The organism is Micromonospora sp. CNZ303 (assembly GCF_004345505.1).
The window spans coordinates 114,059-170,871 of record NZ_SLVT01000015.1; the positions used below are offsets into that span (position 1 = coordinate 114,059).

The window sequence follows — 56,813 nt, forward strand, 5'->3', positions numbered from 1 at the left end:
GAAGTTCATCGGGGGGCCTCCAGGATCACTCGGGGTTGACCACGGCCAGCACGGCGCCCGTGTCGACCTGCCCGCCGGCCGCGACCGGAAGCTCGGCGACCACGCCGTCGGCCGGGGCGAGCACGGGATGTTCCAGCTTCATCGCTTCCAGGGTCAGCAGCAGGTCGCCGGCCGCCACCCGCTGGCCGACCTCGACGTGCACGCGGGTCACCGCCCCGGGCAGCGGCGCGACCAGCGACCCGGCCGCCAGCTCCGCCGTGGGCTCGGGAAAACGCGGCAGCTCGGTCAGGCTCGCCGCCCCGTCCGGGCCGTCCACGAAGACGTCCGGAGACACCCGGTGTACGCGGTACGCCCGCCGCACCCCGTCGACGTCGAGCACCACCCGGTCCGGGGCGGCCTGGACCAGGCTCACCACGGGCGTCGGCCCGTCTGCCGGGGCCGCTCCGTCGGTGCGGGCGGTGGAGCCGGCGCCCGGCGAGGTCGACCACTCGGCGAGGCCGCCCGAGCGGTCCAGCCGGTAGCGGACCTCGATCTCGCCGTCCGGTCCCGCGTAGCGGGTGACCTGCGGGAAGGCGGGCACGTTGCGCCAGCCCGACGGGAGGCCGGCGAGCACCGGCGCGGCGGCCCGCCGGGCGGCGGCGGTGGCCAGCGCGGCGGCCAGGGCCACCAGGGGGAGCTGGCCGGCCGGCAGCAGCGGGGCGAAGACCTCCCCGTGCCGGTCCAGGAAACCGGTGTCGATCTCCACGGCACCGAACTCGCGGCTGCGCAGCACCCGGACCAGCAGGTCGCGGTTGGTGGCCACGCCGTGTAGCTCGGCCCCGGCCAGCGCGCCGGCCAGGGCGCGGGCCGCCTCGGCGCGGGTGGGCGCCCAGGCGATCACCTTGGCGAGCATCGAGTCGTAGTGGACGCCCACCACCGAGCCGTCCACGACGCCGGAGTCGAGCCGCAGGCCTGCCCGGGAGAGGTTCTCGAACTCGCGCTCCACCCCGGGAATCGCGAACCGGTGCAGAACCCCCGCCGCCGGCCGGTACCCGTGCACCGGATCCTCGGCGCACAACCGCACCTCGATCGCGTAGCCCCGCACCGCCACCCGGTCGTGGAGGTGCTCCGGCAGGGGCTCGCCCTCGGCCACCAGCAGTTGCAGCCGAACCAGGTCCAGCCCCCCGACGGCGACCAGCTCGGTGACCGGGTGCTCGACCTGGAGGCGGGTGTTCATCTCCAGGAAGTAGATCTCCCCGTCGGGCGCGAGCAGGAACTCGACCGTGCCGGCGCCCACGTAGTCGACCGCCCGGCCGGCGGCCACCGCCGCCTCGTGCAGCCGCTCGCGCACCTCGTGCGGAAGGACGCCGGGCGCCTCCTCCACCAGCTTCTGGTGCCGACGCTGGATCGAGCACTCGCGTACGCCCAGGGCGGCCACCGTACCGCGCGTGTCGCCGAAGATCTGCACCTCGACGTGCCGGCCGCGCTCGACGTACCGCTCGACGAAGACCGTGCCGTCGCCGAACGCCGCAGCCGCCTCGCGGCGCGCGGAGGCGACGGCCTCGGCCAGCCCGGCGGCGTCGCGGACGATCCGCATGCCGCGCCCGCCGCCCCCGGCGGACGCCTTCACCAGCACCGGGAAGTCGGTGATCTCGTCGGCGTCGGTCCAGGTGGGCAGCATCGGCACGCCCGCCTCGGCGAGCAGGGCCTTCGCCGCCACCTTGTCGCCCATCGCGGCGATCGCCTTCGCGGGCGGGCCGACCCAGGTCAGCCCGGCGTCGGTCACCGCTGCGGCGAACTCGGCGTTCTCGGCGAGGAAGCCGTAGCCGGGGTGGACGGCGTCCGCCCCCGTCCTGCGGGCCGCGTCCAGGATGAGATCGATGCGCAGGTACGTCTCGGCGGGCGTGTTCCCGGGCAGCCGGACGGCGTGGTCGGCCTCGGCGACGAACGGCGCGTCGGCGTCGGCGTCGGAGTGCACGGCCACCGTCTCGACGCCCAGCGTCCGACAGGTGGCGAAGACCCGGCGGGCGATCTCGCCCCGGTTCGCGACCAGAAGTCTCGTGATCATGGCCGTCCTCACATCCTGAGCCTGCTTTTCGTTCGCGACTGCGGGACTCCGCTTCGCTGCGTTCCTCGCGCTCACATGCGGAAGACGCCGAAGCCGTCGGCGCCCCTGACTGGTCCGTTGTGGATCGCCGACAGGCAGAGCCCGAGGACGGTACGGGTGTCCCGGGGGTCGATCACCCCGTCGTCGTAGAGTCGGCCGGAGAGGAAGAGCGCGCCGGACTGCGACTCGATCTGCTGCTCGACCATCATCCGCATCGCGGCGTCGGAGTCCTCGTCGTAGTCCCGGCCCCGGGCGGCGGCGGCCTGCCGGGCCACGATGGACAGCACGCCCGCGAGCTGCGCCGGCCCCATCACCGCCGACTTGGCGTTAGGCCAGGTGAACAGGAACCTCGGCTCGTACGCCCGCCCGCACATGCCGTAGTTGCCGGCGCCGTAGGAGGCGCCCAGGTTGACCGTCAGGTGCGGCACCGTCGAGTTCGACACCGCATTGATCATGAGTGCGCCGTGCTTGATGATGCCGCGCTGCTCGTACTCGGTGCCGACCATGTAGCCGGTGGTGTTCTGGAGGAAGACCAGCGGGGTGTCGGCGGCGTTGGCAAGCTGGATGAACTGGGCCGCCTTCTGCGCCTCCTCGCTGAACAGCACGCCCCGCGCGTTGGCCAGCACCCCGACGGGATAGCCGTGCAGCTCGCCCCAGCCGGTCACCAGGGCGGTGCCGTAGGCCGGCTTGAACTCGTCGAACTCGCTGCCGTCGAGCACCCGGGCCAGCACCTCGCGCGGGTCGAACGGCACCTTCAGGTCGGCGCTGGCGATGCCGAGCAGTTCCTCCGGGTCGTACCTCGGCGGGGCTGGGAACGGGTTGCGCGGCGGCGGGCCCTGCTTGCGCCGGTTCAGCCGGCGTACGCACTGCCGGGCCAGCCGGATGCCGTCGGGCTCGTCCTGGGCGAGGAAGTCGGCAAGCCCGGACGTGCTCGCGTGCATGGCCGCCCCGCCGAGGGACTCGTCGTCGGTGACCTCGCCGGTGGCCATCTTCACCAGCGGCGGCCCGGCCAGGTAGACCTGCGAGCGGTCCCGGATCATGATCACCTGGTCGGACATCCCCGGCACGTACGCGCCCCCGGCGGTGGCGTTGCCGAAGACCACGCTGACCGTGGGGATCTTCGCGGCCGAGAGCCGGGTCAGGTCGCGGAACACCCGCCCGCCCGGGATGAAGATCTCCGCCTGGGTGGGCAGGTCCGCGCCCGCCGACTCGACCAGGTTCACCATCGGCAGCCGGTTGGCCAGGGCGATCTCGCCCGCCCGGCGGGTCTTCGCCAGCGACCACGGGTTCACCGCGCCGCCGCGTACCGTCGGATCGTTCGCGACGATCAGGCACTCGACGCCCTCGACGACGCCGATGCCGGTCACCACGCTGGCGCCGACGGGGAAGTCGGTGCCGTACGCCGCCACCGGCGACAGCTCCAGGAACGGGCTGTCCGGGTCCAGCAGCAGCTCGATCCGCTCCCGGGGGAGCAGCTTGCCCCGCTTGTGGTGCCGGGCCACGTACTTCTCGCCGCCGCCGGCGCGGGCCTGGTCGAGGGCCGTCTCCAGCTCGGCGAGGCGCTCCAGCAGCGCCTCCCGGTTGGCGCGGTACCCCGGCGAGGACGCGTCGACCGCGCTGCGCAGTGTCGTCATAGGCCCATGCCCTTCGCGATGATCTCGTTCATGATCTCGGTGGTGCCGCCGCCGATGCCGAGGATCCGGGCGTCGCGGTAGTGCCTCTCGACCTCGGCGTCGCGCAGGTAGCCGTAGCCGCCGTGCAGTTGCAGCGCCTGGTCGACCACCTCGGCGCAGGCGGCCACCGCGACGTTCTTCGCCATCGCCACCTCGGTCACCACCGGCTCGCCCGCCGCCACCCGCGCCGCCACCTGGTGCACGTACGCGCGGGCCGCCTCGGCACGGGTGTGCATCTCGGCCAGCCGGTGCCGGATCAGTTGCCGGCTCGCCAGGGGGCGGCCGAACGTGGACCGGTCCCGGCACCAGCGCACCGCCAGCTCCACGGAACGCTGCGCGATGGCGTACGCCTGGGTGGCCAGCGAGAGCCGCTCCGCGGCGAAGTTCTGCATGATCGCCAGGAAGGCGGTGTCCTCCGCGCCGACCCGGTTCGTCACCGGCACCCGGACGTCGACGAAGGACAGCTCGGCGGTGTCGGAGCAGTGCCAGCCGAGCTTCTCCAGCCGACGCCCGACCGTGAAGCCCGGCGTACCCTTGTCGATCACCAGCAGGGTCAGGGCGCCGGTGCCCGGCGGCAGGGTGCAGACGGCGGTGGTCACGAAGTCGGCCCGGACGCCGCTGGTGATGTAGGTCTTCGACCCGTTGACCACGTAGTGGTCGCCGTCGCGCTGGGCGTGGCTGCGGATGCTCGCCACGTCCGAGCCGCCGTCCGGTTCGGTGATCGCCAACGCGCCGATCATGGTGCCGGCCAGCGTGGGCCGGACGTACCGGTCGATCAGCTCCGCGTCGCCGGAGGCGACGATGTGCGGCAGGGCGATGCCGTGGGTGAACAGCGCCGCGATCAGCCCGGACGAGCCGCCGGAGCGGATGATCTCCTCGGTGACGATGACCGTGTCGAGCAGGTCCCCGCCGCTGCCGCCGACGGCCTCCGGGAAGCCGATGCCGAGCAGGCCGAGCTTGGCGGCGGTGGCGTGCAGTTCCCGGGGGATCTCGCCGGCCCGCTCCCAGTCGTCCAGGTGCGGCAGCACCTCCCGGGTGACGAAGGCCCGGGTCAGCTCCCGCAGTTGCCGGCGCTCCGGCGTGTCCACGATGGTCATCGGCCCTCCCGGGGCGTCGCGTCGTCGGCCGGGGAGTCCGGGCCGGGCGTGAGCTCCGCCGGCAGGTCGACGAGCCGGGAGCGGAGCAGCTCGCCGAGCGCCTTGGCCTGCGGATCGAACCGGATGGAGGCCGCCACCCCCTGCCCGAGCAGGCCCCGGACGACGAAGTTGACGGCCCGCAGGTTCGGCAGCTCGTACCGCTCGACGGTCAGCGGGGCGGTCTCCGGCAGCAGCTCGCGCAGCCGCGCGATGGTCAGCCAGCCGCGCAGCCACGACCAGGTGGCGTCGGTGCGGGCCCAGACGCCGAGGTTGGCGTCGCCGCCCTTGTCGCCGGAGCGCGCCCCGACCAGCTCGCCGAGCGGCGCGCGCCGGGTGAGGTGTGAGGAAGGGCCCCCTGCCATCGCCTGCTGATGTGCAGGGGGCCCTTCCTCACACATCGTCGGTGGGGGTGCGATCGACACCCGCTCGCCGGAGGGGAGCACCGCGACGTGCGGCACCGCGTCCTGCGGCACGGCGTCGGCGGTGAACACCCCGTAGGGCGTCGCGTCGCCCGGCAGCGTGGTCAGCGTGCAGCCGGGGTAGGAGGCCAGCGCCAGCTCCACCGCGGCGGCCGAGAACGCCCGCCCGGCCCGCGCCTTGTCGCCGTCCCGCAGGTGTACGTGCAGCAGCGCGCTCGCCGCCTCGGTGTCGACCGCGTCGGCGTGGTCGGTGCGGGCGAGGGTGAACTCCAGCCCCTCCGTGCCGACCGCCGCCTCGATCTGGCTCCGCACCAGGGCCGCCTTGGCGGGGATGTCGAGCCCGCACAGGACGAAGGTCATCGAGTTGCGGAAGCCGCCGAGGTTGTTGACGCCCACCTTGAGGGTGCCCGGCGGGGGCGTGCCCCGGACGCCGCTCACCCGTACCCGGTCCGGCCCGTCGGCGGCCAGCTCCACCGTGTCCAACCGGGTCACCACGTCCGGTCCGAGGTAGGCCGGGCCGCCCACCTCGTAGAGCAGCTGGGCGGTGACCGTCTCCACGGTGACCGCGCCGCCCGTGCCCGGGTGCTTCGTGATCACACAGGAGCCGTCGGGGTGCAGCTCGGCGACCGGGAAGCCGGGGCGCCGCCCGCCGTCGGGCAGCTCCGTGAAGAAGCTGAAGTTGCCCCCGGTCACCTGCGCCCCACACTCGACCAGGTGGCCGGCGACGGTCGCCCCGGCCAGCGCGTCCAGGTCGTCGCGTCCCCAGCCGAACCGGGCGATCGCCGGCCCGACCACCAGGGACGCGTCGGTCACCCGGCCGGTGACCACCACGTCCGCCCCGCCGTCCAGGCAGGCCGCGATGCCGTACGCCCCCAGGTAGGCGTTCGCCGTCAGCGCGTCCGGGCGGGCGAGGGCGTCGCCCTCGACGTACCCGACCCGGACGGTCAGGCCGAGCCGGTCGGCGAGGGACCCGATGGCGGCGGCCAGGCCGGCCGGGTTGAGCCCGCCGGCGTTGGTCACGATCCGTACGCCCCGGTCCAGCGCGGTGCCGAGGCAGCCCTCCAGCTGGCGGAGGAAGGTCTTCGCGTAGCCGAGGGAGGGGTCGCGCAGCCGGTCCCGGCCGAGGATCAGCATGGTCAGCTCGGCGAGGTAGTCGCCGGTCAGCACGTCCACGTCGCCGCCGTCGAGCATCTCCCGCCACGCCGTGAACCGGTCGCCGTAGAAGCCGGAGGCGTTGCCCACCCGCAGCACGTCGCTCATGCCGGCACCCCGCTGGGGGCCGTCGGCGGGCGGCCGGGGCCCGGTGGGCCGGCGAAGGCCTGCGCGACGTCCAGCCAGGCGTCGGCGACCGGGCCGGTCGCCGCCAGCGCCAGGTCCGCGCGGTGCCTCCGCTGGGTGACCAGCAGGCAGAAGTCGAGCGCGGGGCCGGTGACCCGGTCGGCGGCGTCGGCCGGGCCGTACGTCCAGGTGTCGCCGTCCGGCGCCGCCAGCTCGACCCGCACCGGCACCGTCGGCACCGGCCGGCCGTGGGCGGCGAAGCTGTGGCCGAGGGTACGGAAGCCGAGGTGCGCCACGTGCCGCAGGCGGGCCGTGCCGGGGCGGGTGACGCCGAGCGCGTCGGCCACGTCCGTGCCGTGCGCCCAGGTCTCCATGATCCGGGCGGTGGCCATCGAGGCCGCTGACATCCGGGTGCCGAACCAGGGCAGCTTCCCGCCCGCCGGCACGCGTGCCAGCGCGTCGGCGAGCGCCGCCCGACCGGCCCGCCAGAGGGGAAGCAACTCGCCCGGCGGGGCGAGGAACTCCGCCACTCCGACGTCGACGAGCCGGGCCGGGTCGGGGGCGGCGAGCACGACGGCGAGGAACGCCTCGGCGTCGGTGGCGGCGAGCAGTGCGACGTGGTCGGTCCAGGCGAGGTGGGCGATCTGGTGCCCGACGTTCCAGCCCGGGGACGGCGTGGCACGCCCCCAGTCGGTCGGCGGGCCGGTCACCAGGTCGTCGAGCTGCTGGGACTCGTCGGCCAGGTCCGCGAGCAGGTCCTTGAGGTCGACCATGGTGCCTCCGGGGGCTGGGCGGGCGGCCAGGACGGGCCGGTCAGGGGGTGAGCAGGGTGGCGAGCTGGCGCTTCCAGGTGTGCAGCAGGGCGGCGCGGCGGGACGAGTCGTCGTTGAGCAGGTTGGCCACGCCGAGCCCGCGGAGCAGGTCGAGGGTCGCCTGCACCGCCTCGCGTACGCCCGGACGGCGTTCGTCCACGTCGAGCAGCGCGACGGTGAGCCGGTGCATCTCGCGGCCGACCCGGGCCTCCAGCGGCACCAGGGCCTCGCGCAGCTCCCGGTCGGTGCGCGCGGCGACCCACAGTTCGAGGGCGGCGACGAAGAGCGGGCCGGTGAAGGCCGCGCCGAGCAGGTCGATCACCCGGTCGAGCCGCTGCGGGCCGGGCGGCAGCGCCTCGGCCTCGGTGCGCAGTTCCTCCGCCCGCCGCTCCGCGAGGTGGGCGACGGCGGCCGTGACCAGCGCGGCCTTGGTGGGGTAGTGGTGCAGCTGGGCGCCGCGCGAGACGCCGGCCCGGGCCGCGACGACGGTGGTGGTGGTGCCGGACCAGCCGTGCTCGACCAGGCACTCGACGGTCGCCTCCAGCAGCCGCGCCTGGGTGGCGCGGCTGCGTTCCTGCTGAGGGACGCGGGTCGATGCGGGCACGGGGACAGCCTGCCGCGCGAAAAACAAACAGTCAAGACTGACTTTTTCTGGGATGGGCGACTCGATTGCGTGCCCCGCCGGTGCCGGTGCCGGTACCCACAGGGTCGTCATCCCCGCCACCAGCCACCAGCCACCAGCGACCAGCGACCAGCGGTCAGCGGTCAGCGGTCAGCGGGCCGGGTTGGCGGGCCGGGCGGCGGATGACCTACGGGTCCCTGTCGAGCTGATGTCGTGGGCGACTCACGCCCGACCGCGCCTCCCGAGGCGACCGCGGAGACGCGACGCAGGATGCCGCTGATGTCGTAGACGATTCAGTTCGACAGGGCGGTGGCGGCCCCTTCCGCCAGCCGCCCTCCGCGTTTCGTCCCGTCGCCCTGCGCGTCCCTCATTTCGTCGGCCTGCCGTCCTGCGCCTTCCTTGTCCCGTCGTGCTCAGCGGCCGTCGCGCGGGGCGAAGACCGCGAGGGCCGCGGCGTCGCTGTGTCGGGAGCGCAGGTACTCGTCCGCCCAGTCGGCGGCGTCGGGAAAGCCCGACTCGGCCGCCACCCGGGCACAGGCGGCGTCCACGTCGAAGGGGGTACGCCGCAGGTCCACGCCGGGCCCGAGCAGCGCCCAGAAGGCGCCGGGGCCGCCGTAGGGCATCCCGATGCTGCCCGGGTTGACGATCAGCCGGCGGTCGGCCAGCCGGGTGAACGGCATGTGGGTGTGCCCGCAGACCACCGTTCCCACCTCGGCGGGGACGTCGGCGAGCACCTCCGCCCAGCGTTCCATCCGGGAGTCGACGAGCACGACCTCCTCGTCGTCGCGGGGGGTGGCGTGGCAGAACAGCACCGGACCGAGGCCGGCGACCTCCAGGGTGACCGTCAGCGGCAGCGCCGCCAACCGGGCTACCTGGTCGTCGCGGAGCTGCTTTGCCGCCCAGTTGGAGACGTCGACCGGGGACGGGCGGCCGGCCCGCGCCTCCACCAGCTCGCGGTCCGCGTTGCCCCGGACCCAGCAGACCCGGTCACCCAGGCCGGCGAGAACGTCCAGCACCTCGACCGGCTGCGGGCCGGCCGCGATGTCGCCGGTGAGCACGATCAGGTCGGCGGCGGCGACGTCCGGCTCGGCCAGCACGGCCTCCAGCGCCGGCAGCGCACCGTGGATGTCGGAGAGAACGGCGACCCGGTTCAGCATCGCTCCAGACTGCGGGAGGGGTCGGGCGCAGGTCCAGGAATTCTGCGCCCGGCAGACGGAGAGACGGAACCGGCCCGGACCGACGAGGCGGTCCGGGCCGGGTGCGTTCCGGCAGCCGTGGACGGGCCACGGCCGGGAGGTCAGACGCGGGCGCGGCGGGCCAGGCGCTCCGGGTCGAGGATGATGATGCTCTTGCCGTCCAGGCGCAGCCACCCACGCGAGGCGAAGTCGGCCAGCGCCTTGTTGACGGTCTCCCGGGAGGCGCCGACGAGCTGGGCGATCTCCTCCTGGGTGAGGTCGTGGGTCACCCGCAGCACGCCGCCGTCGCGGGTGCCGAAGCGGCCGGCCATCTGGAGCAGGTTCTTGGCGACGCGGCCCGGCACGTCCGTGAAGATCAGGTCGGCCAGCGAGTCGTTCGTCCGCCGCAGCCGGCGGGCGAGCACGCGGAGCAGCTGCTCGGCGATCTCCGGCCGGTTGTTCAGCCACGGGCGCAGGGCCTGCTTGCGCAGCCGCACCAGCCGGGTGTCGGTCACCGCCGTGGCGGTCGCCGTGCGGGGGCCGGGGTCGAAGAGCGACAGCTCGCCCACCATGTCCGACGGGCCCATCACCGCGATCAGGTTCTGCCGGCCGTCGGCAGCCCGCCGACCGACCTTGATCTTGCCGGACAGCAGGATGTAGAGACTGTCGCCGGGCTCGCCCTCGTTGAAGACGATCTCGCCCTTACGGACCTCGAGCGTCTCCATCTCCTTGGCGAGCGCCTCGGCAGCCTCCGGGTCGACGCCCTGGAAGATCCCGCTGCGGGCCAGTACCTCGTCCATCGCCGCACCTCCGCCTGCGCGTGCCGCCCGTCGGCCGGGTCCGCCGTCCGCTGATCCCTCGCGCGTCGCCAGTCTAGGCGCACGTGAGCAGCAATCAGAGGTGCACCCCTGGAAACTTGATCGTTGGGCGTAACCTGCCCGGCCTGATCAAGCAGTAAAATCGCGCGCCCGTCCGGCCGCCCATCCCGCCCCTGACACCCGGGTCGTAGGGTCACCACGTGCTGAGTGAACCCGTGCTGACCGCTCGCCAGGAGGACGGTCGGGACGTCCCGCTGCTGTTCTGGCGCGCCGACCGCCCACTGCGCGCGGTCAGTTCCGCGCCGCTGGGCGGCGGGATCGGCGTCCGGCACTGGGTCGTCAACGCGACCGTGCCCATGTCGTACGACCGGGACGACCCCGCCGACCACCTGGCCGAACTGGCCGACCGGCTCGACCTCGGCGGGCCCGGGGTGGGCCTGCTGACCGGGGTGGACGTCGCCGAGGTGGTCGCCCGGACGGACACCGGCGTGCGGGCCTGGGCGACGGTCGGCCTGGGCACCCCGGTCCGGGCGGCGGAGCCCGCCCCGGCGGCGCTGGCCCAGCGGGTCGGCACCGTCAACATCGTGGTGTACGTCCCGGCCCGGCTCGGCGACGCCGCCCTCGTCAACGCGGTGGCCACCGCCACCGAGGCGAAGGCGCAGGCGATCGCGGAACTGGGTGTGCCGGGCACCGGCACCCCGACGGACGCGGTCACCGTGCTCTGCCCGGTCGACGGCCCCGAGTCGGCGTACGGCGGACCGCGCTCCACCTGGGGCGCCCCGCTGGCCCGGGCCGTGCACGCCGCCGTGACGGCCGGCGGGGCGGGCACCGTGGTCCCGTGGTCGGACCGACTGGCGGGCTGAGACTCCGTCCGATCGGCCCTCGTTTCGGCGTTGCCCACCCGATAAGGTCGCGCTCGATGTACGCTGCCGCCTCCTCTCCGCGTCGCCGGGCCGCACTCGCCCTCGGCGGACTGCTCACCGTCCTGCTCACCGCCGGCTGCGGGGGTCCCGGGTCCGGGTCCGACGCGGTCTGGCAGCCCGGCGCGGGCGGCGGCGACACCGGCGCCCCGGTCCGCTCCGGCAAGCCCACGAGCACCACACCGCCCGCCGAGCAGGCGATCTCGCTCTCGGCGACCGGCGACATCATCATGGGCAACGCGCCGAACCGGCTGCCCCCCAACGGCGGGAAGGGCTTCTTCGACTCGGTCGAGAAGGCGCTCGCCGCCGACCTGGTGATGGGCAACCTGGAGGAGCCGCTCACCGTCGACACCGGCACCGGCAAGTGCGGCCCGAACTCGACCCGCTGCTTCCAGTTCCGGGCCCCGCCGGAGTACGCCGCGCACCTGCGCGACGCGGGCTTCGACCTGCTCAACCAGGCCAACAACCACGGCTACGACTTCGGGCCGAAGGGCTACGAGAACACCCAGAAGGCGCTGGAGAAGTACGACCTCGCGCACACCGGGGCGCCCGACCAGATCACCGTGGTCGACGTCAAGGGGGTCAAGGTGGCGGTCGCCGGCTTCTCGTCGTACGTCTGGTCGAACAGCCTCACCGACATCGCCGCCGCGAAGAAGGTGATCACCAAGGCGGCCGGCATGGCCGACATCGTGGTGGTGCAGGTGCACATGGGCGGCGAGGGCTCCGAGAAGACGCGGGTGCGGCCCGGCACCGAGATGTTCCTCGGCGAGAACCGGGGCGACCCGGTCAAGTTCTCGAAGGCGATGATCGACGCCGGGGCGGACCTGATCGTCGGGCACGGCCCGCACGTGCTGCGCGGCATGGAGTTCTACAAGGGCCGGCTGATCGCGTACAGCCTGGGCAACTTCGCCGGCGGGGGCAACTCGCTGAGCAACGCCGGCCGGCTCGGCTGGGGCGGGGTGCTCAAGGTCTCGCTGAAGCCGGACGGGAGCTGGGCCGGTGGCTCGTTCGTCTCGACGTACATGAACTCCATCGGCAAGCCGACCATGGACAAGGACGACCGCGGGCTGGGCCTGATGAAGCAGCTCACCAAGAGCGATTTCCCGGAGACCGGGGCCGACTTCGACGACTCGGGCGCGATCAGCGCGCCGCAGGGCGGCTGACCGGGGCGGCACGGCGCGTGGACCCGGCCGACCGTCGGCCGGGCGACGTAGGCTGGCCGGCGTGACCACGAGTTCCTCCGGCTTCACCGAGACCGACCTCGGGCGCACCCGTCGCGCCCGCCGGATCGGCCGGGCGCTGACCGACACCCACCCCGACGCGCACTGTGAACTGGACCACTCCAACGCCCTGGAGCTGGCCGTCGCGACGATCCTCTCCGCGCAGTGCACGGACAAGAAGGTCAACGAGGTCACCCCGAAGCTCTTCGCCCGCTACCCGAGCGCGGCCGACTACGCGGGGGCGGACCGGGCGGAGCTGGAGGAGCTGATCCGGCCCACCGGCTTCTACCGCAACAAGACCGACTCGCTGATCAAGCTCGGCCAGGCCCTCGTGGAGCGGTACGACGGCCGGGTCCCCGGCAAGCTCGCCGACCTGGTGACGCTGCCCGGCATCGGCCGCAAGACCGCCAACGTCATCCTCGGCAACGCCTTCGACGTCCCCGGGATCACCGTCGACACCCACTTCCAGCGGCTGGTCCAGCGCTGGCGGCTGACCGCCGAGACCGACCCCGTCAAGATCGAGCACGCGATCGGGGCGCTCTTCCCCAAGCGCGACTGGACCATGCTGTCGCACCGGATCATCTTCCACGGCCGGCGGGTCTGCCACGCCCGCAAGCCGGCCTGCGGGGCGTGCACGCTGACGAAGCTGTGCCCGTCGTACGGCACCGGCCCGACCGAGCCGGCGGCGGCCGCGAAGCTGCTCAAGGGCCCCCGGGCCCGGGACCTGGCGCTGGCGGCCGGGGTCGACCCGGAACTGGTGCCGGTCCAGGCCGTCGTGGCGGAGGCACCGTGAGCGCGAGGAGTGAGCCGGTGTTGCGAGCCCCGCAGTCGCGACCGGTGAACCGCCGGCTCGTGGCCCTGCTCGTACCCGTGCTGCTGGCCGTCGCGGGGTGCACCGCCGGCACCGAGGAGAAGGACCCGGGCCCCACCGACCGGCAGAAGGCCGCCGCCGGCCGGCCGTCGCCCTTCCAGGACTGCTCCGCCCTCGGTACGCCGCCCGCGTCCGCCGCACCCGCCGCCCCGTCCGGGGGCGGGGGCCAGGCGCTGCCCGAGCTGACCCTGAACTGCTTCACGGGCGGAGCCCCGGTCGCCCTGCGCGACCTGCGTGGCCCGGCGGTGATCAACGTCTGGGCCTCCTGGTGCCCGCCCTGCCGCAAGGAGCTGCCCGCCTTCCAGCGGCTCAGCCAGCGGGCCGACGGCCAGCTCCAGGTGGTCGGGGTCAACAACCAGGACGGCCGCGAGGCGGCCCAGGCCATCGGCGAGGACTTCGGCGTCCGCTTCCCGGTGCTGGTCGACCAGGGTGAGCGCCTGAAGCGGGAACTGAACCGCAAGGCCATCCCCCTGACCGTCTTCGTCGACGGGCAGGGCCGCATCCGGCACGTCGACTCCAGTGGCGCCCTCGACGACGCCCGGCTGGCGGACCTGGTCAGCCGGCACCTCGGCGTGACGGTGCCGGCATGAGCCGCCCGCCACGCGCGACGGGGCGCGGAGGTGCGGGCACGGGCCACCGGCGGGGCGCGGGGGTGTGGGCGTGAGCCGGCGTCCGCCGGGCTGGTTCGACCCGCTGCTGACCCGGCTCGGCAGCGCGCGCAGCGAGGACTTCACCCGGCTGGTCACTCCGGAGAGCGGGGGGCGGGAGAGCGCGGTGCTGGTGCTGCTCGGCGAGGAGCCCGGCGCCGGCCCGGACGTGCTGGTCCTCCAGCGGGCGGCCACCCTGCGCAACCACGCCGGCCAGCCCGCCTTCCCCGGTGGCGCGGCCGACCCGGAGGACGCCGACGCCCGGGCGACCGCGCTGCGCGAGGCGAACGAGGAGGTCGGCCTCGATCCGACCAGCGTCACCGTCCTGGCCGAGCTGCCGAAGCTCTGGATCCCGGTCAGCGACTTCGTGGTCACCCCGGTGCTCGCCTGGTGGCACGCGCCGCACCCGGTGCACCCCCGGGAGCCGGCCGAGGTGGCGCACGTGGCCCGGCTGCCGGTCGCCGAGCTGGTCGACCCGGCGAACCGGATGCGGGTCCGCCACCCGAGCGGCTGGATCGGCCCGGCCTTCTCGGCGCGCGGGATGCTGGTCTGGGGCTTCACCGGCGGGGTGCTGGCCGCCCTGCTGGACATGGGCGGCTGGTCCCGGCCGTGGCCCCGCGACCGGGTCGTGGACCTGCCGCCGACCGGGGCCACCCCGGCGCCCTCGGCCGGCACCGACGCGGTCGACGAGACCCCGGTGCGCTGACCGGACGGTCACCTTCCGCAAGCGATGGTCATCTCGCGAGCCCGGTGCCCGTACGCTTGACGCGTGTCCGCCGTGGATCTCGTACTGCTGCTGCTCATGCTCGTGTTCGCGATCAGCGGATACCGCCAGGGCTTCGTCATCGGGGTGCTGTCGTTCTCCGGCTTCTTCCTGGGCGCGCTGGTGGGCCTCCAGCTGGGGCCGCTGCTGGCCCAGCAGTTCGTCGACAGCGGCACCCGGGTGCTGATCTCCCTGGTGGCGATCTTCGGGTTGGCGGTGGTCGGCCAGGCGCTCGCCGGCTGGGTCGGTTCGCACCTGCGCAAGACGATCACCAGTGACGTCGCCAAGCGGGTCGACGACGTCGGCGGGGCGTTCGTCTCGCTCTTCGCCGTGCTGCTGGTCGCCTGGCTCGTCGCGGTGCCGCTCGGCTCGTCGTCGCTGCCCTGGCTGGCCTCGTCGGTGCGCAACAGCGCGCTGCTCACGGTGGTCGACCGGGTCCTGCCCGACCAGGCGCAGCAGCTCTCCACGGCGCTGCGGGACACCGTCGACACCAACGGCTTCCCCGACGTCTTCGGCGACCTGGCACCCACCCGCGCCCGTCAGGTGTCCCCGCCGGACCCGGCGCTCGCGGGCTCCCAGGTAGTGGTCAACAGCCAGCGTTCGGTGGTCAAGGTGCTGGGCTCCGCCCCGAGCTGCTCGCGCCGGATCGAGGGCTCCGGCTTCGTCTACGCCGACGACCGGGTGATGACCAACGCGCACGTCGTCGCCGGGACCCGCTCCACCGTCGTCGAGCTGAACGGCGACCGGTACGACAGCAAGGTGGTCGTCTACGACCCCGACCGGGACCTGGCCGTGCTGCACGTGCCCGGGCTGCCCGGCCCGTCGATGCGGTTCGCCGCCGGCAACGCGGGCACCGGCGCGGACGCGATCGTGCTGGGCTTTCCGCTCGACGGGCCGTACAACGCCCAGTCGGCGCGGATCCGGGACGTCGACCGGATCACCGGGCCGGACATCTACTCCGGCGGCAACGTGACCCGGGAGGTCTACACCATCCGGGCGCTCGTGCAGAGCGGCAACTCGGGCGGCCCGCTGGTCTCCTCGAACGGGCTGGTGCTCGGGGTGATCTTCGCGGCGGCGGCCGACGACCCGAACACCGGCTTCGCGGTGACCGCGGCCGAGGCCCGTCCCGTCGCCCTCGCCGGCGCCGAGCGCACCCGCGCCGTCGGCACCGGCGAGTGCACCTGACCGGTCAGCTCCCCGTACCGGCCGCCGGCCCGTGACCCGTGGGCGGCGCCGGGCGCCCGGGCGGGTCGGCCCGCCAGACGGTGAGGGCGGCGGCGGTCGCGGCCACCACGGCCGCGCCGAGCAGCCAGCCGGCCAGCACGTCGCTGGTCCAGTGCACGCCGAGGGCCACCCGGCTGAACCCGGTCACCAGGGCGAGCAGCAGGGCGGCCGTCCACACCACCCGGCGCCCGGCCGGCCGGGCGTGCGGGAGGAAGACCACCAGCAGCACCCCGGCCGCGAGGGCGGCGTTGAGCGCGTGCCCGGACGGGAAGGCCAGGCCGGGCGCCTCGGCCACCGGGTCCGGCAGGTCCGGCCGGGGTCGGCCGACGAGCAGCTTGAGCAGCGGGCTGAGCAGGCCGCCGACAGTCATGGTGACGGCCACCCAGACCGCCAGCTGCCGGGCGCCCCGGCGGACCAGCCAGAGGACCAGGACGAGGGCGCCGATGCGCAGCGGCATCGGGGCGAACACGTCGGTCCAGAGGGTCATCAGGCGTACCCACGCCGGGTGGTCGGCGGCGTAGCCGACCAGCGTGTCGGTGACCGCCGTGTCCAGCCGGCGCAGCGGGGACCAGTCTCCCAGGACCAGGACGGCCAGCAGCGTGAACGGCGCCGCCACCAGGAACGCGGCAGCCGCGGCGAGGGTCAGCCGCAGGCCCCGGGCGTGGTCCGGGTGCAGGCGACGGTCCCGCCACGAGGAGCGCGGCGGGGCGGCGAGCGTACGCGGGCCGGACGGGCTCATGACAGTGGTCCTACCCGGGACGCGGCCCGGTCAGACCCGTTCGGGGGCGTCCACCCCGGGTCGGTTGCCCGGTCGGGGCGCCGGCGGTTCCTCCCGCGAGAGCGACGACGACCGGGCCGGCCGCTCAGGGCGCCGGCGGGCGACGCCACGTCCCGGTGGTGCGCCGGGGCGAGGCCAGCGGGGTCCACTGGCGGAACCGGCGCACCATCAGCGCCGCCCCGGTCAGCAGGGCGACGAAGAACGCGGCCCCGGTCCACAGCTGCTCCGGCGTAGTCTCCTCCTGCGTGCCCGCCGGCTGCGCCGCCCACCGGGACTGCTGGCGCGGCACCGTGAAGCCGCGCGGGTCACCGCCGACCCCCGCCACGTCGGGTTGCGTCGCCCCCGGGGCCGGGCCGAATCCGACCACGCCCGGCGAGGACTCGTCGTCCAGCGGGTTGCGACCCACGGGGCTCACCTCGGCGTCCAGCGCGGCGACCGGGTTCACCATGCCGTACCCGAAACGGTCGTCCCGGCCGGTGGGGCCGATGTCGCGGGCGGTGGTGAGCAGCCGGTTGACGACGTCGCCGGCGGACATCTCGGGGTAGCGGGCCCGCACCAGGGCGGCGGTGGCGGCGACCAGCGGCGCCGCGAAGCTGGTGCCCTGCACCCGCCAGTAGCCGCCCGGCCGGGCCCCGACCAGGCCGGTCGCGGGGGCGGTGAGCACCGTGGCCCGCCCGGTGATCGAACCCGACCAGAGGTTGTCGCTGTCGCGCTCCGACCCGGCGACCGCGATGACGCCCGGCTCGCGGGCCGGGTACCAGACCTTCGCGTTGGACGAGTTACCCAGGTTGCCGGTGCAGGCGACCACGACGACGTCCCGGACGAAGGCGTAGTCGAGCGCCGCCGCCAGGGCGGGGCTGTCGCCGCTGCCGCCGAGGGACAGGTTGATCACGCGGGCGCCGTTGTCGACGGCCCAGCGCACGCCCTTCGCGACGATCAGGGCGTCGTCGTAGCGGTTCTCGGCGTCGAGGACGCGCACCGGGAGGATCCGGGCGTCCGGCGCCAGGCCGACGGCCCCCCGCGCGTCGTCGTTGCGGCCGGCGATCAGCCCGGCCACGGTGGTGCCGTGGCCGACCGGATCGGGGTCGCCGGCGGCGCCCCGGGGCGCGACCAGGTCGAGGCCGGGCAGCACCTGGCCGGCCAGGTCGGGATGGGCGGCGTCCACGCCGGAGTCGATCACCGCGACGGTGACCCCCCGCCCGGTCGAGCTGCGCCACGCGGTCTTCGCCTGCAACACGTCGAGCTGCCACTGCTCGTCGCGGACCTGGTCGGGGCGGTTCTTGCTGTCGGGCGCCGCGAGCGCCACCGGGACGACCGCGGCCGGCGGGTCGAGGACCGGCCGGGCGGCGGGCTGCGGAGGAGCGGCGTCGGCCGCCGTGACCGGACCCGTGACCGACACGACGGCGGCCGCCAGACCGAGCAACATACGTCCGGCGATCCGCCGAGCCGCTGGCGGACAGCTGTGCCGCACGGTCGTCACATCCTCAGGCATTCATCGCGACGCAAACATGACGATCGGAGATTACCGGTTCCTCGCCGCCTTGCGGGGCGTTCCCGGGACACCGGTCACGGCGGCGGCAGATGGGCCAACTGGACGAGGCGTACGCCCTCGCGCCGGGTGACCAGCCGGCCGCGCCCCGGGGGCAGCGGACCGGGCCGGACCGGGCCGACCAGCGCCCCCTCCTCCGGGCTGCCCGCCATCACCAGCCCCGAGGTGGAGAGCTCCCGCAGGCGCTGCACGAGCGGCTCGTACTGGGCCCGTCCGGCGCCACCCGAGCGGCGGGCGAGCACCAGGTGCAGCCCGACGTCCCGGGCGTGCGGCAGGTGCTCCTCCAGGGCACGCAGCGGGTTGGAGGGCCCGCCGGCGACCAGGTCGTAGTCGTCGACCAGCACGAACAGCTCCGGCCCGGACCACCACGACCGCTGCCGCAGCTGCGCGGGCGTGACGTCGGGACCGGGCACCCGCCCCGCCATGTAGCCGGCGGCGGACTCGACCAGGTCGGTGGTGTGCGCCGCGGCGGAGCCGTAGCCGATCAGGTGCGGCGACGCCGACTCGGTCAGGTCCACCAGGCTGCGGCGGTAGTCGACCAGGATGACCCGGGCCTGCTCCGGGGTGAACCGGGTCATGATCGAGGTGGCCAGCGCGCGCAGGAACGACGACTTGCCGCACTCGGCGTCGCCGAAGACCACGAAGTGCGGCTCGGTGCCGAAGTCCAGCACCACCGGGCGCAGGTCCGCCTCGGCGATCCCCACCGGGATGCGCAGGCCGGTGGCCGCGCCCAGGTCCAGCTCGGCGTACGGGAGCACCGGCGGGAGCAGCCGCACCGGGGGCGCGACCGGACCGGCCCAGCCCCCGGCGGACCGCTTGACCAGATCCGTGGTGTCCCCGCCCGGGGCGGCGAGCTGCGGCAGCGCGGTGAGGAAGTGCAGGCTCTCCGCCGTGACGCCCCGGCCGGGGGTCTTCTCCGGCACGTTCGCCGCCGCCCGGCGGGCCACCAGCGAGTCGGCCGGGTCGCCGAGGCGCAGCTCCAGTCGGGAACCGAAGAGGTCCCGGATCGCCGGCCGGAAGTCCAGCCAACGCACCGCCGTCGCCACCACGTGCACCCCGTACGACAGCCCCCGGGTGGCCAGGTCGGTGATCAGGGGCTCCAGGTCGTCGTACTCGCCGCGCAGGGTGGCCCAGCCGTCCACCACCAGGAACACGTCGCCGAACGGGTCGGCCCCGGGCTGGCCGGTGCCCGCGAGCGCGGCCCGGCGCTGCCGCCAGGCGGCCATCGACTCCACGCCCAGCTCGGCGAAGCGCTGTTCCCGGTCGACCAGCAGGGTCGCGATCTCGCCGACCGTACGCCGGACGGCCGTCGGGTCGGCGCGGCCGGTGACCCCGCCGACGTGCGGCAGGTCGCGCAGCGCGGCCAGCCCGCCGCCGCCGAAGTCGAGGCAGTAGACCTGCACCTCGGCCGGGGTGTGGGTGAGCGCCAGGGCGCAGATCAGCGTGCGCAGCGCGGTCGACTTGCCGCTCTGCGGGCCGCCGACCACCGCGACGTGGCCGGCGGCGCCGTCCAGCGCCAGCCAGAGCGCGTCGCGGCGCTGCTCGAAGGGCCTGTCGACGACCGCGACCGGCACCTGGAGCGCGCCGTGCAGCTCCGGGTTGCCGAAGGTGAGACCGCGCGTCGGGTCCACGCCGACCGGCCCGAGCAGTTCGTCCAGCGCGGGCGCCCGGCCGAGCGGGGGCAGCCAGACCTGGTGGGCGGGCGGCCCCTGCCCGGCGAGTCGGTCGACCATCAGCTCCAGCAGACTCTCCGTGCCGCCCTCGTCGGCCGTCGCGGGCAGGGCGGGCGGCCCGACCGGCTCCGGTCTGGGCACGAGGTGGGTGGAGAAGGCGAGCAGACGCGGGGCCCCGGTGCCGCCCGCGCCGGGCGCCGCACCGCGCCGGCGCAGGGCCCCCGAGACGTACGCGGCCTTGAACCGCACCAGCGGCTCGGTGCCGAAGCGCAGGTAGCCGTGGCCGGGGGAGCGGGGTAGCTCGTGCGCGTCCGGCACCCCGAGCACCGTGCGGGACTCCAGCGCCGAGAAGGTCCGCAGCCCGATCCGGTACGACAGGTGGGTGTCCAGCCCGCGTAGCCGCCCCTCCTCCAGCCGCTGGCTCGCCAGCAGCAGGTGCACGCCGAGCGACCGGCCCAGCCTGCCGATCTGCACGAACAGATCGATGAAGTCGGGCTTGGCCGAGAGCAGCTCGGAGAACTCGTCGCAGATCAGCAGCAGCGACGGCAGCGGGGCGAGCGGGGTGCCGGCGGCGCGGGCCCGCTCGTAGTCGCGCAGGCTCGCGAAGTTGCCGGCCCGGCGCAGCAGCTCCTGGCGGCGGACCAGCTCGCCATTGATGGCGTCGACCATCCGGTCGACCAGCGGCAGCGCGTCGGCCAGGTTGGTGATGACCGCGGCGGTGTGCGGCAGCCGGTCGAACGAGGCGAAGGTCGCGCCGCCCTTGAAGTCGATCAGTACGAAGTTGAGCTGCTCCGAGCTGTGCGTGGCGGCCAGCCCGAGTACCAGCGTGCGCAGCAGCTCGGACTTGCCGGAGCCGGTCGCCCCGATCAGCAGGCCGTGCGGCCCCATCCCGTCCTGCGCCGACTCCTTCAGGTCCAGCTCGATGGCGCCGCCGTCGGTGCCCACCCCGATCGGTACCCGCAGCCGTTCCCGGGCGGACCGGGGCGCCCACCCCTGCTCGGCGGTGAAGCTCTCCGGGTCGCCGAGACCGAGCAGCTCGGGCAGGCCCAGCTCCGCGCCGGGCGGGGCGTCGGGGCCGCGTGCCGCCGTGGCCAGCCGCAGCGGGGCCAGCCGCCGGGCGACGGCCTCCGCGTCGACGAGGTCCAGCCGGTCCGCCGTACCGACCTCGGCGTGCCCGTCGGCGGAGTGGGAGTGCAGCCGGCCCCCGCGCAGCTCCAGCAGCAGCGCGAACCGGTCCAGCAGGCGCGGCGGCGGGGTGTCCAGGTCGATGATCGTGACCGCGTCGATGCCGCCGTCGCCGGTCAGGTCGGTGGCGCCGGTCAGGTCGCCCCCGTCGAGCACCACCACCACGTGCGGGCCGTCGGTGGCCGGGCCGGCGGGGCTGAACCGCGACCGGCTGGCCAGCACCTCGTCCAGCAGCCCCTCCAGCTCGGCCCCCGCGCTGGTGACCAGCCGGACCGGGCCGAGCGCGTCGGTGCGGGTGGGGTGATGGGCGTGCGGCAGCCACTTGACCCACTCCCAGGCGGCCCGCCGTTCCGGCCCGGCGCTGACGGCGACGAGCAGCTCGTCCGGAGCGTGGAAGACCGCGAGCTGGGCGAGCATCGCCCGGGCCAGGGCCTGGGCGGCGGATCCGTCGCCGTCGTCGGCCGGGCCGGCGGCCCGTACGAAGACGCGGGCGAAGCTGCGCAGCGAGAGCGCCACCGGCAGGTCGGGCACCACGGAGTACGCGTCCAGTAACCGGCGCAGCGAGCCGGCGGTCATCGGTTCCAGCTCCTCCAACGGGCGGGTGACCGGGGGAACCAGCGGGGTGGCGAGGGTCTGCGGGCCGACGGCGACCCGGACCACCGCGAAGTCGGGGTCGGTGGGGCGGCGTTCCCAGACCCGGTGGCTGTCGACGGTCGACCAGAGCCGGCCGGGATCCGGGTGCCGGTAGTAGAGCCCGGCGCGCTGCTGCCCGGCGGTCTGCCGGACCCGGCGCCGCAGCACGGTCAGGTGCCGCAGGTAGTCCCGCCGGGCGGCCATCATCTCCGACTTCTTCGGGGTACCGGAGGCGCTGCCCCACGAGGTCACCAGCATGGCCAGCGAGGAGAGCCCGAACATCCCGCCGACCACGTACGAGTAGGCGCCCCCGCCGCGGCCGAACATCATCGCCATCGCCACGGTGCCGCCGAGCATGGGCAGCACCATGAGCAGCTGCTGCCAGCGCCCGCCGGCTACGGCGGGGATCTCCGGCGGCGCGTCCACCGGCAGCTCGCCCACCGGGATCTCCGGCGCCGGTCGGCGGGGCGGCCGCTTGATGACGACAGTGGACACTCGACCTCCTGACAGCGCTCGGTAACCCGAGCCTGGCTCATGGTAGGTAAAGTCCTGTCGTCCGCGCAGCCACCAACCCCGCCGAACATGGAGATCAGTCGATGACGATCGGGCTGGCCCGGGTCACCATCAGCGCCCCCCAGCGGCGGGTCGACGTCGCACTGCCCGAGCAGGTGCCCCTGGCCGAGCTGCTGCCCGAGGTGCTGCGGCACGCCGGCGAGGGGCTCGCCGACGACGGCGAGCGGCACGGCGGCTGGGTGCTGCGGCGCACCGACGGCGCGGTGCTGACCACCGCCCAGGCCCTGCTGCCGCAGGGGGTCCGCGACGGCGAGGTGCTGCACCTGGTGCCGGCCCGCGCGCAGTGGCCCGAGCTGGAGTACGACGACGTGGTCGAGGCGATCGCCGACGGCGCCCGGCGGCGCGGCGGGGCGTGGTCACCCGCCGCCACCCGGGCCGCCGCCCTCGCCGGGGCCGCCGTGCCGCTGGCCGTCGGGCTGCTCGCCGTGACGGCCGGCGGGCCGGCGCACGGGTCGGCCTGGCCGGCCGCCGCCGTGGTGGCGCTCCTGCTCACCCTCGCCGGGGTGGTGGCGTCCCGTGCCCACGCGGACGGGCCGGCCGGCGCGACCCTGGGCGGCTACGCCCTGCCGTACGCGGCGGCGGCGGGCGCCTTGGCGGTCAGCTCCGGCGATCCGGTCGGGCCGGTCCCGGGGCTGCGCTGGGTCGGCGCGCCCGAGCTGCTCGCCGGATCGGTGGCGCTGCTGCTGGTGGCGGTGCTCGGGCTGGTCGGCGTCGCCACCCGGCTGCGGGTCTTCGTGGCGGGCGCCACCGCCGGGTTCGTGGGCGCGCTGGCGGCCCTCGGCGGACTGCTGCTCAGCCCGGCCGGCACGGCGGCGGTCCTGCTCTGCGTGCTGGTCTTCGCCGTGGGGGCGGTGCCGCTGCTGGCCATCCGGCTCGGCAAGGTGCCGCTGCCCCCGATCACCCTGCCCACCGGCGAGCCGGGCGACGCCGACCGGGTCCGCGACCTGCCGGACCGGGACCGGGTCTACGCGGCGGTGGCCCGCACCGAGGAGATGCTCACCGGGATGCTGCTCGGGCACGCCGTGCTGGCGGTTGCCGCCGCGGTGGTGCTGGGCCTCTCCGGCGGGACGGCCGGCCGGCTGCTGGTGGCGGTGGCGGCGGCCGTGCTGCTGCTCCGCTCCCGGCTGTTCGTGTCCCTGCGCCACCGGGTGCCGACCGTCGTCGCCGGCCTCGCCGGGTACGCCGTGCTGGGCGCCGTGCTCGTCGGGCGCTCCGGCCCGACCGGCCGCCTCGCGCTGGTTGTCGGCGGGCTGGCGCTGGCCCTCGTGGCGGTGGTCGCCGGCACCACGTACGCCCGCCGCCCGGTCTCCCCGTACGTCGGCCGGATCGCGGACCTGACCGACACCGCCCTGGTGGTGTCGGTGGTGCCCGTCGCCTGCGCGGTGCTCGACCTGTACGAACGGGCCCGGGGGCTGCTCGGCTGAGCGGCCCCCGGGCCCGTCGGTGGTCTGTGCCGGGTCAGTGCGTGGACTCGCCGCGCGCCTCGGCCTCCTTGGCGCGCCGGTACGATGCCACGATCTCCGCCTCGGCCTCGATCCGCCCCACCCACGTGGCGCCCTCGACCGACTTGCCGGGCTCCAGGTCCTTGTAGACCTCGAAGAAGTGCTGGATCTCCAGCCGGTCGAACTCGCCGAGGTGGTGGATGTCGCGCAGGTGCTCCTGGCGCGGGTCCTCGTAGGGCACGCAGAGGACCTTGTCGTCGCCGCCCTTCTCGTCCGTCATCCGGAACATGCCGATGGTGCGGCACCGGATCAGGCAGCCCGGGAAGGTGGGCTCGGGGACCAGCACGAGCGCGTCCAGCGGGTCGCCGTCCTCGCCCAGTGTCCCCTCGATGAAGCCGTAGTCGGCCGGGTACTGCGTGGAGGTGAAGAGGGTACGGTCCAGCCGGATCCGGCCGGTCGCGTGGTCGACCTCGTACTTGTTGCGGTGACCCTTGGGGATCTCAACCGTCACGTCGAAATCCATCTGCACGCTCCCTCGTTTGCCCACGCTGGCCAACGGAAACCAGCGGCACGCCGCTCCCGCACGGGTGAATGCCCACCCGCGGGCTCCGGCCGCCGCATAGTGTTCGGACCGAAGTAGTGTCACCCAAGCAGATTTTCACGGGGCGAGGAGGGGGCCGTGGGGAGGGAAGATTCACACTACCGTCCGGAAGCCGACGCTGGACGGGGTACCGCAGGATCTGCTTCCGGCGGGGCGACCGGGCGGTTCCCGGTGCCCGACGCCCACCTTCCCCACCCGCCCGCGTCCCCGGGCGAGCCTGCCCTGACGCCGGTCCCGCCCCCGGGCAACGACGCCCCGACCGGTGCCGCCGCCGCGACCGGTCCGGGCGGCCCGACGGGTCCGACCGGCCCGGCTCCCTCGTCGGGCACGACCGACCTCTGGGCCGCCGCCGCGAACCGACCCGCCGGCGGTCCATCCGGCCCTGGCGGCCCGGACGATCCCGCCGCGTCGCCCGCGTCGCCCGCGTCGGCCTCCCGCCGCCGCCGGGCCCTGCCCGTCGTGCTGGCCGCGGTGCTCGTGCTGGTGCTGGCCGCCGTCGGGATCGCCGTGGTCCGTCCGGGACCGGTGGCGGACTGGCTGGGCACCGAGCCCGCCGACCGGGGGGCCGCCGAGACGGCGGCGGAACCGGCGCCCGTGGCGGTGCTGGCCGGCGCGGACGCGAACGCCCCGATGCCCACCCCCGAGGGCGTACGCGCCGCGCTCGCCCCGCTCGTCGGCGTGCCCGCCCTCGGCGACCGGGTCCACGTCTCGGTGGCCGACGTGACCACCGGCCAGCCGCTCTTCGGCCGGGGCGAGGACGACGGCACGGTGCCCGCCTCGGTGACCAAGCTGGTCACCGGGGTCACGGTGCTCGCCGCGCGCGGTCCGGCGTACCGCATCCCGACCCGGGCGGTGGCCGGCGCGACCCCGGGCGAGGTGGTGATCGTCGGCGGCGGGGACCCCACGCTGGCGGTCGACAAGAACGGCTTCTACCCGGGCGCGGCCCGGCTGGACGACCTCGCCGGCCAGGTGCGTGACGCCCTCGGCGGCACGAAGCCGACGAAGGTGACGGTCGACTCGTCGCTCTACTCGGGTCCGCTCTTCGAGCCGGGCTGGGACGACGACATCCCCACCGGCGGCTACGGCGGGGCGATCACGGCGCTGATGACCGACGGGGCCCGCAGCGACGTGAGCCGCGCGAAGAAGGACGAGGCGGCCGGCAACCACTGGGCCGAGCGGGTGTCCCAGCCCGACCTCGCGGCCGGCAGGGCCTTCGCCAGGCTGCTCGGCGTGCCGGCCGGCGCGGTCGCCCGCGGCGCCGCCCCCGCCGGCTCCACCCCCGCTGCCGACGCGGGCAGCACCCCCGCAGCCGCCCCGGGACCCGGCGCGGAGCTGGGCAGGGTGGAGTCGCTGCCGATGGTCCGGCTGGTCGACATCATGATCAGCGACAGCGACAACATCGTCGCCGAGGCGCTGGCCCGGCAGGTCGCGTTGGCCCGCAACCAGCCCGCCTCGTTCGCCGGCGCCGGGGCGGCGATGGACGCCGTGGCCGGGGAGCTCGGCCTGCCGGCCGACGAGCTCACCCTCGCCGACGGCAGTGGCCTGTCGCGCAGCAACCGCATCAGCCCCTCGCTGCTCACCGACCTGATCGCGCTCGCCGGCGACGGCAGCCGCCCCGAGCTGGCCGCGATCTTCGGCGGCCTGCCCGTCGCCGACTGGTCCGGCACCCTCGCCGACCGGTACGAGACGGCGGCGACGAAGGCCGGTGCCGGGGTGGTCCGGGCCAAGACGGGGACGTTGACCAAGGTGCACGCCGTCGCCGGCCTGGTCAGCACGGCCGACGGTCGGCTGCTCACCTTCGCCGTCCTCACCGACGCGGTGCCGCCCGACGGGCTGACGGCCGCCCGGGGGGCGCTGGACCGGATCGGCGCCGCCCTGGCCGGCTGCGGCTGCCGCTGACCGCCGCCGTTCGGGACGAGCGACGCGCGCCCGGCCTGGGAAGGACCGGCGGCGTGCGCCGGCCTGGACGGGACCGGCGTCACGCGGTGCCGGGCCCGGGCGGGGACCGCGTCGGGCGGGACGGGCGTCGATCGCCGGGCGCGAGCCCGGGCCGGGGTGTCGCGGCGCGGGTACGGTGGGGTGCATGGCGCAGTTCGTGGACTGGGATCTGGCCGCCGCGACCGCGGGGGCGCTGAGCAAGTCGGGCCCCCGGGTTTCGTACACCGAGGCCACCGACGTGGTCAGTGACCTGCGGCGGTTGACCGACGAGGCGGCGGGGCACGTCGCGGACTACACGGGCCTCCGCTCGCAGGTGTCGCACCCGCCCGTGCGGGTGGTGGACCGGCGGGACTGGGCGGCGACCAACATCGCCGGGCTGCGCGAGGTGATCACCCCCCTGGTCGGCCGGCTCACCAAGGACAAGCAGCCGGGCGCGCTGACCGAGGCGATCGGCTCCCGGGTCACCGGCGTGCAGGCCGGCACCGTGCTGGCCTACCTCTCGGGCCGGGTCCTCGGCCAGTACGAGGTCTTCTCCGCCGACCCGGGGCAGTTGCTGCTGGTCGCGCCGAACATCGTCGAGGTGGAGCGCAAGCTCGGGGCCGACCCGCGCGACTTCCGGCTCTGGGTCTGCCTGCACGAGGTGACCCACCGCACCCAGTTCACCGCCGTGCCGTGGATGCGGGCGTACTTCCTCAGCGAGGTGCAGGCCTTCGTGGACGCGTCGTCCAGCGGCGGCGAGCACCTGCTGGAGCGGCTGCGCCGGGGCGTCGCCACGCTCTCGGACGCGGTGAAGGACCCGGAGAGCCGCACCAGCGTGCTGGACATCGTCCAGACCCCGGGGCAGCGGGCCGTGCTGGACCGGCTCACCGCGCTGATGACGCTGCTGGAGGGGCACGCCGAGTTCGTCATGGACGGCGTCGGCCCGCAGGTCGTCCCGAGCGTGGATCGGATCCGGGCGGCGTTCAACCGGCGCCGGGAGGCCGGCAACCCGCTGGAGAAGGCCATCCGCCGGCTGCTCGGCATCGAGGTCAAGATGCGCCAGTACGCCGAGGGGCGCAAGTTCGTGCACGGCGTCGTGGACCGGGCCGGCATGGCGGGCTTCAACAAGATCTTCGACTCGCCGCTCACCCTGCCCCGGCTGGAGGAGCTGGGAGACCCGGACGCCTGGGTGGCGCGGGTGCACGGGCCGGTCGGCCCGGCCCCGACCGCCGGCTGACCGTACGCCTGTGGCCGCGCTCGCCCCGCCGGTGGCCGCGATCCGGGTCGCGGTCCGCCGGGCGCTGGCCGACCTGCCTCCCGGAGGGCCGGTGCTGGTCGCCTGCTCGGGCGGCGCGGACTCGCTCGCGCTGGCCGCCGCCACCGCGTTCGTGGCGCCCCGGCTGGGTCGTGCCGCTGGCCTGGTGACGGTCGACCACGGCCTCCAGGAGGGCTCGGCGCGGCGGGCCGCGGCGGTGGTGACCTGGGCCCGCGAGGTCGGCCTGGCCCCGGCCGAGTCGGTGCTGGTGGAGGTGGCCGGGCGCCCGGGCGGGCCCGAGGCGGCTGCCCGGGAGGCGCGCTACCTGGCGCTCGCCGAGGTGGCCGGCCGGCTCGGGGCGACGGCCCTGCTCACCGGGCACACCCGCGACGACCAGGCGGAGACCGTGCTGCTCGCGCTCGCCCGGGGCGCCGGCCCGCGCGGGCTGGCCGGGATGCCCGCCCGACGCGACCTCGACGGGGTGCCGCTGCTGCGCCCGCTGCTCGAGGTCGGCCGGGAGCAGACCCGCACGGCGTGCGCGGTGCTCGGGCTGAACCCCTGGGAGGACCCGCACAACGCCGACCCGTCGTACGCCCGGGCCAGGGTCCGGGCCGACCTGCTGCCCGCCCTGGTCCGCGCGCTCGGGCCGGGGGTGCTGGACAACCTGGCCCGGACCGCCCGACTGGTGGCGGCGGACAACGCCGTCCTCGACAAGCTGGCCGACGCCGCGCTGGCCGACGTCCGCCATCCCGACGGCGGGCTCGCGGTGCGGGCGCTGGCCGAGCTCGCGCCGGCGGTACGCGGCCGGGTGCTGCACGCCTGGGCGCGGGAGTTGGGCGCCCCGCCCGCCGCCCTGTCGCACCGGCACGTGACCGCGCTGGACACGCTGGTGACCGGCTGGCGGGGGCAGGGGGCGGCGCACCTGCCGGGCGGGCTGCGGGTGCTGCGCCGCGACGGCCGGCTCGCCGCCATCGGTCCCCGCTGATCCGCTCCGCCGGACGGTGACCCCGTCGACCCGGTGCCGGTCCGTCGGCCCGGGGCCCGGTTCCGGGGCCGCGGGATCCGCCGGGAGGCGGTAGACATGGCGCATGGCGTACCCCCGACAGCCGCTCTTCGCGCCGCACGGCGCGGTGGCGACGAGCCAGCCGCTGGCCGCGGCGGCCGGCCTGGCCGTGCTGCGACGCGGCGGCAACGCCGTCGACGCGGCCCTCGCCACCGCGATCACCCTGACCGTGGTGCAGCCCCCGTCCAACGACATCGGCGGCGACCTGTTCGCGATCGTCTGGGACGGCGAGCGGCTGCACGGCCTCAACGCCTCCGGCCGGTCCCCGGCGGCCCTGACCCGCGAGCGGGTGCTCGCCGCGACCGGGGGGCGCGGCGCGGCCCCGGTCGACGCCCTGGGCGGCGCGCAGCGGGCCGGGCCGGCGATGCCCGCCAGGGGCTGGCTGCCGGTGACCGTCCCCGGCGCGCCGGCCGGCTGGCGCGACCTGCACGACCGGTTCGGCTCGCTGCCCTTCGCGGATCTCTTCGCCGACGCGATCGGCTACGCCGAGCACGGGCATCCGGTGTCCCCAGGCGTGTCGGGGATCTGGTCGCGCGCGCTCGCCGCGCCCGGCCCGACCGGCGCGGAGTTCGCCGAGTTCGACCGCGTGTTCGCGCCCGGCGGCCGGGCGCCCCGGGCCGGGGAGCGCTGGCGCAACCCGGACGCGGCGCGGACCCTGCGGCTGATCGCCGACACCGGGGCGGAGGACTTCTACCGGGGCGGGATCGCGGCGGCGCTGGCCGCGCACGCGGCCCGCACCGGCGGCCTGATCACCGGCGACGACCTGGCCCGGCACGCCTCGACGTGGGTGACTCCCGTGTCCGCCCGCTACCGGGGCCACGAGGTCTGGGAGCTGCCGCCCAACGGGCAGGGGCTGGCGGCGCTGCTGGCGCTGCACATCCTCGACGGGGTCGACCTCGCCGGGCTGCCGCTCGCCGAGCGGCTGCACCGGCAGATCGAGGCGATGAAGCTCGGCTTCGCCGACGCGCACGCCCACGTCGCGGACCCGGAGCGGGTGCCGGTGCCGACGGAGGCGCTGCTCTCGCCGGCGTACGCGGCGGCCCGCCGCGCGCTGATCACCGAGCGGGCCGGGGAGCCGACGGCCGGCGATCCGGAGCGCGGCGGCACGGTCTATCTCTGCACCGCCGACGCCGGCGGCATGATGGTCAGCCTGATCCAGTCGACCTACCTGGCGTTCGGCTCCCGCGTGGTGCTGCCCGGGCACGGCTTCGCGTTGCAGAACCGGGGGCTGGGGTTCCGCCTCGACCCCGCCCACCCCAACGCGGTGGGGCCGGCGAAGCGGCCCTACCACACGATCATTCCCGGCTTCCTGACCCGGGACGGGCGGCCGGTGGGCCCGTTCGGGGTGATGGGCGGGCACATGCAGCCGCAGGGGCACGTGCAGCTGGTCTCGGCGACCCTGGACGGCGGGCTCGACCCGCAGGCGGCGCTGGACGCGCCGCGCTGGTACTGGCACGCCGGCCGGTCGGTGCTGGTCGAGTCGGAGCTGGTCGCCACCGCCGAGGGCCGCGCCGCGGTCGACGAGCTGCGGGCCCGGGGGCACGAGATCGCCGTCGCGGAGGAGCCGGGGGTCTTCGGGCACGGGCAGGCGATCTGGCGACTGCCCGACGGCGGCTACGCGGTCGGCTCGGAGCCCAGGGTGGGCGGGGGGATGCTCGGCTGGTGACCGGAGCCCCGGGCGTGCCGTCGGTCCCGCTCCCGGTGCCACGGTCCGACGTCGCGGGGCTCAGGCCTCCACGCGTTCGCGGAACGTGGTCCGGTAGGTGTGCGGGGTGGCGCCGACCCGGCGGGCGAAGTGGTGCCGTAGCGCCGCCGAGTCGCCGAAGCCGGCCCGGTCGGCGACGGCCTCGACGCTGAGCCCGGTCTCCTCCAGCAGCCGCCGGGCCAGCAGCACCCGCTGGTTGGTCAGCCAGTCGTGCGGCGTGGTGCCGGTCTCGGCGCGGAACCGCCGGGCGAACGTGCGCGGCGACATCTCCGCCCGCGCGGCCAGCTCGTCGACGGTGACCGGGCGGTCCAGGTGCCCCATCAGCCATTCCAGCACCGGCTCCAGCGTCGGCGCCTCGGGGGTCTCGGGGATGGGCGCCTCGATGTACTGCGCCTGCCCGCCGTCGCGGTGCGGGGGCACCACCATCCGGCGGGCCAGCCGGGTGGCCGTCGCCGAGCCGTGCTCCTGGCGGATCAGGTGCAGGCAGGCGTCGATGCCGGCGGCCGTGCCGGCGCTGGTGAGCAGCCGGCCGTCCTGCACGTAGAGCGAGTTGCAGCGGACCCTGGCGGTCGGGTGGCGGCGTTGCAGCTCGTCGACGTACCGCCAGTGGGTGGTGCACTCCCGGCCGTCGAGCAGGCCGGCCTCGCCCAGCACGAACGCGCCGGAGCAGACACTGAAGACGTACGCCCCCCGGTCGGCGGCGCGGCGCAGCGCGGCGAGCACCGTGCCGGGCACGACGGTGCCGTGGTGGGCCGGGACGGCGACCAGGTCGGCCTCCTCCATCGGGCCGAGGTCGGCGTGCGGGGTCAGGTGGAAGCCCGACGAGGTGCGGACCGGGGCCCCGTCGGGGCTGCACACGTGGAAGCGGTGGTCGGGGAACCCGTCGGCGGTGCGGTCGGTCCCGAAGACCTCGGCGAGGACCCCGAGCTCGAACGTGGCGACCTGGTCCAGGGCGAGGACGGCGACCGATCTGAGCATGTGACGAGGGTAACCGCGCGGTTGGCAGGAAATCGAGGGGGAGTGGCATTCCTGCCACTGTCCGGGTGGCGATGGCCGGCGGAGACTGGTTCCAGTCCGGTGCGCACCGGCGGCGAAAACGACAGCAACCATGCGAAAGCGAGCGCCGCCATGGAGATCCTGCTCTTCCTCTTCTTCTTCGTCCTCCTCGCCCTGGCCTCGGCCGCCGGCCTCACCGCCGACAGCCGGGACTCGGCCGACTGGAAGCCCTCCGACGACGGTCGCCGCTGGCGGTCGCGTACCTGCTGAGGTGGTTCGAGGCCTTCGTCAGGATTCATCCGGGGTGGGACCGCGCCCAGAAGGGGCGGCCCCGCCGACGGAGGCCATCCGGCGTACGGCAGGCTAGGAACCATGGCTGACGGCTCCTGGTACGACGCCGACATCGACCACGTGATCATCTCCGAGGCGCAGATCCGCGAGAAGACCGCGGAACTCGCCAAGCAGGTCTCGGCGGACTACGCCGACGTCGATGACGGGCTCCTGCTGGTCTGCGTCCTGAAGGGCGCGGTGATGTTCATGGCCGACTTCGCCCGGGCGCTGGGTCGCAGCGGGCCGCCCGCCGAGCTGGACTTCATGGCCATCTCCTCCTACGGCCAGGGCACCACCTCCTCCGGCGTGGTCCGCATCCTCAAGGACCTGGACCGGGACATCGCCGGCCGGCACGTGGTCGTGGTCGAGGACATCGTCGACTCCGGCCTGACCCTGTCCTGGCTGCTGCGCTACCTGGAGTCCCGCTCGGCCGCGAGCGTCGAGGTGGTCGCGCTGTTCCGCAAGCCGGACGCGGTCAAGGTGCCGGTGCCGGTGAAGTACGTCGGCTTCGACATCCCGACCGAGTTCGTCGTCGGCTACGGCCTCGACTTCGGCGAGCGCTACCGCGAGCTGCCCTACGTCGGGGTGCTCAAGCCCGAGGTGTACGCCCGGAACTGAGTCCTCGCCGGGCCCGGTCACATCGGCACCGGTCGAGCGGACGTTCAGCGGGCTCTCAGCGATTCGGACTACGGTAGAGGCCGGTGGCGTGGAGGCACCCTCCACGCCCGACCCCTCGAACCGCGGGACCGGGCGGACGGGAGGCCGGGCGCGGAGCTCCCGTCACGCCGGCTGGACCCGGTTCGCCCTACGCGTAATTGTTGGGCTCGCAAGCGCGCTCCACGCGCGCACGATGATCGGATCGTGCGCGATCGCGGGGTTCGCAAGCTCGCTCGGTGCGCGCACAGCTGTTCCCTTTGTGCGCGACTGCGGGGCTCGCAAGCTCACTCCTCGCGTGCACGGTGTACCGTCGAATGACCGCGGCGCGGCAGTTCCGTGCCTCGGGGTCGAGCCGGCCCGCACGGCGGCTACGGCCGCCGCCACAGGGCGGCGACACCATCAGACGGTCAGGACGTCGATCAGGAGGATGCGGGCGCCTCGGCGCTCGACAACAGTATGGAACGTACGCGTTTCTTCCGCCGACCGGTGGTCTGGATCATCCTGGTCATCCTCGGCGCCGTTGTGCTCAGTCAACTGTTCACCGCTGGTCCCAGCTACCACCGGGTGGACACTTCCATTGCGCTCGACCAGCTCAACAAGGGCGGCATCGACAAGGTCGTCTTCCAGGACAAGGAGCAGACGCTCCGGCTCGACCTGAAGGACAAGGCCAAGTTCGGTGACACCGACACCGACCGGATCGAGGCGCAGTTCCCCTACGAGGTCGGCGACGAGGTCTGGAACGAGGTCCTCGAGGCCAAGGCGAACAACCGGGTCACCGGCCCGGCCAACGTCGAGGTGTCGTCCGACAGCATCTGGGTGAGCCTGCTGGTCAACCTGCTCCCGATCGCCCTGCTGGTGCTCCTGCTGCTCTTCTTCATGTCGCAGATGCAGGGCGGCGGCTCCCGGGTGCTCAACTTCGGCAAGTCCAAGGCGAAGATGATCACCAAGGACACGCCGAAGACCACGTTCGCGGACGTGGCCGGCGCCGAGGAGGCCGTCGAGGAGCTGCACGAGATCAAGGACTTCCTGCAGAACCCGGCGAAGTACCAGGCCCTGGGCGCCAAGATCCCGAAGGGCGTCCTGCTCTTCGGCCCGCCCGGCACCGGTAAGACGCTGCTGGCCCGCGCCGTCGCCGGCGAGGCCGGGGTGCCCTTCTACTCGATCTCCGGTTCGGACTTCGTGGAGATGTTCGTCGGTGTCGGCGCCAGCCGGGTCCGCGACCTCTTCGAGCAGGCCAAGGCGAACGCCCCGGCCATCGTCTTCGTCGACGAGATCGACGCCGTCGGCCGCCACCGCGGCGCCGGCATGGGTGGCGGTCACGACGAGCGCGAGCAGACCCTCAACCAGCTGCTCGTCGAGATGGACGGCTTCGACACCAAGGGCGGGGTCATCCTGATCGCCGCCACCAACCGGCCGGACATCCTCGACCCGGCGCTGCTGCGCCCGGGCCGCTTCGACCGGCAGATCCCGGTGGACGCCCCCGACATGGAGGGTCGCAAGGCGATCCTGCGGGTGCACGCCAAGGGCAAGCCGTTCACCCCCGACGTCGACCTCGACGCGGTGGCCCGGCGCACCCCGGGCTTCAGCGGTGCCGACCTGGCCAACGTGATCAACGAGTCCGCGCTGCTCACCGCCCGCAAGGACCAGCGGGCGATCTCCAACGACTCCCTGGAGGAGTCGATCGACCGGGTGATCGCCGGTCCGCAGCGCCGGACCCGGGTGATGAGCGACCAGGAGAAGAAGATCACCGCGTACCACGAGGGTGGGCACGCGCTGGTCGCCTGGGCGTTGCCGCACGCCGCGCCGGTGCACAAGGTGACGATCCTGTCCCGCGGTCGGTCGCTGGGCCACACCCTGGTCCTGCCCACCGAGGACAAGTACACCCAGACCCGCGCCGAGATGGTCGACACCCTGGCGTACGCGCTGGGTGGCCGGGCCGCCGAGGAACTGGTCTTCCACGAGCCGACCACCGGCGCCGGCAACGACATCGAGAAGGCCACCCAGCTGGCCCGCGCGATGATCACGCAGTACGGCATGAGCTCCAAGCTCGGCGCCATCAAGTACGGCACCAGCGGCGACGAGCCGTTCCTCGGCCGCAACATGGGCCACGAGCGGGACTACTCCGACGTCGTCGCCGCCGAGATCGACGGCGAGATGCGGGCGCTGATCGAGCTGGCCCACGACGAGGCCTGGGAGATCCTGGTGGAATACCGGGACGTCCTGGACAACATCGTGCTGGAGCTGATGGAGAAGGAGACCCTCTCCACCGCCGACATGGCCCGGATCTGCGCCCGGGTGGCCAAGCGGCCACCGATGGCGCCGTACAACGGCTTCGGCAAGCGCCAGCCCTCCACCGAGCCGCCCGTGCTCACGCCGGCCGAGAAGGACGCGCTCAAGGTGCAGGCCCAGGCCGACGGCGCCCAGGCGACGGTGGGCGGCGGCACCTCCAACAACTCCAACAACTCGGACGGTACGCACTGAGCACGGACCCGACGGCCAGTTCCCGGGAGCACCGGGAACTGGCCGTCTCCGCGACCGAGCCGGACGGCGACGACACCCTCGACTACGTCGCCGCGCGCCTGATCAGCGGCAAGCTCACCGGTCGGCCCGTCGAGGAGACCGTGGACCTCGGACGGATCGAGAAGGCGGTCCGCGAGATCCTGATCGCCGTCGGGGAGGACCCGGACCGCGACGGGCTCCAGCAGACCCCGGCCCGGGTGGCCCGGGCGTACGCCGAACTCTTCGCCGGCCTCCGGGTCGACCCGGCCCAGGTGCTCAGCACCACCTTCGAGGCCAACCACGAGGAGCTGGTGCTCGTCCGGGACATCGACGTGATGAGCCTGTGCGAGCACCACCTGCTGCCGTTCCGGGGCAGCGCCCATATCGGCTACATCCCGGGGCCGGACGGCCGGATCACCGGCCTGTCGAAGCTGGCCCGGCTGGTCGAGGTCTTCGCCCGCCGGCCGCAGGTCCAGGAGCGGCTCACCTCACAGATCGCCGACCTGCTCATGGAGCGGCTCGCGCCGCGTGGCGTGGTGGTGGTGCTCGAATGCGAGCACATGTGCATGGCGATGCGCGGCATCCAGAAGTCGGGCGCCAAGACCATCACCTCGGCCGTACGGGGCACCCTCCAGCGCGACGCCAAGTCGCGCGCCGAGGCGATGGCGCTGATCATCCCCCGCTGACCGCGACAGACCGGCCGGCCGAACCCACACCCGGGTCGGCCGGCCGTCGCGCGTCAGCCCGCCGACGTGGGTCTGGCAGGCGGGAACCTGGGGGTGTGGGCCCGGGAGGTGGGGTGCCGCTCAGCCGGCCAGCATCGCGAGCAACAGGCCCGCGCTGACCAGCACCGCCGGAACGAGGCACACCAGGGCGCCGAGCCGGGCCGTGTGCTCCACCCGGCCACCCGCCGGCGGCGGAAAGAGCCGCCCGACGCCGATCCAGCCCGCCACGAACGCCACCGCCGGCATCGGCAGCCCGCAGACCAGCGCGGCCACGCTCGCCGCCCCGGTGCCGGTCGCCACGAACAACACCAGCTGGACCGCCGGCACCAGCAGCGCCAGCGGCCCGTACACCAGCAGGTTGCGCAGGCGCGGCGGCCAGGCGGCCAGGCGGGGCAGCCCTCGCGCGGCGAGCGTTGCGTCCGCGGCGTCCGCCCGGCCACGGGCGGTGCGCAGCGCGGCCAGCACCGCCGCCGGCCCGCCCGCCATCACCCGGGTCGCCTCGGTCAGCTCCGGCGGCGTCGGGACCAGCGAGATTGGCGGTACGCCCCGCTCGTGCAGCCGGGCCTCCTGCGACGCCAGCAGGGTGCGTACGGCGGTCAGCTCCTCGCGGGCGGCCTGCACCGACCGGGCCTGCTCCCCGGCGGCGGTGGCGGCGTCGCGGCGTACCCCGTCGAGCTGGCGGGCGGCGGCGAGGTACTCGGTCCACGCGGCCCGCACCGGGTCGACGCCCCCGGCGCTCCCCGCCGGCCCGGCCGTGTCGGTGTGCTCGGGCGTCGGGTCGACGCCGGAACGCTGCCGCCCCGGCGCGGCGTGCCCCGTCGTGGTCGGTGCCCCGCCACGGGTCATCCGGGCTCCCCCTCCTCGCCGAACGGGACCAGCACGGTGCCCTGCTCGCCGGGACCGTCCCAGAGCACCGCCCGGCCGGGGCGGGGCCGCCACTGCACCTGCCGCCCGAAGACCGACGTCAGCTGCGCACCCGGCAGGTCCACCACGGCCACGGCGGCGAGCTTGTCCACCTCGCCCTCGGGTTCGAGCAGCGCCGCGAACGACGGCACCGTCCGCCAGCGGCCCAGCAGGTGCCGGCCGGCGGGCGGCCCCTCCCGCAGCAGCGCGCCCAGCCGTTCCGGGGGCAGTTGCTCCGGGGTCGGCACGTCCAGCCCGAAGACCACCAGGTAGGCCGGCACGGCGTCGTCCGCGGCGGCGAGCAGGCCGGCCAGGTCCACGGTGTCCACCGGGTGCCGACCGGCCAGCTCGGCCGCCAACGCCTCGGCCACCGGCCGGCACTCCTCGTCCGGCGCGGCGAGCACGAAGCGGGCGGCCCCCGGCGCGTGGTGCACCGCCACGCTGCGCGCCGCGGTGACCAGCAGCCGGACCGCCTCCGGGCCGGGACCGAGCACGGCCAGGTTCCGCCCCGGGGCCGGCCCGAGCGACACGGCGACGGTGCTCCGGGGCACGTCCACCGCGCGGCCCAGCAGGGCGGCGGGACCGGGCGCCTGCCCCGCGAGCGCGGCCCGGTGCCGGGGATCGTTGCGCAGGAGCGGGCGGGCGTAGCCGGCGAAGACCACCGGCGGGGTGGCCCCCTCCGGGCGGGCCGACCAGAGCCGGTGCCGCAGCGCCTCCACCGTGTCGGGGTGGTCCTGCGGATCCGGGAACCGGACCATCCGCTCGTGCCCCCGGATCGCGCCCCGGGGCCCGCCGAGCCCGCCGGCGGTGTTCACCACCGCGCTGCCCACCGGCAGCCCGGCGGCCGAGTCGTTCGTCGGCTCCAGCACGGCGCCCCCACCGGGCAGCGCCACCCGCACCGGGAACTGCCCCAGCACCGAGTCCCGGTCCGTACGCGAGCCCAACCCCAGGTCGCCCTCGCCGGCCAGCACCAGGTGCACCCCGTACGCGCGCCCGGTGCGGGCCAGCGCGTCCAGCCGGGCGGCGGCGTCGGCGGCCAGCCGGTCCCGCTCGGCGAAGAGCAACGGGAGATTGTCGAGCACGCACACGATGCGGGGCATCGCCCGGTGCTGCCGCAGCTCGGCGAAGCGCTGCCCGCCTGCCCGGGCGCCCGCCTCCTCGCGCCGGCGCACCTCCGCCACCAGCTCGTCCAGCAGGCTCAGCACGTACTCCCGGTCGGCGGCCATCGCGGCGGCCCGCACCTGCGGGATCCACGACCGGTCCCGCTCGGTCTGGAGGAACTCCACGAAGGACTCGGCGTCGGCGAGATCCGCCAGGTAGAGAGTTAGCTCGTCGGGGCCGTACCTGGCGGTCAGGCCGAGCAGCGCGGTGGTGAGGAACGTGGAGCGACCCGTGCCCGAGCGGCCGCTGACCAGCCAGTGCGGCGTCAGCTCCGTGAAGCCGAGCGACACGGGACGGCCACCGGCGTCCCCGACGGTCGTGGTCAGCCCGCCCACCCCGCTCGCCGTCCACAGCTCCTCGTCGGCCGCCGGCAGCAGGTCGGTCAGCGCCAGCCGGGAACCCGCCTCCACCTGCGCGGCCAGCCGGTGGCAGACCGCGTCGACCAGTTCGGCCGGCGGATCCGCCTCAATGAAGACCGGCGAGTTCAGCCCGCCCGGCGGCTCGGCGCCCGGGCCGGCGAACGACCCGCCCGGCGGGTCACCCAGCAGCGCGTACGCGGTCCGGACCGCCAACGTCGTCGCCCGCGGCAGCGGCTCCCGGTCGCCCGCCGGAGGCCAGCCCGCCACCACGAGGTGCAGCCCCGCGGACCGGCCCGGCTCGGCCAGGGCCTCGAGCCGGGCCAGGTCGGAGGGGCCGGTCGACTCGGGCAGCGCGGCGACCACCAGCAGCAGCGTCCGGTCGTGCCGGCGTCGCCCGCTCGCCCCCGGCGCCACCCACTGCTCGGCCTCGGTGAGCACGGCCCGCAGCCCGGCCACGTCCACCGCCGGGGGCGGCAGCAGGCCCGCGTCCGCGAGCGGCGCGAACGGCGCGAGGGTCGAGCCGGTGGCGTCCACCGCGCGGACCAGCAGCGCCCCGGCCGGGGTCGCCGCCAACAGCCGCAGCAGTACGCCCCGCAGCAGCCCCGCCACCCGGGGATCCCGGGCGTCCACGTCCACCGAGAGGTGACCCGTGCCGAGCAAAGGCACCAGCGCGGGGAACCGGGCGTCGTCCAGCGGTGCCGCCGTACCGACCCGGACGAAGGGAGGCGGCCCCTCACCGGCCGGTGTGGTCGGTGCGACCGTCTCCAGGGGAGCGCCCGCCCAGCCGGGGGCCAGCACCGCCGCTGCCGAACGGAGGCGGTCGGCCAGTTCGTACTGACGGCGCTGGTCGGCGGGAACGGGCCGGGTGTCGTCGAGGACGCTCGCGGCGGCGGTGGCAGTGGCGGCGGCCCGCCTGTGCAGTGCGGCGGCGCGGTTGGTGCGTGCCTTCGGACCGGCCACCGCGTCCACCCCCTCCGCCCGAGGTCGACAACCCCTCCCCGCGCAGAGACCGTAACCCAGTCGGGCCGACTCGTCCGGGATGCGCGGCGGCACTGCGCCGGGGATGTCGTGGATCTCACCGATGGGGAGTGGTCCGTCACGATCCGCTGGATCTGGGGCATTGGGTCTACCGCGTCCAGCCGCTAGCCTCAGAGGGTGGAATCAGTGCAGCCCCCCGCCGGTTCCCAGGTCTCCCGCGTACCGGCGCAACGGCCCCCCTCCGACCACCTGGCGCCGCCCTCGCCGGCCCCGGTGCCGGAGCGGCCACGGCGGCGGCTGCGCACCGTGGTCACGGTGGTCGCGAGCGTCGTCGCGGCACTCTGCCTCGGCGGAGTGGCCGCCGGATTCGTGCTCTACAACCGGGCCGCCGCCCCGGACCGCAGCGCGCCCGACGTGGTGGTGGACAACTACCTACGCGCCTTCCTCGTGGACCGCAACGACACCCGCGCCAATTTATTCACTTGTGAGGGAAGCGGCGATCGGGCTGCGGTCCTCGGACTGCGTAGCGAGATCGAGCAGCGTGAGGCCAACTTCGACGTCGTGGTCAGAGTCAGTTGGGGGCCGCTCACCCGGACCGACACGAACGAGGGCGAATCAGTTGCCACAACGCTCACCATCTCCGGCTCAGCCAACGGCCAGCCCCGCAGCAGCAGGCGTGAGGACTGGGTATTCGATGTGGTGGAAAGAGACGAAGGCTGGCGGGTCTGTAGCGGCCGTAGGGCCGGCTGAGCGTCACTCGATCCAGAGCAGATGCACAGGGACCTCCAGTGTGGTCGGCGACTGGCCCCGCCAGGCCCAGCGGTACCACTCCACCTCCGGGGCAACCCGGACGCAGATGTCGCCTTCCGCGCCGGAGTAGGTCTCGGTGACAACACGCAGGTCCCGGTGTTCGACGGAATCCACCACGTGCACCACCCGGCGACCCGTGACGGCGCCCGACTCGAAGACCGGGGTCGGGGCGCGGTGCGGCGGGGCGTCCAGCGAGACCAGGCGGACGCCCGTCTCGTGGTCCATCGACGCGTCCGGCCGCCGGGCCCCCACCGTCTCCACCCAGACCCGCTCGACCGGGACCAGCGGCGCGAAGACCTCTACCTGGTCGGACTCCGCCCGGTACCACTCGTGCTCGGGGATGACCGGTACGTAGGTCCGGCTGCCCTGCACCACCCGGTCGTCGGCGCGGAGGTCACCGCGCCAGCCGAGTCCGGGCAGGCCGACCAGCACGCGCTGCCCGCGGAGCTCGACGCGTCCGGTCGCCGGCACGATCTCGATCGGTCGGGGCGGCCGGGGCGCCCAGTCCGGATGGTCGGCGAACGGGTCGGGAAGCGGGTCGCTCATGACGGCGAGCGTCTCATCCCGCGCCCTTGAGCGGCGCGCCGCGTGATCGCATGAACGGCACCGGGTCGATGGCGCCCCGGCTGCTCCTGTCTCCGTCCTCGTGCACCTCGAAGTGGAGGTGGGGGCCGGAGGAGTTGCCGCTGCTGCCCACCTCGCCGATGACCGTTCCGGCCTCGACGAGCTGGCCGACCTTGACGCGGGGTTTGCTGACCATGTGGCAGTAGCGGGTGATGAACCCGCCGGCGTGCAGGACGTCGACGAACCAGCCGCAGCCGCCCTTGTTCGGCCAGCCGTCGACGTCGCAGGTGTGCCGGCCGCCGGAGTCCGGGTCGCAGCGGGACACCAGGACGCGTCCGGTGGCGGCGACACGGATGTCGGTGCCCTTCGGCGCGGCGATGTCGACCCCGTTGTGCCGGGGCCGGCTCGCGGTGCGGAAGCCCGAGCCGACGCCGCCGGGGATGGGAGCCGTCCAACCCGAGGCGGCGATCTGTCCTCCGGCGGCGCGGTCGCAGGCCTTCCTACCGTCGATCAGCGCGATCCGGGCAGCTCCGCCTGCCAGCGCGTTGACGATCTGGCCGGCCACGTCCTCGTGCTTGGCATACGCGTCCGGGAAGGCGCTGATCTGCACGGCCTGCGCGGCCCGGGTCAGCGGCATCGTCTCCCAGCCGGGCACCTTGACCAGCTTCTCGTAGAACTTCCGGGCGGCGTACTCGGGCGTCATCCGCTGCGCCACGGTGCCCCAGCCCGCTCTCTGCTGAAACAGCCCGACGGAGTCGTGATCGGCACCGACACCCTCGTTGGGGAGATCCTCGGACTCGCCGACGGTCCGGTTCGCCAGGTTGCGCAGCCGGGACTCCTGCATGGCGGTTGCCACGGCGATCACCCATCCGCGCGGCGGCACCTTCATCTCCTGCCCGACCTTGATGATCCGAGCGGCGTTACGAAGCTGGACCTGACCGTAGCCGGACATCCGAGGGACCTTGCCGCGAACGTCGACCCGGTGGTTCTCCTTGCAGTCCATGCTCACCGGGGCCATGTCCGTGGACTCGCCGCCCAGTTCCGTGAGGAAGAAGGCCCCCGCGCCGCCGGTGCAGCAGAGCAGGGCGAGCGTCGCCGTCAACGCGGCGGCCAGTGCGCCGAGTCGGAGCTGTCGACCGCGCGGTCGCGTCCCGTCGCTCATGTCTGCTCCCAGTCCACGGCATCAACCAGCCACCGCCCGTCGGGCGCCACCAGTTCGAGGCGGAGCCGACCCGTGTCGAGCGGAACCAGCACCTCGACGAAGTTCTCGGCCCGGGGCTGGAGAGTGACGTCGCCGTCGACCTGACCGGTCGGCACCCCGGACGGGTCGGCGCCGGCCAGCTTGTCGGTCAGCGCCGGGGTGGAGAGGGGACGTAGGCCCTCCTGCCACTGCTCCGCGGTGGTGCCCGTTTTGCCGAGCCAGGCGGCGACGAAGCGTTCGGCGGTCTGCTCCGGCGTGAGTTCGCCGGGACGGGTGACGGGGGAGGGGGGAGCGCCCGTGGAGAATGCCCCGTCGTCGCCGGCGGTCGGGTCGACCGTGGTGATCGGTTGGTTGGGGCGGTTGCTGAGCCCGGAGGTGGGGTCACCGGGCCCGGAGACCAGCCGTGCCGCTCCGATGATCCCGAACACGAGGACGGCGATGCCGATCGCGATGCCGATCCGGGACCGGAGGACCCGGGTTACCAGGAATTCAATTGCCCGCCGCACCGTGCTCACCGCGCCTCTGAGCGGATCCGGGGAGTGGGCCGGTCAGGCTCGCGTTCCGTGGACCCGGGGCGGTAGATGACGAACGAGGGGTTCTCGTCCGGCACGTCCGGCTCCGTCCAGGTGGCCGGCTGCCGCCGCCGGGGCCGAGGGGCGACCGGGCGGGAGGCGTCCCTTTCCCCGGAGGGCGCCCCCTTCTCGGCGGCCGACTCACGGCCGTCGGGCCGTTGCCGCTCCTCCCCACCGGGGTTGGCGGCATGCCCAGCGCGGGGGGCGGCCTGCGCCGGATCCTCCCGCCGGGCCTCAGGCCGGAGGGTGGGCTGCTCCGCCACGACAGCCCGACGCCGGCCCATCGCCGGATCAGCCGTGCCGCCGGGTTCAGCGACGTCGAGCCGGGCGGCGGTGCGCATGTCCCGGAAGAACCGCCGGTGCCACGAGCCGGCCGAGCTGACCGCCTCGCTGCTGTCCTTGCCGCCGAGCTGGGTGATCCGTCGATAGGGACGCAGCAGTAGCCAGCCGACCACGCCACAGAGCCACACCAGCACCACCTGGAGCCAGCCGGGCAGGGTCGGCGTGCTCATGATGAGGTCGACCGCGAAGAGGTAGATGGCGGCACCGGTGCCGAAGATGGCGATGTTGAAGACGGCGGCGACCACCGCGTTCGCCAACCGCCGCAACCCGGCGCTGGCCGGGCGCATCAGGCCCACCGTGCCCAGGATCGGCGCGGCGATCACCGCCCAACGGAAGATCAGGAATCCCAGCAGCACCAGCAGCGAGGCGGTCAGGTCGAACATCGCGAAGAGCACAGCGGCCAGCACCGCGATGAATCCGGCGCCCACCCGGTCCATGTCCCGGACGCCCTGGAGATACTCGTACGCCTCCGGGTCCTCGGTCTCGATCTGCTGCGCGACCCGCGCCCACTGCTGCTGCTTGGCCTTGATGGTGGCCTCTCGCGTGGCCGGATTCGACCGGAGCTTCGCGGCCTCCTCCCAGGAGAGCGACTTCGCGTCGTAGAGGGCTGGACCGTACTTCTTCGCGGTCTCGCTGTCCGCCGAGCCCAGCACGCCCCGCAACCAGTTGCGGTAGAGCATCGCCTCCGTCGCCGTGTCACTGGCCCGCACGGCGGGAGGACGGTTGTCCTTGCACGCCTCCGGATTTGGGTCGTCGCACTGACTTGGAGGAGTGTCCTTGGTGGCCGGGCCGACCGCGTCGTGGACCACGCCCAGGGTGGTGACGAGGGTGCCGTCGGCGATGTTGGCCGACTTGACCGGCCAGGCGGCCAGGGCGGTCACCGCCACCATCACCAGCAGGGCCCAACCCGCCGTGGTCATCGCGTTGCTCATGTCGGACTGGCGGGAACGCCAGAGCAGGTACAGGCCGACCACGCACAGCGTGACGATGCCGAAGACACTGAACACCTTCTGGTAGACGGCCTTGGTCGCCTGGTCCACCAGCGGATCGGCCCAGCCCCACATCGATCGCGGATCCCAGGCGCGTTCCCGCAGCGCGTTCGAGGCGCCCACGATCGCCGTGGCGATCATGAATTCGCCATTGGCGACCGTGTTGGTGAACTTGTAGTCGGGATGCAGCACCGCGGTCGCGCAACCGCTGTCGATGTCATACGTGGAGTAGCTGTATCCGGCGTAGCCGTAGTCGCTGTAGAAGCCCTTGGGGCCCGGCTTCGTGGCCGAGTCCGGGCGGGACGCGAACCAGCCGGCGAGCCCGGAATCGGGCGTACCGGGAGTCGGGGCGTTCCGGCATTTGACCTCTGAGTCGGCGACTTCCTTCAGTTTGGCGACGCAGGCGCGGAAGTCGGCCTGCCACTCCGGCGTGGTGCAGAGTTCGGCCTTCGTCTGGGCGGTCAGCGGTGCGGGGGCGGCCGCCATGGCACCGACGGCCGGCCAGCCGATCGTGGCCCCGGCGAGTACGCCGAGCGCGAGCAGGAACGCCGCCAACCGTGCCCTGGCCCGCGCCATGTCACGCCTCCATGTTCGGCAGGATGGCCGGCAGCACCCCGGCCGCCGCGGCGATCGCGGCGGGGGTGGTGTCGAGGTGGTCCAGCAGCCCGTCGACGTACGAGACGTCGACCCGGACCTTCTGCACCCGGCCGTCGACGTCCCGCATGACGAATTCCCGGAAGCCGAGCCGGCTCGAACTGGTGGCGTCGGCGGTGGAGAGGGAGGCCAGGGTGGCCTCGTAGCCGTCGTTGACCGGCACCCGCAGCAGGCGGAGCGCTTCGGAGGCGATTTCCGCGTCCTCGGCGATCCGGCCGACGAAGACGGTCGAGACCAGGTTCTGCACGTCGAGGCCGAGGATGTCCCGCGGGTTCTGCGAGGCGACCAACGCGGCGAGGTTCCACTTGCGGGAGTCGCGCGCGAGCCGGACCAGGAACGACCGTCCGGAGCGCCACCCTTCCATGAAGTGCGCCTCGTCCAGGCCGACCAGCTTCCGCGACGACATCGAGCCGCCGTAGCAGCGGCGTACGGCGAGCCGGTGTGCGGTGTGCAGCATCGGCAGGGCCAGCGCCTCCTCGGCGGACCAGTACTCCCGCTCGATCTTCAGGTCGGGCAGTCGCAGCCCGGCCATGGTGATCACGGTGAGGGCGGCGTCCGCGCCGAGCAGTCCCTCCGGCGGGCGGCCGAAGAAGAGCATGGCCAGCGGCATCTCGGCGGTGTCGAGCAGCAGGTTGGCCAGTTCCTTGCCGGCGTCGTCGTCGAGCTGGCTGAGGCAGGCGACCACGTCGTCCAGGGTGGAGGTCTCCTCCGCGGGCACCTGGCGTACGGCGTGCCGGAAGAGGGTGGCGGTGGACGCCTCCCGGGCGACCTGCGGGGGCACCAGCATCATGCAGATGTCCTGCACCAGCATCCGCCGCTCGGCGCGGGCGTTGGAGACCGCGATCTCGAACTCCCGGTCGCCGGAGGCCCCGGTGCCGAACTCGCTGCGCAGCGGCGTCGGGATGAGCGAGTACGGGGCCAGGGTGCCGTGCTCGGAGCCGGTCAGGTTCAGCACCCGCGCGTACGGCCGGAGCTCCGGCATGGCGCAGAGCCGGGCGAGCGGGCCGGACGGGTCGAGCAGCGTCACCTGGACCCCGCGTCGGGCCGCGAGGTAGCCGAGCGCGCCGAGCAGGGTGGACTTGCCACCGCCCGGTTCGGCGACGAAGACGGCCAGCCCGGAGCGTTCGCGTACTTCCATCGGGAAGTGCAGGTCGAGGAAGACGGGCCGGCGGCAGGTGCCGGCGGTGCGCCCGATGAGGTCGCCGCGCCGGTCGCCGACGGTGGAGGCGGCCTGGGGGAGCGCGGCGGCGAGCAGGTTGACCGGCATCCGCCGGACGTAGCCGGTGTTGGCGATCGGTTCGCCGGGGATGAACTCGCGGGCCAGCCAGTCCTGGTTCTTCGGGTGTTGCAGCGAGATCCGCAGCTCGCGGGAGTAGAGCTGGATCAGCCGGCGGGCCCGCTCCAGGCACTCCTCGCGGTTGCGGCCGCCGACGGCGATCCGGTGCCAGCCGTGCGCGCGGGCGGAGTCGACCGGCAGCCCGGTGGTCATCTCGTCGCCGATGACCAGGGCGCGCTTGGCCAGCCGCTCCAGCTCGGGCGGGGCGTCGATGCCGTGTTCCGCGTAGTCGAGCTGCTGGGAGCGGATCATCCGCAGCCGGTGCTCCAGGTTACGGAAGGAGTCGCCGGATCCGAGGATGTCGACGCGGGTGGAGAGCTCCATCGGCCACGGCAGCCGCTCGTGGAAGTGCAGCCAGGGCTCGTGCCGCTCGGGGATCTCCAGGGGCTCCATCCGGCCGACCGCCAGCACGGCGACGTGCCGTTCCTCGCCGGTCATCCGGTTGACCAGCTTGACGGTCGAGCCGTACGGGGTGCGGTAGCGCTCGACCTGCTCGGTGAGGGCGAGCAGGTCGCCGCGTTCCCACTGCCCGTCGGTGAGCGGGGAGAGCTGACCGGGCGGCGCCATGCAGAGCGCCACCGAGCGGTAGAGCAGCCATTCCAGTTCCTGTGCCGTGACCCGCCGGCCGCGCATGCCGAACGCGCCCAGCACCTCGTCGAACTGCTCGACGGTGCGGCCGAGCTTGCGGCGCTCGCCCTCGGCGACGCCTCGGCCGAAGGTGCGCAGCAGTCGCTCGGTGAGCGAGTCGCCGAGGGCACGCCGGGCGAAGGTGACGCCGAGGTAGGTCTGCCCCTCGGCGTGGTTGACCGAGAGCAGGTGCCGCTGCGCGGCCACGAGGTGGTCGCCCCAGCTGGCGGTGCCGGGCACGTCGGGCAGCGGCGCGGCGGTGTGCGCGTCGATGGTGCGGGCCCACTCGTCGGCCGGGAAGGGCCGCGTGGTGCGCCGCAGGTGCAGGCGGAAGCCGGCCAGGCCGGCGTACTGCTCGGAGATCGCCGAGAGCAGCGCCTCCCGTTCGGCGTCCGGCCGGAACGCCCAGCGCACCTCGGGCAGCCAGTACCAGGCGGTGACGGTGTTGGGGGTGAAGGTCAGGTGGCCGGCGATCTCGGTGATGGCCAGCTCGACCGCCGGGTCCCGGTCCCCGAACTTGATCTTCGGTGGCTTGACCCGGGTGGGCTTGACGGGCTTGACGGGCTGGCCGCGCCGGCCGGCGGAGCGCTGGCGCGGCGGCGCCACCTCCCGGCCGGCCCGCTCCGGCGGGCGCTCCCCGGTGCGGCGGGACGTCGGCTCGGACGCCGGTTCCGGCGCGGGCGGGTCGAGCGGGGCCGCGTGCTGGCGGGGCGCCGGCTGGGAGGACGGCGGTGCCGCCGCGACGGCCGGCACGTCCTCCGCCTCCGCCGGTGGGCGGAGCGTGGGCAGCCGGTCCCCGGACTGGTGCGGTACCCGGGACCTGGCCGGTCGGGCGGGCGGCTCGTACGCGTCGGCCGGGGGCTGGTCGGCGGTCGGTGCCACCCCCGGGGCCGTCCGGTGGGCAGGCTGGCCGGTCCGGGGAGCCGCGTCGGCCGGGTGGCCGGTCCGGTGGGTGTCGGGCCCGTGACCCGCGCGTGGGGGCGGCGGAAGGGGGGCGGGAGCCGGTGGGAGCGCCGCCGGGGCCGGCGCGGCGCCGGCCGGCTGCTGGCCGATGGCGGTTTGCTCCCGCCCGCCGGCCCGCTGCGGGGGTGCCGTCGGCCGGGTCGGGCCGGGGCGCGTACCGCCGAACAGGTCGAGGAAGGGCGAGTCGATGTCGGCGTTGTCGGCGGGTTGCGGCTCGGCCGGCGGCGGCGTCCGGCGTGGCGCCGGACGGGGGGCCTGGAAGACGCCCACCCCACCGTGCCCGGGTGTCGTCACCAGGGCCGGGTCGAGGGCGACCTCGTCCGTCTCGGGATCATCAGGGTAGTTGAACGACCGCGCACGGTTACCGTGCGGGACGGCCGGGCGCCCTGCCGGGGAACCCGGCGTGGAACTGCGATTCATGCGACCGCCTCATCCGCGTCGTTCGACTGCCTGGTCGGGGTGCGACCGGTCATGCCAGTTCCTCCCGGATCCTGATCCGACTGCCGACCAGGCGGGGGTCCCGCTGCTCCGCGGCCGGCTCCCGGGTCCGCCGCCAGTCGGTCAGCGCGGTGCGGATCACCATGCGCGCGGGCCGGTCCGGATCGACGTACCGGAAGATGAACGAGGTGCTCACGATGGCGAGCGCGATCTCCCAGGCGGGGAAGAGCTCGACCTGCAACGTGAACAGCCAGTGGATGAACATGTAGAGGGGAACGAGCAGCATGAACAGCCCGTACTGGGCGTACGGCAGGTGGACGGGAAGGGTGTAGCCGGGCGGCCCGAGGTAGACCAGGCGAGCCCGGTAGATGTCGTCGTCGGTGCGCAGCCGCATCTCGTGCCCGCGCCTATTCGAAGATCAGGTCGATCAGGTAGTCGCCGATGAAGAAGAGTGTGGCGGCTCCGGCGATGAAGGCGAGCCCGACGATCGCGATCGCCGAGCTGGTGAGGACCTTGGAGATCTCACCCCGGCTGGCGCGCCCGATGAAGATGACGCCCAGCACGGCCAGCAGGATCGGAGCGATCTTGCTGGCGAAGAACGTGACGACACCCTCGGTGTCGATGCCCTTGGGCGCAGGCTCGGCGAGTGGAGTCGACGCCAGGGCGGAGAGCATGTGGGCGGCGGTTGACGTCGCCGTCTCCATCAGCTCGATGGCGATCACTGGAACCTCCCCAAGTCGCGGCCGGCGGCGCCGCGGTGGTGCAGTGGACGTGCCTGGCGGGAACGGTGCTCCCTGTACGCAGCGTCGGCGACTCTGCGTTCGTTACCCACCACGAAGGGTGGTGGACTTTGGGCGGATTCTCCCGCTTCGGCCCTCCCTCCAGGCTTCGCCATCTCGATGCCGGGCAGTTCCAAAGCGTACGGGCACCCACTGTTTGCGACAAGCCGCGAAGAGTCTGCCCGATCCGACCAGGACGACCGATCGTACACCCGTTCGAATGCGCATGTCACCGCCCTGGACCCGGTCCGTCCGGGGCGCTCCGGCCGACCGGTACCGTCTAGCCGTGACCGATCTGGTACGGGCCTCGGACCCGGTGGTGATGGGCGTCCTCAACGTCACGCCCGACTCCTTCTCCGACGGCGGACGGTACGCCGACCTCGACGCCGCCGTCGGACACGGCGTGCGGCTGCGGGCTGACGGCGCCCACCTGGTGGACGTCGGCGGCGAGTCCACCCGGCCGGGCTCCGACCGGGTCGACGCGGAGACCGAGACGGCCCGGGTGGTGCCCGTGATCCGGGAACTGACCGCCGCCGGCGTGCCGGTCAGCATCGACACCACCCGCGCACGGGTCGCCGAGGCGGCCCTCGCCGCCGGCGCGGCCGTGGTCAACGACGTCTCCGGCGGCCTCGCCGACCCCGACATGGCCCGGGTGGTCCGCGACGCCGGCTGCCCGTGGGTGCTCATGCACTGGCGGGGCCACTCCCGTGAGATGGGTGAGCTGGCCCGCTACGCCGACGTGGTCGCCGACGTGCGCGCCGAGCTGGGCCGCCGCGTCGACGAGGCGCTGCGGGCCGGGGTCGGCGCCGACCGCATCGTCGTCGACCCGGGGCTCGGCTTCGCCAAGACGGCCGCGCACAACTGGGAACTGAGCACCCGCCTGTCCGAGCTGCTGGACCTCGGCTTCCCGCTGCTCTTCGCGTCCAGCCGCAAGTCGTACCTGGGGCGGCTGCTGGCCGGCCCCGACGGCACCCCCCGCCCCACGGACGGCCGCGACGTGGCCACCGTCGCCACCAGCCTGCTCGCCGTGGCGGCCGGCGCCTGGGGCGTACGCGTGCACGACGTCCGGGCCACCGTGGACGCCCTCGCCGTCTGGCAGGCCACGGGCGCGCCCCGCCTGGCGCCCGCCGCCACCGGTGGGGCCCGGGCGGCCCACGCCGGCGCCGGCCGGGCGGACCGCACCACCGACCACGGAGGAGACCGATGACCGACCGGATCCAGCTGACCGGCCTGCGGGCGCACGGCCGGCACGGGGTGTACGACTTCGAGCGCGCCCAGGGCCAGGACTTCGTGGTCGACGCCGTCCTGGAGATGGACCTCGCTCCGGCGGCCCGCTCCGACGAGGTGGGCGACACCGTCCACTACGGCGAACTGGCGGAGCGGCTGGTCGCGGTGGTGACCGGCGAGCCGGTCAACCTGATCGAGACGCTCGCCGACCGGCTGCTGGCCGTCTGCCTGGCCGATCCCCGGGTCGAGGCCGCCACGGTCACCGTGCACAAGCCGGAGGCGCCCGTCCCGCACACCTTCACCGACGTGGCCGTCACGATGACGCGGCGGCGGAACCGGTGACCCGCGCCCTGCTCTCGCTGGGCAGCAACCTCGGCGACCGGCTCGCCCACCTGCGCTCCGCCGTGGCGGCGTTCGGCGACAGCGTGCTCCTGGTCTCCGGCGTCTACGAGACTCCACCGTGGGGGGACGCGGACCAGCCCGCGTACCTGAACGCCGCGCTGCTCGCCGAGGACCCGGCCGCGACCCCGTACGACTGGCTGGAGCGCGCCCGGGCGGCGGAGCGCGCCGCCGGGCGCACCCGCGACCCGCAGCGGCGCTTCGGGCCGCGCACCCTGGACGTGGACGTCATCGTCGTGTGGGCCGACGGCGACGAGCCGGTGCTCAGCGACGACCCGGAGCTGACCCTGCCGCACCCCCGGGCCCACCTGCGGGCCTTCGTGCTGCGGCCGTGGATCGACCTCCAGCCGTACGGGCGGCTGCCCGGGCACGGCTGGCTGACCGACCTGCTCAACACTCCTCCGGTCGCCGACGACGCGCTGGATCTGCGCCCCCGGCCGGATCTGGCGATAGAGTCGACGGCATGACCCAGTGGAGCCGGCCGGCATGACGCAGGCGCAGTCCCCGCGACCGGGCGGGACGGGCCCCGAGCGGTCCCGGATGGGCCCCACCCGGATCTCCACCCTGGTGGTGGCCGCCCTCGGCGCCGCCGCGGTGGCCTGGTTGCTGATCAGCACCCTCTACTACGACTACCTGCCGGAGCTGCCCTGGCTGCCGGTGGTCACGCTCGCCGCGCTGGCCGTGCTTGAGGCGTACGCCGCCGTGAACACCCGGGGGCGCATCGAGCGCAGGCCGGGCCGAGAGCCGGTCAATCCGCTGCTGGTGGCCCGGTTCGTGGTGCTCGCCAAGGCCTCCGCGCTGGCCGGCGCGATCTTCACCGGGTTCTACGCCGGGCTGACCGGCTGGCTCTTCGTGGAGCGTACCGACGCCGCGATGGGTGACCGGCCGATCGCCGGCGCCGGTCTGCTCGCCGGGTTGGCGCTGACGGGGGCGGCGCTCTGGCTGGAGCGCTCCTGCCGGGTTCCCGAGCAGGAGGACGACGAGGACCGCGAGCCCGGCGGCCGGGAGGGTCGCCCCGGCCCACGCTGATTCCGGGGGTTACGCCCGGCCTCCTGCGCGGGTACGGTGCCTGCGACCGGAGAGCAACGCCGCCCCGGTCCGCCCGCGCGTCGGACCAGGCTGGACGGCGGCCACGTGGGAGGCGGCGTCATGCGGTACGACGAACCGGGGCGTGAGCCGTCGCCCGAGCCCTCGTCCGGCATCCCCGCCTCCGTCCTGGAGAACGTCTTCGACGACCCCGCGCACGGTGAGCCCGGCCGCGACCGGTTCGCCGTGCACGTCGTCTGGGAGTTGCTGCTCCTGGCCGCGTCGGTCGTCCTGGCGTACCTGCTCTGGCGGGAGGAACCGGCCGCGCTGCGGGGCGACGGGCTGCGGTCGCTGCTCCTCGACGCGGTCGTGCTCGGGTTGCTGGCGCTGGCCGCCGGGCTGACCCTGCGTACGGCCGCCGTGAACCTGGCCGTCGGCCCGGTGGCGGTCGCCGCCGCGCTGCACGTCGCCGAGCAGGGCGACCGGGGCGTCAGCGCCGCCGCCGGGCCGGCCCTGCTGGTCGCCGCGCTGGGCGGGACCGCCCTGGCGCTGGTCGTGGTGGTGCTGCACGTGCCCGGCTGGGCCGCGTCCCTCGCCGCCGCGGCCGGGGTGGTCGTGTACATCCAGCAGCGCTCGGCGGCGGTCCTGCCGCAGGGCGACTACGACCCGGAGCGCGGCGCCCTGCACCTCTTCGTCGGGTTCGCGGCCGTCGCGGTGCTCGGCGGTCTGTTCGGCTCGGTGCGGGCCGTCCGCCGGGTGGTCGGCCGGTTCCGCCCGGTCGTGGATCCCGCCCGCCGCCGGGGCGCGGTGGCGGCGGTGGTCACCTCCGGCGCGCTCGTCGGCTCCACGGTCCTGGCCGCGTTGGCCGGCATGCTGACGGCCAGCCGGGACACCGCCCCGGTCGCGCCGGACCCGGGGCTGGACTGGACGGTGCTCGCGGTCGGCCTGGCGCTGCTCGCCGGCACCAGCGCCTACGGCCGGCGGGGCGGCGTCTTCGGCACCCTGCTGGCGGTCTGCCTGGTCACGGTCTTCTCCGCGTACGCGCAGGCGCGGGGCTGGACGGTGAGCCGGTGGGCGGTCGGCGCGGCGGCGCTCGGCGTCGGGCTGCTGGCCACCCGGCTGGTCGAGGCGTACGGGCGGCCGGCGACCGGCGCGGCGGCGGAACCGGTCCCCGCCGGGGACGGCCGGATCGGCACGGGCTGGACAGCGGCCCCGGCGGCCCCGGCCGGCGACTGGCCGCCCGCCGTGCCGAGGCGGTCCCCCGAGAGCCCGGTGGACCCGTGGAGCGACCCCGGCTGGGAGAGCGGCCCGCGCCGGTGGGACGCCGACGAGCGGTGAGCCGGCGCCGTCCACCGGGCCGGGAGTGATCTCGCCGGTTAGGCTCGGCGGCATGACCGACACACCATCGACCTCCGCCGGCCCGTCGTTCGAGGAACTCGACGCGCTGTCCACCGAGGAGCTGCGGGAGCGGGCGTTCGCGGTCGCCCGGGAGCGCCACGACGTGCGCTTCTTCTGGTCCGTGCTGCGGCACCTGCCGAACGCGGACGAGGCCGCCGTCCTCGACGGCGCGCCCAACTCGGTCGGGCCGACGATCGACGAGGCCGCGGCGCTGTGGCGTGAGCTGACCGGGCACGGCTACGAGGAGTCGGCGCCGCTGCTGCGGGCCGCGTTCATCGACTACCTGATGAAGCACCCGCGACAGTGACGGCGATCGCCGGCCCCGGGCAGGTTTGCCCGCCGCGGTCCGCCGGGAACTGAGCCGATCATGGCGCTCACCAACCCGTCACGCACCGGCGGTCGCTACGGGACGGCGGCGGGCACGGGCGCGCTCGCGGCGCTCCTCCTGGTCGCGGTCTGCGGCAGCCCGGCGTACGTCGGCTGGGCCGCCGGCACCGACTCGAACTCCGCCGGCGGCTGGTACCTGCAACTGCTCTCCTGGCCGGCGTGGCTCTTCAACGGTGACGGGGCGACCGGCAACCTGCTCGTGGCGAACCTGCGGGCCGTCCTGCTGGTCATCCTCGCGGCGCTCTTCCTCTACCTGCTGCCCACCTCGCAGGTGGCCCGGGTGCAGGGGTCGGGGACGCAGTTCTTCTCCGGCTGGGCCGCGTACGTCCTGGCCGGCGGCTTCGCCTCCCTGATCGCCGCCTTCCTCGGCCCGGAACCGACGCTGCTCACGGCGATCCAGGCGGGCGGCGCCGGCGCGACCTACGGCTTCCTGTCCGGGTGGATCATCGGCGCGGCCAGCCTCGGCGGGCGCGCCTGACCGGGCTGTGCCTCACCGCTCGGGCGCGCCCAGTTCAAGCAGCCGCGCCCGGCTGAGCACGCCGACGGGCCGGCCCCCGTCGGTCACCACGACCCGGTCCGCGGCCGAGGTCAGCAGCACCCCCAGCGCGTCGTACGCCGAGCCGCCGAGCGGGATCGTCGGCAGCTCGGCCACCCCGGTCTCCGGCAGCGGTTCGACGGCCTCGCCGGTGACCGGGGTGACCGCCAGCCGGCGGATGCCCCGGTCGGCGCCCACGAACTGCCGCACGAAGGGCGTGGCGGGCGCGCCGAGCACGGCGGCGGGGGTGTCGAACTGCTCCAGACGGCCGCCCTCGGAGAGCACGGCGATCCGGTCGCCCAGCCGGACCGCCTCGTCCAGGTCGTGGGTGACCAGCACGATGGTCTTGCGCACCTCGGCCTGCAACCGGAGGAACTCCTCCTGCAACCGGGTGCGGGCGATCGGGTCGACGGCCGAGAACGGCTCGTCCATCAGCAGCACCACCGGGTCGGCGGCGAGGGCCCGGGCGACCCCGACCCGCTGCCGCTGACCGCCCGAGAGCTCGTGCGGGTAGCGGCGGCCGAACGTGGCCGGATCGAGCCCGACGAGTTCCAGCAGCTCGTCGACCCGGCTGCGGCTGCGCTGGCGGGGCCAGCCGAGCAGCCGGGGCACGGTGGCGACGTTGGCGCTGACCGTCTGGTGCGGAAAGAGCCCGACGTTCTGGATCACGTAGCCGATCCGGCGCCGCAGCCGGACCGGGTCGACCCGGGTGACGTCCTCGCCGCCGAGCAGGATCCGGCCGCCGGTCGGCTCGATGAGGCGGTTGACCATCCGGAGCACCGTGGACTTGCCGCAGCCCGACGGTCCGATGAGCACCGCCAGCTCGCCGGCCCTGATGTCCAGGCTCAGCTCCCGTACGGCCTCGGTGCCGTCCGGGTAGCGCTTGCGGATGCCCTCGAGCGTGATCGACGCCGCGCGCGGTTCGGCGGGGGCGGTGCCCTCCGGGGTAACGTCCACACATGTCCTTCCGCCTGAGCTACCGGGCCGACCCGGGTAACCCGTGGTTCTCCTGGCAGTACGTGCGGGACAACTCTGACACGATCCTCGCCGCCGTGCGTGAGCACGCCTCGCTGACCGCTCGCGCGGTGCTGATCGCCGCCCTGATCGCGCTGCCGCTGGCGGTGGCCGCCTACTGGTACCGCTCGCTCGCCGGGCCGGTCCTGGCCCTCACCGGGGTGCTCTACACGGTGCCGTCGCTGGCGCTCTTCGCGTTCGTCGCCCCGTACCTGGGCATCGGCGCGGCGACGGCGCTCAGCGTGGTGGTCCTCTACGCGCTGCTGGTGATCGTCCGCAACGCCGTCGCGGGGCTCAACCAGGTGCCCCCCGAGGTCCGCGAGGCGGCGGAGGGGATGGGGTACGGCCGCTGGGGCCGGCTGTTCCGGGTCGAGTTGCCGCTGGCCCTGCCGGGCATCCTCACCGGGTTGCGGCTGGCGACCGTCTCCACGGTGGCCCTGGTGACCGTGGGTGTGGTCATCGGGCGCGGTGGCCTGGGGCAGCTCATCTTCGCCGGCTTCCAGAACAACTTCTACAAGGCGCAGATCATGACGGGGACGCTGCTCTGCGTCCTGCTCGCCCTGGTGCTCGACCTGGTCCTGGCCGGTGCGGGTCGGCTGCTGACGCCGTGGCTGAGAAGAACGGCGGCCCGGTGAGCGCGAGGAACGCAGCGCAGCGGAGTCCCGCAGTCGCGAACGGAAGGTTGGCTCGGTGAGCGCGAGGAACGCAGCGCAGCGGAGTCCCGCAGTCGCGAACGGAAGGTTGGCTCGGTGAGCGCGAGGAACGTAGCGCAGCGGAGTCCCGCAGTCGCGAACGGAAGGCTGACTCCGTGAATCCGGTCGAGGCGGCGCTGGTCTGGCTCAACGATCCGCTGAACTGGACGAACCCGGGCGGCGTCCTGGAGCGGCTCGGCGAGCACCTGTCGATGTCGGCGGCGGCGGTGGCGCTCGGCTGCCTGGTCGCCTGGCCGATCGGGCTCTGGCTCGGGCACACCGGCCGAGGCGGCGGCCTGGTGGTGCTGGTGTCCAACGTGTCGCTCGCTGTCCCCACGCTCGCCCTGCTCACCATCCTGCCGCTGACCTTCCTCGGTTTCGGCCGGCCGTCGGTGGTGGTCGCGCTGGCCGTCTTCGCCGTGCCGCCGCTGCTGGCCAACGCGTACACGGGGGTTCGGCAGGCCGATCCGGAGGCCCGGGACGCGGCGCGCGGGATGGGCTTCTCGGGGTGGCAGTTGCTGCGCCGCGTCGAGCTGCCGCTGGCGGTGCCCTACCTGGCGGCCGGGTTCCGCACGGCGGCGGTGCAGGTGGTGGCGACCGCCGCGCTGGCGTCCTTCGTCAACGGCGGTGGCCTGGGCCAGATCATCCGGGCGGGCTTCGGCCTGGACATCGCCGCAGGCGGCGGCCAGATCATCGCCGGCGGCGTGCTGGTGGCCGGGCTCGCCATGCTGCTGGAACTGGTGCTGGCCCTGGTCGAGCGGCTGGTCACGCCGCGCCCGCTGCGGGTGGACCGCCGTCGGGCGCGCCGCCGGGCGGCGCAGGCGGTGGCCGGCGGCTGAGCACCGTCCGCCCACCCGGGCTCCCGTGCCGGGGGGCCGCGTGGCCGTACCCGGCCATCGACGCACGGGACCGGAACGCCTGGACGCCACGGACCGGAACATCCCGATGACGGGTCGGCGCGGCTGACTTCCGGTGACGATCCGGTGACAAACTCCGCCTCGGGTTGTCGGTCCCGCGTGGAAGATGTTGGGGTGGGAAACCGGGCGACCGCAATGCGAGCCGCCCGTGGGACACAGCGGGCGGCCGGACGGAGATCGCCCGTCGGACACGCGGCCGGCCCGGCAGGGTCGCGCCGGGACACGGAAGGCGGGCAACTGATGCGCGCTCGTACACGCCTGGCCGTCGGTGCGGTGGGAGCCCTCGCCGCGGCGGGGCTGCTGACCGGCTGCGGCGACGCCGGCTCCTCCGGCACGGACGCCCCGGAGCAGGCGGCCTCGGGCGCCGGCTGCGCGCCGGTCGCCGGTGACCAGCTCGTCGTCCTCGACGACGACAAGAAGCTCCAGAACACCGACAACGTCATTCCGGCGGTCAACGCCGATGCGGCCAACCCGCAGTTGATGGCGGCGCTGGACAAGGTCTCGGCCGCGCTCGACACGCCGAAGTTGATCCAGCTGAACAAGGCCGTCGACGTCGACCGCAAGACGGCCCAGAAGGCGGCCGAGGAGTTCGCTGCGGCCAACGGCATCACGGCGGGCATCGCCAAGGGCCCCGGTGGGCAGATCGTGATCGGCGCGGCCAACTTCACGGAGAACCAGATCCTGGCCGAGCTTTACAAGATCGCCCTGACGGCCGCCGGCTACGACGCCAAGGTGCAGCAGATCGGCAACCGCGAGCTCTACGAGCCGGCCCTGGAGAAGGGCGAGATCCAGGTCGTGCCGGAGTACGCGGCGACCATGGCCGAGTTCCTCAACACCAAGGCCAACGGCAAGGACGCCCCGCCGGTGTCCTCGCCGGAGCTGGAGAAGACCGTCGCGGCGCTCAAGGCGGCCGGCGACAAGGCGGGCCTCGTCTTCGGCGCGCCCGCCGCCGCGCAGGACCAGAACGCCTTCGCCGTGACGAAGGCGTTCGCCGACAAGTACGGCGTCAGCACGCTCTCCGAGCTGGCCGCCAAGTGCTCGGGCCAGGCCACGGTGCTGGCCGGGCCGCCGGAGTGCCCGCAGCGGCCGAAGTGCCAGGCGGGGCTCGTCCAGGTCTACGACTTCAAGGCCGGCTCGTTCAGCTCGCTGGACCAGGGCGGCCCGCAGACCAAGAACGCGCTGAAGACCGGGGCCGCGAGTGTGGGCCTGGTGTTCTCCTCGGACGGTGCACTGGCCGTCGGCTGATGCCCGACCGGCCGCCGGTGGCCCCGTGCCACCGGCGGTCGACGGCGGACGG

Annotated in this window: 50 protein-coding genes (1 of these 50 cut by a window edge); 26 read left to right on the plus strand and 24 right to left on the minus strand. The window is 74.6% G+C overall.

The features are described from left to right. The 9 genes from EV374_RS22685 to EV374_RS22725 form a co-directional block, all read right to left on the minus strand. Positions 1 to 9, minus strand: partial view of an acyl-CoA dehydrogenase family protein gene (locus tag EV374_RS22685; RefSeq protein ID WP_132238569.1) — the beginning only. The gene continues 1,182 nt to the left of window position 1, outside the view; only the first 9 of its 1,191 coding nucleotides appear in the window; the start codon lies at positions 7 to 9; the stop codon falls past the left edge of the window. Between the two features lie 16 nt (positions 10 to 25). Further along, on the minus strand, positions 26 to 2,047 hold the full coding sequence (locus tag EV374_RS22690; protein WP_132238571.1) for an ATP-binding protein: 2,022 nt from the start codon (positions 2,045 to 2,047) through the stop codon (positions 26 to 28). A 71-nt stretch (positions 2,048 to 2,118) separates the two neighbouring features. Then, positions 2,119 to 3,720 (minus strand): carboxyl transferase domain-containing protein, encoded by a 1,602-nt coding sequence (locus tag EV374_RS22695; protein WP_132238573.1) that lies wholly within the window; start codon positions 3,718 to 3,720, stop codon positions 2,119 to 2,121. Further along, positions 3,717 to 4,856 carry an acyl-CoA dehydrogenase family protein gene (locus tag EV374_RS22700; RefSeq protein WP_132238575.1) on the minus strand — a complete coding sequence of 380 codons (1,140 nt, stop codon included), beginning with the start codon at positions 4,854 to 4,856 and terminating at the stop codon, positions 3,717 to 3,719. Before EV374_RS22700 ends, EV374_RS22695 begins: the two co-directional genes overlap by 4 nt. Continuing rightward, positions 4,853 to 6,574: an acyclic terpene utilization AtuA family protein gene (locus tag EV374_RS22705; RefSeq protein ID WP_132238577.1), complete on the minus strand. Its 1,722-nt coding sequence runs from the start codon at positions 6,572 to 6,574 to the stop codon at positions 4,853 to 4,855. Before EV374_RS22705 ends, EV374_RS22700 begins: the two co-directional genes overlap by 4 nt. After that, positions 6,571 to 7,365 (minus strand): TIGR03084 family metal-binding protein, encoded by a 795-nt coding sequence (locus EV374_RS22710; RefSeq protein WP_132238578.1) that lies wholly within the window; start codon positions 7,363 to 7,365, stop codon positions 6,571 to 6,573. Before EV374_RS22710 ends, EV374_RS22705 begins: the two co-directional genes overlap by 4 nt. A 40-nt stretch (positions 7,366 to 7,405) precedes the next feature. Beyond that, positions 7,406 to 8,008 (minus strand): TetR/AcrR family transcriptional regulator, encoded by a 603-nt coding sequence (locus EV374_RS22715; protein ID WP_132238580.1) that lies wholly within the window; start codon positions 8,006 to 8,008, stop codon positions 7,406 to 7,408. Positions 8,009 to 8,439: 431 nt separating this feature from the next. Then, entirely contained in the window at positions 8,440 to 9,183 is a 744-nt protein-coding gene (locus EV374_RS22720) for a metallophosphoesterase family protein (RefSeq protein WP_132238582.1), read from the minus strand. Between the two features lie 140 nt (positions 9,184 to 9,323). Beyond that, complete coding sequence (locus EV374_RS22725) at positions 9,324 to 10,001, minus strand: Crp/Fnr family transcriptional regulator (protein WP_089003062.1); 678 nt, start codon at positions 9,999 to 10,001, stop codon at positions 9,324 to 9,326. 218 nt (positions 10,002 to 10,219) lie between these two features. Between EV374_RS22725 and EV374_RS22730 the strand changes: the two genes are divergently transcribed. The 6 genes from EV374_RS22730 to EV374_RS22755 all read left to right on the plus strand — a co-directional run bounded on the left by EV374_RS22730 (position 10,220) and on the right by EV374_RS22755 (position 15,625). Then, positions 10,220 to 10,882 (plus strand): adenosylcobinamide amidohydrolase, encoded by a 663-nt coding sequence (locus tag EV374_RS22730; protein WP_132238584.1) that lies wholly within the window; start codon positions 10,220 to 10,222, stop codon positions 10,880 to 10,882. 56 nt (positions 10,883 to 10,938) lie between these two features. Next, complete coding sequence (locus EV374_RS22735; protein WP_132238586.1) at positions 10,939 to 12,102, plus strand: CapA family protein; 1,164 nt, start codon at positions 10,939 to 10,941, stop codon at positions 12,100 to 12,102. A 61-nt stretch (positions 12,103 to 12,163) separates the two neighbouring features. Next, positions 12,164 to 12,952, plus strand: coding sequence for an endonuclease III (nth, locus tag EV374_RS22740; protein ID WP_132238588.1), 789 nt, complete (start codon positions 12,164 to 12,166; stop codon positions 12,950 to 12,952). Between the two features lie 44 nt (positions 12,953 to 12,996). Continuing rightward, positions 12,997 to 13,620, plus strand: a complete 624-nt coding sequence (locus EV374_RS22745) for a TlpA disulfide reductase family protein (RefSeq protein ID WP_132238684.1) — start codon at positions 12,997 to 12,999, stop codon at positions 13,618 to 13,620. Positions 13,621 to 13,690: 70 nt separating this feature from the next. Then, positions 13,691 to 14,383 (plus strand): NUDIX hydrolase, encoded by a 693-nt coding sequence (locus EV374_RS22750; RefSeq protein WP_132238590.1) that lies wholly within the window; start codon positions 13,691 to 13,693, stop codon positions 14,381 to 14,383. 63 nt (positions 14,384 to 14,446) lie between these two features. Beyond that, positions 14,447 to 15,625 carry a MarP family serine protease gene (locus tag EV374_RS22755; protein ID WP_132238592.1) on the plus strand — a complete coding sequence of 393 codons (1,179 nt, stop codon included), beginning with the start codon at positions 14,447 to 14,449 and terminating at the stop codon, positions 15,623 to 15,625. 4 nt (positions 15,626 to 15,629) lie between these two features. Here EV374_RS22755 and EV374_RS22760 read toward each other — a convergent pair whose 3' ends face one another. The 3 genes from EV374_RS22760 to eccCa all read right to left on the minus strand — a co-directional run bounded on the left by EV374_RS22760 (position 15,630) and on the right by eccCa (position 21,977). Continuing rightward, positions 15,630 to 16,403, minus strand: coding sequence for a phosphatase PAP2 family protein (locus tag EV374_RS22760; protein WP_132238594.1), 774 nt, complete (start codon positions 16,401 to 16,403; stop codon positions 15,630 to 15,632). A 124-nt stretch (positions 16,404 to 16,527) separates the two neighbouring features. After that, positions 16,528 to 17,934, minus strand: coding sequence for a type VII secretion-associated serine protease mycosin (gene mycP / locus EV374_RS22765; protein WP_132238596.1), 1,407 nt, complete (start codon positions 17,932 to 17,934; stop codon positions 16,528 to 16,530). Positions 17,935 to 18,008: 74 nt separating this feature from the next. Further along, entirely contained in the window at positions 18,009 to 21,977 is a 3,969-nt protein-coding gene (gene eccCa / locus EV374_RS22770) for a type VII secretion protein EccCa (RefSeq protein ID WP_132238598.1), read from the minus strand. 101 nt (positions 21,978 to 22,078) lie between these two features. Here eccCa and eccD point away from each other — a divergent pair, with 101 nt between their 5' ends. Next, positions 22,079 to 23,479 (plus strand): type VII secretion integral membrane protein EccD, encoded by a 1,401-nt coding sequence (gene eccD, locus EV374_RS22775; protein WP_132238600.1) that lies wholly within the window; start codon positions 22,079 to 22,081, stop codon positions 23,477 to 23,479. A gap of 34 nt (positions 23,480 to 23,513) precedes the next feature. Here eccD and EV374_RS22780 read toward each other — a convergent pair whose 3' ends face one another. Next, complete coding sequence (locus EV374_RS22780; RefSeq protein WP_101413075.1) at positions 23,514 to 24,020, minus strand: inorganic diphosphatase; 507 nt, start codon at positions 24,018 to 24,020, stop codon at positions 23,514 to 23,516. A gap of 528 nt (positions 24,021 to 24,548) precedes the next feature. On the opposite strand from EV374_RS22780, the gene dacB reads away from it, so the two are divergent. The 4 genes from dacB to EV374_RS22800 all read left to right on the plus strand — a co-directional run bounded on the left by dacB (position 24,549) and on the right by EV374_RS22800 (position 29,999). Beyond that, a complete protein-coding gene (gene dacB / locus EV374_RS22785) occupies positions 24,549 to 25,997 on the plus strand; it encodes a D-alanyl-D-alanine carboxypeptidase/D-alanyl-D-alanine endopeptidase (RefSeq protein ID WP_486485901.1) in 1,449 nt (482 codons plus the stop codon). 184 nt (positions 25,998 to 26,181) lie between these two features. Continuing rightward, on the plus strand, positions 26,182 to 27,252 hold the full coding sequence (locus EV374_RS22790) for a zinc-dependent metalloprotease (protein ID WP_132238604.1): 1,071 nt from the start codon (positions 26,182 to 26,184) through the stop codon (positions 27,250 to 27,252). A 10-nt stretch (positions 27,253 to 27,262) separates the two neighbouring features. After that, a complete protein-coding gene (gene tilS / locus EV374_RS22795; RefSeq protein ID WP_132238606.1) occupies positions 27,263 to 28,255 on the plus strand; it encodes a tRNA lysidine(34) synthetase TilS in 993 nt (330 codons plus the stop codon). A gap of 103 nt (positions 28,256 to 28,358) precedes the next feature. Continuing rightward, a complete protein-coding gene (locus EV374_RS22800) occupies positions 28,359 to 29,999 on the plus strand; it encodes a gamma-glutamyltransferase family protein (RefSeq protein ID WP_132238608.1) in 1,641 nt (546 codons plus the stop codon). 60 nt (positions 30,000 to 30,059) lie between these two features. Here EV374_RS22800 and EV374_RS22805 read toward each other — a convergent pair whose 3' ends face one another. Then, on the minus strand, positions 30,060 to 31,016 hold the full coding sequence (locus EV374_RS22805; RefSeq protein ID WP_132238610.1) for a GlxA family transcriptional regulator: 957 nt from the start codon (positions 31,014 to 31,016) through the stop codon (positions 30,060 to 30,062). A 150-nt stretch (positions 31,017 to 31,166) separates the two neighbouring features. Here EV374_RS22805 and EV374_RS32725 point away from each other — a divergent pair, with 150 nt between their 5' ends. The 4 genes from EV374_RS32725 (at position 31,167) to folE (ending at position 35,206) form a co-directional block, all read left to right on the plus strand. Beyond that, on the plus strand, positions 31,167 to 31,304 hold the full coding sequence (locus tag EV374_RS32725; RefSeq protein WP_165947878.1) for a hypothetical protein: 138 nt from the start codon (positions 31,167 to 31,169) through the stop codon (positions 31,302 to 31,304). A 102-nt stretch (positions 31,305 to 31,406) separates the two neighbouring features. Next, the gene (gene hpt / locus EV374_RS22810; RefSeq protein WP_121401602.1) at positions 31,407 to 31,982 is read left to right on the plus strand and encodes a hypoxanthine phosphoribosyltransferase; all 576 of its coding nucleotides are present in this window, start codon (positions 31,407 to 31,409) and stop codon (positions 31,980 to 31,982) included. A 495-nt stretch (positions 31,983 to 32,477) separates the two neighbouring features. Continuing rightward, the gene (gene ftsH, locus EV374_RS22815; protein WP_132238612.1) at positions 32,478 to 34,502 is read left to right on the plus strand and encodes an ATP-dependent zinc metalloprotease FtsH; all 2,025 of its coding nucleotides are present in this window, start codon (positions 32,478 to 32,480) and stop codon (positions 34,500 to 34,502) included. Positions 34,503 to 34,540: 38 nt separating this feature from the next. Continuing rightward, complete coding sequence (folE, locus tag EV374_RS22820; RefSeq protein WP_132238614.1) at positions 34,541 to 35,206, plus strand: GTP cyclohydrolase I FolE; 666 nt, start codon at positions 34,541 to 34,543, stop codon at positions 35,204 to 35,206. A gap of 120 nt (positions 35,207 to 35,326) precedes the next feature. On the opposite strand, the gene EV374_RS22825 is transcribed toward folE, so the two are convergent. Next, the gene (locus tag EV374_RS22825) at positions 35,327 to 36,091 is read right to left on the minus strand and encodes a hypothetical protein (protein WP_486485900.1); all 765 of its coding nucleotides are present in this window, start codon (positions 36,089 to 36,091) and stop codon (positions 35,327 to 35,329) included. Then, on the minus strand, positions 36,088 to 38,637 hold the full coding sequence (locus EV374_RS22830) for an FtsK/SpoIIIE domain-containing protein (protein WP_132238616.1): 2,550 nt from the start codon (positions 38,635 to 38,637) through the stop codon (positions 36,088 to 36,090). Before EV374_RS22830 ends, EV374_RS22825 begins: the two co-directional genes overlap by 4 nt. 195 nt (positions 38,638 to 38,832) lie before the next feature. Between EV374_RS22830 and EV374_RS22835 the strand changes: the two genes are divergently transcribed. Beyond that, positions 38,833 to 39,396 carry a hypothetical protein gene (locus EV374_RS22835; RefSeq protein WP_132238688.1) on the plus strand — a complete coding sequence of 188 codons (564 nt, stop codon included), beginning with the start codon at positions 38,833 to 38,835 and terminating at the stop codon, positions 39,394 to 39,396. A 3-nt stretch (positions 39,397 to 39,399) separates the two neighbouring features. Here the strand turns inward: EV374_RS22835 and EV374_RS22840 are convergent, their stop codons facing one another. From EV374_RS22840 to EV374_RS22870, 7 genes are read right to left on the minus strand one after another with little or no spacing between them, the layout of a single operon-like run. Beyond that, positions 39,400 to 40,002, minus strand: a complete 603-nt coding sequence (locus EV374_RS22840) for a hypothetical protein (protein ID WP_132238618.1) — start codon at positions 40,000 to 40,002, stop codon at positions 39,400 to 39,402. Between the two features lie 13 nt (positions 40,003 to 40,015). Then, positions 40,016 to 41,182 (minus strand): M23 family metallopeptidase, encoded by a 1,167-nt coding sequence (locus EV374_RS22845; protein WP_132238620.1) that lies wholly within the window; start codon positions 41,180 to 41,182, stop codon positions 40,016 to 40,018. Continuing rightward, the gene (locus EV374_RS22850) at positions 41,179 to 41,736 is read right to left on the minus strand and encodes a hypothetical protein (RefSeq protein WP_132238622.1); all 558 of its coding nucleotides are present in this window, start codon (positions 41,734 to 41,736) and stop codon (positions 41,179 to 41,181) included. Before EV374_RS22850 ends, EV374_RS22845 begins: the two co-directional genes overlap by 4 nt. Next, entirely contained in the window at positions 41,733 to 43,700 is a 1,968-nt protein-coding gene (locus EV374_RS22855; protein ID WP_132238624.1) for an MFS transporter, read from the minus strand. The genes EV374_RS22850 and EV374_RS22855 overlap by 4 nt, the downstream gene beginning before the upstream one ends. Before the next feature lies 1 nt (position 43,701). Beyond that, a complete protein-coding gene (locus tag EV374_RS22860) occupies positions 43,702 to 47,124 on the minus strand; it encodes an ATP-binding protein (protein ID WP_132238626.1) in 3,423 nt (1,140 codons plus the stop codon). A gap of 49 nt (positions 47,125 to 47,173) precedes the next feature. Then, positions 47,174 to 47,536, minus strand: a complete 363-nt coding sequence (locus EV374_RS22865) for a hypothetical protein (RefSeq protein ID WP_089003089.1) — start codon at positions 47,534 to 47,536, stop codon at positions 47,174 to 47,176. 13 nt (positions 47,537 to 47,549) lie between these two features. After that, positions 47,550 to 47,864, minus strand: a complete 315-nt coding sequence (locus tag EV374_RS22870) for a hypothetical protein (protein ID WP_132238628.1) — start codon at positions 47,862 to 47,864, stop codon at positions 47,550 to 47,552. A 343-nt stretch (positions 47,865 to 48,207) separates the two neighbouring features. On the opposite strand from EV374_RS22870, the gene folP reads away from it, so the two are divergent. From folP to EV374_RS22905, 7 genes are all read left to right on the plus strand, one after another. Next, positions 48,208 to 49,128: a dihydropteroate synthase gene (gene folP, locus EV374_RS22875; protein WP_132238630.1), complete on the plus strand. Its 921-nt coding sequence runs from the start codon at positions 48,208 to 48,210 to the stop codon at positions 49,126 to 49,128. Beyond that, complete coding sequence (gene folB / locus EV374_RS22880; protein ID WP_132238632.1) at positions 49,125 to 49,490, plus strand: dihydroneopterin aldolase; 366 nt, start codon at positions 49,125 to 49,127, stop codon at positions 49,488 to 49,490. The genes folP and folB overlap by 4 nt, the downstream gene beginning before the upstream one ends. Further along, positions 49,487 to 50,014, plus strand: a complete 528-nt coding sequence (folK, locus tag EV374_RS22885) for a 2-amino-4-hydroxy-6-hydroxymethyldihydropteridine diphosphokinase (RefSeq protein ID WP_132238634.1) — start codon at positions 49,487 to 49,489, stop codon at positions 50,012 to 50,014. The genes folB and folK overlap by 4 nt, the downstream gene beginning before the upstream one ends. Before the next feature lie 19 nt (positions 50,015 to 50,033). Continuing rightward, entirely contained in the window at positions 50,034 to 50,576 is a 543-nt protein-coding gene (locus tag EV374_RS22890) for a DUF3180 domain-containing protein (protein ID WP_132238636.1), read from the plus strand. A gap of 120 nt (positions 50,577 to 50,696) precedes the next feature. After that, entirely contained in the window at positions 50,697 to 51,911 is a 1,215-nt protein-coding gene (locus EV374_RS22895) for an ABC transporter permease (protein ID WP_132238638.1), read from the plus strand. 52 nt (positions 51,912 to 51,963) lie between these two features. After that, positions 51,964 to 52,278, plus strand: coding sequence for a hypothetical protein (locus tag EV374_RS22900; protein WP_132238640.1), 315 nt, complete (start codon positions 51,964 to 51,966; stop codon positions 52,276 to 52,278). Positions 52,279 to 52,338: 60 nt separating this feature from the next. Beyond that, positions 52,339 to 52,836: a hypothetical protein gene (locus EV374_RS22905; protein ID WP_132238642.1), complete on the plus strand. Its 498-nt coding sequence runs from the start codon at positions 52,339 to 52,341 to the stop codon at positions 52,834 to 52,836. A 12-nt stretch (positions 52,837 to 52,848) separates the two neighbouring features. On the opposite strand, the gene EV374_RS22910 is transcribed toward EV374_RS22905, so the two are convergent. Further along, the gene (locus EV374_RS22910; RefSeq protein ID WP_132238644.1) at positions 52,849 to 53,850 is read right to left on the minus strand and encodes an ABC transporter ATP-binding protein; all 1,002 of its coding nucleotides are present in this window, start codon (positions 53,848 to 53,850) and stop codon (positions 52,849 to 52,851) included. 2 nt (positions 53,851 to 53,852) lie between these two features. Between EV374_RS22910 and EV374_RS22915 the strand changes: the two genes are divergently transcribed. From EV374_RS22915 to EV374_RS22925, 3 genes are all read left to right on the plus strand, one after another. Next, positions 53,853 to 54,542 (plus strand): ABC transporter permease, encoded by a 690-nt coding sequence (locus EV374_RS22915; protein WP_132238646.1) that lies wholly within the window; start codon positions 53,853 to 53,855, stop codon positions 54,540 to 54,542. A 173-nt stretch (positions 54,543 to 54,715) separates the two neighbouring features. Then, on the plus strand, positions 54,716 to 55,438 hold the full coding sequence (locus EV374_RS22920) for an ABC transporter permease subunit (protein WP_132238648.1): 723 nt from the start codon (positions 54,716 to 54,718) through the stop codon (positions 55,436 to 55,438). A gap of 318 nt (positions 55,439 to 55,756) precedes the next feature. Further along, positions 55,757 to 56,761: a glycine betaine ABC transporter substrate-binding protein gene (locus EV374_RS22925; RefSeq protein WP_132238650.1), complete on the plus strand. Its 1,005-nt coding sequence runs from the start codon at positions 55,757 to 55,759 to the stop codon at positions 56,759 to 56,761. Positions 56,762 to 56,813: the final 52 nt, after the last annotated feature.

What these genes read in the sequence shown, in the direction of transcription:
- EV374_RS22690 (WP_132238571.1), bottom strand. Translation starts at nt 2,047, where the DNA reads ATGATCACGAGACTTCTGGTCGCGAACCGGGGCGAGATCGCCCGCCGG.
- EV374_RS22695 (WP_132238573.1), bottom strand. Translation starts at nt 3,720, where the DNA reads ATGACGACACTGCGCAGCGCGGTCGACGCGTCCTCGCCGGGGTACCGC.
- EV374_RS22700 (WP_132238575.1), bottom strand. Translation starts at nt 4,856, where the DNA reads ATGACCATCGTGGACACGCCGGAGCGCCGGCAACTGCGGGAGCTGACC.
- EV374_RS22705 (WP_132238577.1), bottom strand. Translation starts at nt 6,574, where the DNA reads ATGAGCGACGTGCTGCGGGTGGGCAACGCCTCCGGCTTCTACGGCGAC.
- EV374_RS22710 (WP_132238578.1), bottom strand. Translation starts at nt 7,365, where the DNA reads ATGGTCGACCTCAAGGACCTGCTCGCGGACCTGGCCGACGAGTCCCAG.
- EV374_RS22720 (WP_132238582.1), bottom strand. Translation starts at nt 9,183, where the DNA reads ATGCTGAACCGGGTCGCCGTTCTCTCCGACATCCACGGTGCGCTGCCG.
- EV374_RS22725 (WP_089003062.1), bottom strand. Translation starts at nt 10,001, where the DNA reads ATGGACGAGGTACTGGCCCGCAGCGGGATCTTCCAGGGCGTCGACCCG.
- EV374_RS22735 (WP_132238586.1), top strand. Translation starts at nt 10,939, where the DNA reads ATGTACGCTGCCGCCTCCTCTCCGCGTCGCCGGGCCGCACTCGCCCTC.
- EV374_RS22760 (WP_132238594.1), bottom strand. Translation starts at nt 16,403, where the DNA reads ATGAGCCCGTCCGGCCCGCGTACGCTCGCCGCCCCGCCGCGCTCCTCG.
- mycP (WP_132238596.1), bottom strand. Translation starts at nt 17,934, where the DNA reads ATGCCTGAGGATGTGACGACCGTGCGGCACAGCTGTCCGCCAGCGGCT.
- eccD (WP_132238600.1), top strand. Translation starts at nt 22,079, where the DNA reads ATGACGATCGGGCTGGCCCGGGTCACCATCAGCGCCCCCCAGCGGCGG.
- EV374_RS22780 (WP_101413075.1), bottom strand. Translation starts at nt 24,020, where the DNA reads ATGGATTTCGACGTGACGGTTGAGATCCCCAAGGGTCACCGCAACAAG.
- EV374_RS22790 (WP_132238604.1), top strand. Translation starts at nt 26,182, where the DNA reads ATGGCGCAGTTCGTGGACTGGGATCTGGCCGCCGCGACCGCGGGGGCG.
- EV374_RS22800 (WP_132238608.1), top strand. Translation starts at nt 28,359, where the DNA reads ATGGCGTACCCCCGACAGCCGCTCTTCGCGCCGCACGGCGCGGTGGCG.
- EV374_RS22805 (WP_132238610.1), bottom strand. Translation starts at nt 31,016, where the DNA reads ATGCTCAGATCGGTCGCCGTCCTCGCCCTGGACCAGGTCGCCACGTTC.
- EV374_RS32725 (WP_165947878.1), top strand. Translation starts at nt 31,167, where the DNA reads ATGGAGATCCTGCTCTTCCTCTTCTTCTTCGTCCTCCTCGCCCTGGCC.
- hpt (WP_121401602.1), top strand. Translation starts at nt 31,407, where the DNA reads ATGGCTGACGGCTCCTGGTACGACGCCGACATCGACCACGTGATCATC.
- ftsH (WP_132238612.1), top strand. Translation starts at nt 32,478, where the DNA reads ATGGAACGTACGCGTTTCTTCCGCCGACCGGTGGTCTGGATCATCCTG.
- EV374_RS22825 (WP_486485900.1), bottom strand. Translation starts at nt 36,091, where the DNA reads ATGACCCGTGGCGGGGCACCGACCACGACGGGGCACGCCGCGCCGGGG.
- EV374_RS22840 (WP_132238618.1), bottom strand. Translation starts at nt 40,002, where the DNA reads ATGAGCGACCCGCTTCCCGACCCGTTCGCCGACCATCCGGACTGGGCG.
- EV374_RS22845 (WP_132238620.1), bottom strand. Translation starts at nt 41,182, where the DNA reads ATGAGCGACGGGACGCGACCGCGCGGTCGACAGCTCCGACTCGGCGCA.
- EV374_RS22855 (WP_132238624.1), bottom strand. Translation starts at nt 43,700, where the DNA reads ATGGCGCGGGCCAGGGCACGGTTGGCGGCGTTCCTGCTCGCGCTCGGC.
- EV374_RS22860 (WP_132238626.1), bottom strand. Translation starts at nt 47,124, where the DNA reads ATGAATCGCAGTTCCACGCCGGGTTCCCCGGCAGGGCGCCCGGCCGTC.
- EV374_RS22865 (WP_089003089.1), bottom strand. Translation starts at nt 47,536, where the DNA reads ATGCGGCTGCGCACCGACGACGACATCTACCGGGCTCGCCTGGTCTAC.
- folB (WP_132238632.1), top strand. Translation starts at nt 49,125, where the DNA reads ATGACCGACCGGATCCAGCTGACCGGCCTGCGGGCGCACGGCCGGCAC.
- EV374_RS22890 (WP_132238636.1), top strand. Translation starts at nt 50,034, where the DNA reads ATGACGCAGGCGCAGTCCCCGCGACCGGGCGGGACGGGCCCCGAGCGG.
- EV374_RS22895 (WP_132238638.1), top strand. Translation starts at nt 50,697, where the DNA reads ATGCGGTACGACGAACCGGGGCGTGAGCCGTCGCCCGAGCCCTCGTCC.
- EV374_RS22900 (WP_132238640.1), top strand. Translation starts at nt 51,964, where the DNA reads ATGACCGACACACCATCGACCTCCGCCGGCCCGTCGTTCGAGGAACTC.
- EV374_RS22905 (WP_132238642.1), top strand. Translation starts at nt 52,339, where the DNA reads ATGGCGCTCACCAACCCGTCACGCACCGGCGGTCGCTACGGGACGGCG.
- EV374_RS22915 (WP_132238646.1), top strand. Translation starts at nt 53,853, where the DNA reads ATGTCCTTCCGCCTGAGCTACCGGGCCGACCCGGGTAACCCGTGGTTC.
- EV374_RS22925 (WP_132238650.1), top strand. Translation starts at nt 55,757, where the DNA reads ATGCGCGCTCGTACACGCCTGGCCGTCGGTGCGGTGGGAGCCCTCGCC.